The organism is Streptomyces sp. SAS_270 (assembly GCF_052543295.1).
In genome coordinates this window covers 1-55,813 of the sequence record NZ_JBMNDS010000012.1, presented here as the reverse complement: position 1 = coordinate 55,813, position 55,813 = coordinate 1, and the positions used below count along the sequence as shown (strand labels likewise).

At 70.4% G+C, this 55,813-nt stretch carries 53 protein-coding genes (1 of these 53 cut by a window edge); 22 read left to right on the top strand and 31 right to left on the bottom strand.

Going from position 1 to position 55,813, the window contains the following annotated elements:
* Both ACN6LB_RS11100 and ACN6LB_RS11095 read right to left on the bottom strand, forming a co-directional pair.
* Positions 1-607: the beginning of an MFS transporter gene (locus ACN6LB_RS11100; RefSeq protein ID WP_445025665.1), read on the bottom strand. 617 nt of this gene lie to the left of the window's left edge; 607 of the gene's 1,224 nt are visible here — the first part of the coding sequence; the start codon lies at positions 605-607; the stop codon falls past the left edge of the window.
* Positions 608-753: 146 nt separating this feature from the next.
* Positions 754-1,491 (bottom strand): TetR/AcrR family transcriptional regulator, encoded by a 738-nt coding sequence (locus ACN6LB_RS11095; RefSeq protein WP_445025664.1) that lies wholly within the window; start codon positions 1,489-1,491, stop codon positions 754-756.
* Positions 1,492-1,641: 150 nt separating this feature from the next.
* Between ACN6LB_RS11095 and ACN6LB_RS11090 the strand changes: the two genes are divergently transcribed.
* A complete protein-coding gene (locus ACN6LB_RS11090) occupies positions 1,642-2,091 on the top strand; it encodes a nitroreductase family deazaflavin-dependent oxidoreductase (RefSeq protein ID WP_356137514.1) in 450 nt (149 codons plus the stop codon).
* Here ACN6LB_RS11090 and ACN6LB_RS11085 read toward each other — a convergent pair.
* Positions 2,081-3,322 carry a geranylgeranyl reductase family protein gene (locus ACN6LB_RS11085; protein WP_445025663.1) on the bottom strand — a complete coding sequence of 414 codons (1,242 nt, stop codon included), beginning with the start codon at positions 3,320-3,322 and terminating at the stop codon, positions 2,081-2,083. The two genes, ACN6LB_RS11090 and ACN6LB_RS11085, sit on opposite strands and share 11 nt — an antisense overlap.
* A gap of 182 nt (positions 3,323-3,504) precedes the next feature.
* Between ACN6LB_RS11085 and ACN6LB_RS11080 the strand changes: the two genes are divergently transcribed.
* Entirely contained in the window at positions 3,505-4,860 is a 1,356-nt protein-coding gene (locus tag ACN6LB_RS11080; protein ID WP_356137510.1) for a dipeptidase, read from the top strand.
* 108 nt (positions 4,861-4,968) lie between these two features.
* On the opposite strand, the gene ACN6LB_RS11075 is transcribed toward ACN6LB_RS11080, so the two are convergent.
* Together ACN6LB_RS11075 and ACN6LB_RS11070 are read right to left on the bottom strand one after the other, a co-directional pair.
* The gene (locus ACN6LB_RS11075; protein ID WP_356137508.1) at positions 4,969-6,009 is read right to left on the bottom strand and encodes an NUDIX hydrolase; all 1,041 of its coding nucleotides are present in this window, start codon (positions 6,007-6,009) and stop codon (positions 4,969-4,971) included.
* A gap of 181 nt (positions 6,010-6,190) precedes the next feature.
* Positions 6,191-6,385, bottom strand: coding sequence for a hypothetical protein (locus tag ACN6LB_RS11070; protein ID WP_356137506.1), 195 nt, complete (start codon positions 6,383-6,385; stop codon positions 6,191-6,193).
* A gap of 150 nt (positions 6,386-6,535) precedes the next feature.
* On the opposite strand from ACN6LB_RS11070, the gene ACN6LB_RS11065 reads away from it, so the two are divergent.
* The 3 genes from ACN6LB_RS11065 to ACN6LB_RS11055 all read left to right on the top strand — a co-directional run bounded on the left by ACN6LB_RS11065 (position 6,536) and on the right by ACN6LB_RS11055 (position 8,790).
* Positions 6,536-7,219, top strand: a complete 684-nt coding sequence (locus tag ACN6LB_RS11065) for a hypothetical protein (protein WP_445025662.1) — start codon at positions 6,536-6,538, stop codon at positions 7,217-7,219.
* Positions 7,220-7,278: 59 nt separating this feature from the next.
* Complete coding sequence (locus tag ACN6LB_RS11060; RefSeq protein ID WP_445025661.1) at positions 7,279-8,112, top strand: DUF1206 domain-containing protein; 834 nt, start codon at positions 7,279-7,281, stop codon at positions 8,110-8,112.
* A 177-nt stretch (positions 8,113-8,289) separates the two neighbouring features.
* Entirely contained in the window at positions 8,290-8,790 is a 501-nt protein-coding gene (locus tag ACN6LB_RS11055) for a lamin tail domain-containing protein (protein WP_445025660.1), read from the top strand.
* Between the two features lie 52 nt (positions 8,791-8,842).
* Here ACN6LB_RS11055 and ACN6LB_RS11050 read toward each other — a convergent pair whose 3' ends face one another.
* Genes ACN6LB_RS11050 through ACN6LB_RS11040 form a run of 3 tightly spaced genes read right to left on the bottom strand, consistent with a single transcriptional unit; the run spans position 8,843 to position 11,965 of the window.
* Complete coding sequence (locus ACN6LB_RS11050) at positions 8,843-9,766, bottom strand: carbohydrate ABC transporter permease (protein WP_445025659.1); 924 nt, start codon at positions 9,764-9,766, stop codon at positions 8,843-8,845.
* Positions 9,763-10,677 carry a carbohydrate ABC transporter permease gene (locus ACN6LB_RS11045; protein WP_356137496.1) on the bottom strand — a complete coding sequence of 305 codons (915 nt, stop codon included), beginning with the start codon at positions 10,675-10,677 and terminating at the stop codon, positions 9,763-9,765. Before ACN6LB_RS11045 ends, ACN6LB_RS11050 begins: the two co-directional genes overlap by 4 nt.
* Before the next feature lie 19 nt (positions 10,678-10,696).
* The gene (locus tag ACN6LB_RS11040; protein WP_445025739.1) at positions 10,697-11,965 is read right to left on the bottom strand and encodes an ABC transporter substrate-binding protein; all 1,269 of its coding nucleotides are present in this window, start codon (positions 11,963-11,965) and stop codon (positions 10,697-10,699) included.
* 266 nt (positions 11,966-12,231) lie between these two features.
* Between ACN6LB_RS11040 and ACN6LB_RS11035 the strand changes: the two genes are divergently transcribed.
* Entirely contained in the window at positions 12,232-14,253 is a 2,022-nt protein-coding gene (locus ACN6LB_RS11035) for an NPCBM/NEW2 domain-containing protein (RefSeq protein ID WP_445025658.1), read from the top strand.
* 76 nt (positions 14,254-14,329) lie between these two features.
* Here the strand turns inward: ACN6LB_RS11035 and ACN6LB_RS11030 are convergent, their stop codons facing one another.
* On the bottom strand, positions 14,330-14,737 hold the full coding sequence (locus tag ACN6LB_RS11030) for a hypothetical protein (RefSeq protein WP_445025657.1): 408 nt from the start codon (positions 14,735-14,737) through the stop codon (positions 14,330-14,332).
* Positions 14,738-14,852: 115 nt separating this feature from the next.
* Positions 14,853-15,797, bottom strand: a complete 945-nt coding sequence (locus ACN6LB_RS11025; RefSeq protein WP_356137490.1) for an ROK family protein — start codon at positions 15,795-15,797, stop codon at positions 14,853-14,855.
* Between the two features lie 203 nt (positions 15,798-16,000).
* On the opposite strand from ACN6LB_RS11025, the gene ACN6LB_RS11020 reads away from it, so the two are divergent.
* Positions 16,001-17,038, top strand: coding sequence for a LacI family DNA-binding transcriptional regulator (locus tag ACN6LB_RS11020; protein ID WP_445025656.1), 1,038 nt, complete (start codon positions 16,001-16,003; stop codon positions 17,036-17,038).
* Between the two features lie 49 nt (positions 17,039-17,087).
* Here ACN6LB_RS11020 and ACN6LB_RS11015 read toward each other — a convergent pair whose 3' ends face one another.
* Together ACN6LB_RS11015 and ACN6LB_RS11010 are read right to left on the bottom strand one after the other, a co-directional pair.
* Complete coding sequence (locus ACN6LB_RS11015; protein WP_445025655.1) at positions 17,088-18,911, bottom strand: serine/threonine-protein kinase; 1,824 nt, start codon at positions 18,909-18,911, stop codon at positions 17,088-17,090.
* Between the two features lie 136 nt (positions 18,912-19,047).
* On the bottom strand, positions 19,048-20,352 hold the full coding sequence (locus tag ACN6LB_RS11010; RefSeq protein WP_445025654.1) for a DUF6986 family protein: 1,305 nt from the start codon (positions 20,350-20,352) through the stop codon (positions 19,048-19,050).
* 180 nt (positions 20,353-20,532) lie between these two features.
* On the opposite strand from ACN6LB_RS11010, the gene ACN6LB_RS11005 reads away from it, so the two are divergent.
* Complete coding sequence (locus ACN6LB_RS11005; protein WP_356137482.1) at positions 20,533-21,426, top strand: endonuclease/exonuclease/phosphatase family protein; 894 nt, start codon at positions 20,533-20,535, stop codon at positions 21,424-21,426.
* An 82-nt stretch (positions 21,427-21,508) separates the two neighbouring features.
* Here ACN6LB_RS11005 and ACN6LB_RS11000 read toward each other — a convergent pair whose 3' ends face one another.
* From ACN6LB_RS11000 to ACN6LB_RS10985, 4 genes are all read right to left on the bottom strand, one after another.
* A complete protein-coding gene (locus tag ACN6LB_RS11000) occupies positions 21,509-22,471 on the bottom strand; it encodes an electron transfer flavoprotein subunit alpha/FixB family protein (protein ID WP_445025653.1) in 963 nt (320 codons plus the stop codon).
* A gap of 75 nt (positions 22,472-22,546) precedes the next feature.
* Positions 22,547-23,335, bottom strand: coding sequence for an electron transfer flavoprotein subunit beta/FixA family protein (locus tag ACN6LB_RS10995; protein ID WP_356137478.1), 789 nt, complete (start codon positions 23,333-23,335; stop codon positions 22,547-22,549).
* Between the two features lie 229 nt (positions 23,336-23,564).
* Positions 23,565-24,074 carry a flavin reductase family protein gene (locus ACN6LB_RS10990; RefSeq protein WP_445025652.1) on the bottom strand — a complete coding sequence of 170 codons (510 nt, stop codon included), beginning with the start codon at positions 24,072-24,074 and terminating at the stop codon, positions 23,565-23,567.
* 249 nt (positions 24,075-24,323) lie between these two features.
* Positions 24,324-24,737 carry a TlpA family protein disulfide reductase gene (locus ACN6LB_RS10985; protein ID WP_356137474.1) on the bottom strand — a complete coding sequence of 138 codons (414 nt, stop codon included), beginning with the start codon at positions 24,735-24,737 and terminating at the stop codon, positions 24,324-24,326.
* Positions 24,738-24,812: 75 nt separating this feature from the next.
* On the opposite strand from ACN6LB_RS10985, the gene ACN6LB_RS10980 reads away from it, so the two are divergent.
* Together ACN6LB_RS10980 and ACN6LB_RS10975 are read left to right on the top strand one after the other, a co-directional pair.
* The gene (locus tag ACN6LB_RS10980) at positions 24,813-25,229 is read left to right on the top strand and encodes a DUF4395 domain-containing protein (RefSeq protein ID WP_445025651.1); all 417 of its coding nucleotides are present in this window, start codon (positions 24,813-24,815) and stop codon (positions 25,227-25,229) included.
* Positions 25,230-25,415: 186 nt separating this feature from the next.
* Positions 25,416-26,144: a lysophospholipid acyltransferase family protein gene (locus ACN6LB_RS10975; RefSeq protein WP_356137470.1), complete on the top strand. Its 729-nt coding sequence runs from the start codon at positions 25,416-25,418 to the stop codon at positions 26,142-26,144.
* Positions 26,145-26,157: 13 nt separating this feature from the next.
* Here ACN6LB_RS10975 and ACN6LB_RS10970 read toward each other — a convergent pair whose 3' ends face one another.
* The 6 genes from ACN6LB_RS10970 to ACN6LB_RS10945 all read right to left on the bottom strand — a co-directional run bounded on the left by ACN6LB_RS10970 (position 26,158) and on the right by ACN6LB_RS10945 (position 31,906).
* Complete coding sequence (locus tag ACN6LB_RS10970) at positions 26,158-26,850, bottom strand: B3/B4 domain-containing protein (RefSeq protein ID WP_445025650.1); 693 nt, start codon at positions 26,848-26,850, stop codon at positions 26,158-26,160.
* Between the two features lie 13 nt (positions 26,851-26,863).
* The gene (locus tag ACN6LB_RS10965; RefSeq protein ID WP_445025649.1) at positions 26,864-27,457 is read right to left on the bottom strand and encodes a transglutaminase-like domain-containing protein; all 594 of its coding nucleotides are present in this window, start codon (positions 27,455-27,457) and stop codon (positions 26,864-26,866) included.
* A gap of 116 nt (positions 27,458-27,573) precedes the next feature.
* Positions 27,574-28,644: a threonine aldolase family protein gene (locus ACN6LB_RS10960; RefSeq protein WP_356147346.1), complete on the bottom strand. Its 1,071-nt coding sequence runs from the start codon at positions 28,642-28,644 to the stop codon at positions 27,574-27,576.
* Entirely contained in the window at positions 28,641-29,390 is a 750-nt protein-coding gene (locus ACN6LB_RS10955; protein ID WP_356147341.1) for an SDR family NAD(P)-dependent oxidoreductase, read from the bottom strand. The genes ACN6LB_RS10960 and ACN6LB_RS10955 overlap by 4 nt, the downstream gene beginning before the upstream one ends.
* Before the next feature lie 35 nt (positions 29,391-29,425).
* Positions 29,426-30,823, bottom strand: coding sequence for a DUF6421 family protein (locus tag ACN6LB_RS10950; RefSeq protein WP_356147339.1), 1,398 nt, complete (start codon positions 30,821-30,823; stop codon positions 29,426-29,428).
* Positions 30,824-30,904: 81 nt separating this feature from the next.
* A complete protein-coding gene (locus tag ACN6LB_RS10945; RefSeq protein WP_445025648.1) occupies positions 30,905-31,906 on the bottom strand; it encodes an alpha/beta hydrolase in 1,002 nt (333 codons plus the stop codon).
* Between the two features lie 317 nt (positions 31,907-32,223).
* Between ACN6LB_RS10945 and ACN6LB_RS10940 the strand changes: the two genes are divergently transcribed.
* Positions 32,224-32,907, top strand: a complete 684-nt coding sequence (locus tag ACN6LB_RS10940; protein WP_356147332.1) for a glycerophosphodiester phosphodiesterase — start codon at positions 32,224-32,226, stop codon at positions 32,905-32,907.
* A 3-nt stretch (positions 32,908-32,910) separates the two neighbouring features.
* Here ACN6LB_RS10940 and ACN6LB_RS10935 read toward each other — a convergent pair whose 3' ends face one another.
* Entirely contained in the window at positions 32,911-33,450 is a 540-nt protein-coding gene (locus ACN6LB_RS10935) for a GNAT family N-acetyltransferase (RefSeq protein WP_445025647.1), read from the bottom strand.
* Positions 33,451-33,709: 259 nt separating this feature from the next.
* Here ACN6LB_RS10935 and ACN6LB_RS10930 point away from each other — a divergent pair, with 259 nt between their 5' ends.
* The 3 genes from ACN6LB_RS10930 (at position 33,710) to ACN6LB_RS10920 (ending at position 40,515) form a co-directional block, all read left to right on the top strand.
* Positions 33,710-34,102, top strand: a complete 393-nt coding sequence (locus tag ACN6LB_RS10930) for a VOC family protein (RefSeq protein WP_445025646.1) — start codon at positions 33,710-33,712, stop codon at positions 34,100-34,102.
* Positions 34,103-34,240: 138 nt separating this feature from the next.
* Positions 34,241-35,005, top strand: coding sequence for a VOC family protein (locus tag ACN6LB_RS10925; protein ID WP_445025645.1), 765 nt, complete (start codon positions 34,241-34,243; stop codon positions 35,003-35,005).
* A gap of 302 nt (positions 35,006-35,307) precedes the next feature.
* On the top strand, positions 35,308-40,515 hold the full coding sequence (locus ACN6LB_RS10920) for a family 43 glycosylhydrolase (RefSeq protein ID WP_445025644.1): 5,208 nt from the start codon (positions 35,308-35,310) through the stop codon (positions 40,513-40,515).
* A gap of 10 nt (positions 40,516-40,525) precedes the next feature.
* Here ACN6LB_RS10920 and ACN6LB_RS10915 read toward each other — a convergent pair whose 3' ends face one another.
* Entirely contained in the window at positions 40,526-41,431 is a 906-nt protein-coding gene (locus ACN6LB_RS10915; RefSeq protein WP_445025643.1) for a LysR family transcriptional regulator, read from the bottom strand.
* Positions 41,432-41,547: 116 nt separating this feature from the next.
* Here ACN6LB_RS10915 and ACN6LB_RS10910 point away from each other — a divergent pair, with 116 nt between their 5' ends.
* Positions 41,548-42,378, top strand: a complete 831-nt coding sequence (locus tag ACN6LB_RS10910; RefSeq protein ID WP_445025642.1) for an SDR family NAD(P)-dependent oxidoreductase — start codon at positions 41,548-41,550, stop codon at positions 42,376-42,378.
* A gap of 59 nt (positions 42,379-42,437) precedes the next feature.
* On the opposite strand, the gene ACN6LB_RS10905 is transcribed toward ACN6LB_RS10910, so the two are convergent.
* From ACN6LB_RS10905 to ACN6LB_RS10895, 3 genes are all read right to left on the bottom strand, one after another.
* Positions 42,438-45,041 (bottom strand): cellulosome protein, encoded by a 2,604-nt coding sequence (locus ACN6LB_RS10905; protein ID WP_445025641.1) that lies wholly within the window; start codon positions 45,039-45,041, stop codon positions 42,438-42,440.
* A gap of 189 nt (positions 45,042-45,230) precedes the next feature.
* Positions 45,231-45,863: a MarR family winged helix-turn-helix transcriptional regulator gene (locus ACN6LB_RS10900; RefSeq protein WP_445025640.1), complete on the bottom strand. Its 633-nt coding sequence runs from the start codon at positions 45,861-45,863 to the stop codon at positions 45,231-45,233.
* Positions 45,860-47,548 (bottom strand): FUSC family protein, encoded by a 1,689-nt coding sequence (locus tag ACN6LB_RS10895; protein WP_445025639.1) that lies wholly within the window; start codon positions 47,546-47,548, stop codon positions 45,860-45,862. Before ACN6LB_RS10895 ends, ACN6LB_RS10900 begins: the two co-directional genes overlap by 4 nt.
* Before the next feature lie 203 nt (positions 47,549-47,751).
* On the opposite strand from ACN6LB_RS10895, the gene ACN6LB_RS10890 reads away from it, so the two are divergent.
* The 4 genes from ACN6LB_RS10890 (at position 47,752) to ACN6LB_RS10875 (ending at position 50,876) form a co-directional block, all read left to right on the top strand.
* Entirely contained in the window at positions 47,752-48,303 is a 552-nt protein-coding gene (locus ACN6LB_RS10890) for a DUF5134 domain-containing protein (RefSeq protein ID WP_445025638.1), read from the top strand.
* A 141-nt stretch (positions 48,304-48,444) separates the two neighbouring features.
* Positions 48,445-49,380, top strand: a complete 936-nt coding sequence (locus tag ACN6LB_RS10885; RefSeq protein ID WP_445025637.1) for a M56 family metallopeptidase — start codon at positions 48,445-48,447, stop codon at positions 49,378-49,380.
* Between the two features lie 80 nt (positions 49,381-49,460).
* Positions 49,461-50,144, top strand: a complete 684-nt coding sequence (locus tag ACN6LB_RS10880; protein WP_445025636.1) for a phosphatase PAP2 family protein — start codon at positions 49,461-49,463, stop codon at positions 50,142-50,144.
* 33 nt (positions 50,145-50,177) lie between these two features.
* On the top strand, positions 50,178-50,876 hold the full coding sequence (locus ACN6LB_RS10875; protein WP_445025635.1) for an HAD family hydrolase: 699 nt from the start codon (positions 50,178-50,180) through the stop codon (positions 50,874-50,876).
* A gap of 16 nt (positions 50,877-50,892) precedes the next feature.
* Here ACN6LB_RS10875 and ACN6LB_RS10870 read toward each other — a convergent pair whose 3' ends face one another.
* From ACN6LB_RS10870 to ACN6LB_RS10860, 3 genes are all read right to left on the bottom strand, one after another.
* Positions 50,893-51,309, bottom strand: a complete 417-nt coding sequence (locus ACN6LB_RS10870; RefSeq protein ID WP_445025738.1) for a (4Fe-4S)-binding protein — start codon at positions 51,307-51,309, stop codon at positions 50,893-50,895.
* A 45-nt stretch (positions 51,310-51,354) separates the two neighbouring features.
* The gene (locus ACN6LB_RS10865) at positions 51,355-51,600 is read right to left on the bottom strand and encodes a DUF2630 family protein (protein WP_445025634.1); all 246 of its coding nucleotides are present in this window, start codon (positions 51,598-51,600) and stop codon (positions 51,355-51,357) included.
* Between the two features lie 76 nt (positions 51,601-51,676).
* On the bottom strand, positions 51,677-52,306 hold the full coding sequence (locus tag ACN6LB_RS10860) for a TetR/AcrR family transcriptional regulator (protein ID WP_445025633.1): 630 nt from the start codon (positions 52,304-52,306) through the stop codon (positions 51,677-51,679).
* A gap of 87 nt (positions 52,307-52,393) precedes the next feature.
* Between ACN6LB_RS10860 and ACN6LB_RS10855 the strand changes: the two genes are divergently transcribed.
* A complete protein-coding gene (locus tag ACN6LB_RS10855) occupies positions 52,394-53,086 on the top strand; it encodes an NAD(P)-dependent oxidoreductase (RefSeq protein ID WP_445025632.1) in 693 nt (230 codons plus the stop codon).
* Positions 53,087-53,250: 164 nt separating this feature from the next.
* Positions 53,251-53,961 carry a TetR/AcrR family transcriptional regulator gene (locus ACN6LB_RS10850; RefSeq protein ID WP_445025631.1) on the top strand — a complete coding sequence of 237 codons (711 nt, stop codon included), beginning with the start codon at positions 53,251-53,253 and terminating at the stop codon, positions 53,959-53,961.
* A gap of 91 nt (positions 53,962-54,052) precedes the next feature.
* On the opposite strand, the gene ACN6LB_RS10845 is transcribed toward ACN6LB_RS10850, so the two are convergent.
* Positions 54,053-54,544 (bottom strand): DUF6214 family protein, encoded by a 492-nt coding sequence (locus ACN6LB_RS10845; protein WP_445025630.1) that lies wholly within the window; start codon positions 54,542-54,544, stop codon positions 54,053-54,055.
* Positions 54,545-54,769: 225 nt separating this feature from the next.
* Here ACN6LB_RS10845 and ACN6LB_RS10840 point away from each other — a divergent pair.
* Positions 54,770-55,813: FAD-dependent oxidoreductase (locus ACN6LB_RS10840; protein WP_445025629.1), on the top strand; the 1,044-nt coding region annotated here is incomplete at its 3' end.

The following is a 55,813-nucleotide window of genomic DNA, read 5'->3' as shown; positions in this document are numbered from 1 at the left end:
GCGCGATCCAGCGAGGGCCGACGGCCGTGACCGCGGGCTTCACCGGCGGCAGGCGGACCAGGATCGCCGCGGAGGCCGCGAAGGCGAGCGCGTTGCCGAGGACCAGCAGGTGGTAGGCGGTGAGCGTGCCGACCTGGACGACCCAGCCCGCGAGCAGGGCCCCGAAGGAGATCCCGACGTTGGTCACGGCACGGAGGTAGGCGCGGAACTCCTGCGGCCGGTCCCCTCCGTAGTGCCGGATGAGCGGGCTGCGGGCGGCCAGTCCGGCCGCCTTCCCGCCGGTGGCCACGGACACGGCGAGGACGAACGGCCAGAAGCCGTCCGCCAGTACGAACCCGGCCGTCGCCAGCGCCTGGACGACCAGCGTGGTCGCGTAGACGCCGCGCGCCCCGTGCCGGTCCGCGAGGTGACCGACGCCGATGCCCAGCGCCAGCGAGACGAGCCCGGCGATGCCGAGCCCGAGCCCCACCTGACCTGCCGGAAGGTGGACCGCCTCGGTGAAGTACAGGACCCCGGCGGTCAGATAGAGGCCGCTCCCCAGGGTGTAGACGAAGTTCGAGGCCGCGATGACGCGCTGCGGTCCGGGATCGGGCAGCAGTTGGGGCATGGCGTGGCTCCGCATCCGGGACAGGCGGTACGAGCGGTAAGGACCAGCCAAGCTTGTTGCATATTACTTGCAAGAACAAGATGGTTGCGAAAACTGGCAGGGCTCAGCCCATTCACCGGGGAGGGACCCAACCGCCGAATTACTCGTCAGGACCCGGCCCCGCCGCGCCCGCCGCCCGCCGCACCCGTGGACCGGGGGAACACCAGCCCCACGCCGTGGGCGAGTTGGTCCACCGCATGCCGGAAGAACGCCTGCCGCTCCTCCACGACCCGGTTGAACTGCCCGAACAGCTCGAAGCCGATCAGTCCGTAGAGCTGCGCCCAGGCGGCCACGAGCGCCACGATCACCTCGGCCGGCAGGTCGGGTGCGAGGTCGGCGGCCATCCGCTGCGCCTCGGGCTTCAGTTCCGCGGGCAGCGGCGTACGCGCCACCCCCTCGCCCTGATGCGCGTCGCGGACGATGCCGATCAGGAGGAGGCCCACGCGGGCGGCAGCCGGGACGGTGGTCTCCGGCGCCGTGTAGCCGGGCACCGGGGAGCCGTAGATCAGCGCGTACTCGTGCGGATGCGCCAGCGCCCATCGCCGCGCCGCCTCGCACACGGCCCGCCAGCGCTCCCGCGGCTCGGCGTCGGCGACTTCGGCGTGCGCCGACTCCGCGCTCTCCCCGAGGGAGTCGTACGCGTCGATAATGAGCGCGGTCAACAGGTCGTCACGGCTGGGGAAGTAGCGGTACAGCGCGGAGGAGACCATGCCGAGCTCGCGGGCCACGGCCCGCAGGGAGAGCTTGGCGGCACCCTCTGCGGCGAGTTGTCTGCGCGCCTCGTCCTTGATGGCCGCTGTGACCTCGATCCTGGCTCGGGCGCGCGCTCCTCGTGCGGTACTCATGCCGACCAGTCTTCCACGTTTCCAGAGCAGTGCACACAAAAGAGAGCACTGCTCTTGCTTTGGATCACTGATCTCGTACACACTTCTCTCAAGCGAGAGCAGTGCTCACACTTTCCGTCCGCTCACAGGCGTCCGCAGGAGGAAGTCACCATGTCCGCACACGTCAAGAAGCCCGGCTGGTTCACCGTCAACGTCTTCAACCGCGCCGTCGCCTGGATGACCCGCCGTGGCCTGAGCGTCTGGGGCTCCCGGGTCCTCGCCGTCCGCGGACGCAAGAGCGGCGAGTGGCGCACCACCCCGGTCAACCTGCTCACCGTGGACGGCGCGCAGTACCTCGTCGCCCCCCGCGGCCACGTCCAGTGGACGCACAACATGCGGGCCGCGGGCGGCGGCGAGCTGCGCCTCGGCAAGAACGTGGACGTGTTCACCGCTGCCGAGGTCGCCGACGACGACAAGGTGCCGCTGCTGCGCGCCTACCTCAAGCGCTGGAAGGCCGAGGTCGGCGTCTTCTTCAACGGGGTCGGCCCCGACTCCCCCGACGCGGAGCTGCTGCGCATAGCCCCCGACCACCCCGTTTTCCGGCTCACGCTCAAGAGCTGACGCCCGGCTCCTCGGACGGTGAACGGTCGAGCGCGATCAGGGCGCGCCCGGCCATCGGGTGGCTGCGCACGAGCTCGCCCAGCGAGGTCGCACCGCGTGTGATGCCCGCGAACGCCCGCCAGGCAGGCCGGAGGCTCGTGAGCGCCGCGTGGAACACACCGGGACGCCGTTCGAAGGCCGCGAGCATCCGCTTGCCGACGCTCATCTCGACACCGAGGCCCGCCTTGATGGCGAAGGCGTAGTTCAACGCCTGGCGCCTGGTGTCCACCGCGTCGTGCGCCTCGGCGATCCGCACCGCCCACTCCCCCGCGAGCCGCCCCGAGCGCAGCGCGAAGGAGATGCCCTCGCGAGTCCACGGCTCAAGGAGCCCGGCCGCGTCGCCACAGACCAGGACCCGGCCGCGCGACAGCGGCGAGTCGTCGGCGCGGCAGCGGGTCAAGTGCCCCGAGGAGATGCTCGGTTCGAAGCCGGCGAGCCCGAGCCGGGCGACGAAGTCCTCCAAGTACCGCTTGGTGGCAGCGCCTTCGCCCCGCGCCGAGATGACGCCCACCGTCAGCGTGTCCCCCTTCGGGAACACCCAGCCGTAACTGCCGGGCAGCGGGCCCCAGTCGATGAGGACGCGGCCCTTCCAGTCCTCGGCGACGGTCTGCGGCACCGGGATCTCCACTTCCAGGCCGAGGTCGACCTGGTCGAGCTTCACGCCGACGTGCGCTCCTATGCGGCTCGCGCTGCCGTCCGCGCCGACGACGGACCGCGCGAGCACCGTCTCACCGCCCTGCAGCACCACGGCGACGGTGCGCCGGTCCGGGACCGCCGATCCGTGCTGTTCCACCCGCGTGACGGTGACCCCCGTGCGCAGTTCGGCGCCCGCCTTCTGCGCGTGCTCGACGAGTTGCTGGTCGAACTCGGGCCGGTTGATCAGCCCGAACAGCATCTGCTTGGAGCGGCGGGTGCGCGTGAACCTGCCGTCGAGCGCGAACGTGACCGCGTGCACCCGGTCCTGGAGGGGCAGTTCGAAGCCGGGCGGCAGTGCGTCGCGCGAGGGGCCGATGATGCCGCCGCCGCACGTCTTGTAACGGGGCAGCTCGGCTTTCTCCAGCAACAGGACACTGCGTCCCGCGACCGCTGCCGCATAGGCGGCCGAGGCCCCTGCGGGTCCCGCGCCGACCACGACGACGTCCCACACCCGCTCCGCGCCGCCCGAAGAGTTCTCGGAGTTCTCGCTGCTCACGATGGTTTGCTGCTCCCAGTCCAGCCGTCTGCCGCACCTGTCCCCCGCATCCTACGGCGGGCATCGCCGCAGATCGCTGTGGGAGGATCGGACCCGTATGCGCCCGCACACCAGTACGCGGGTGCGCACGCACGATCACTCGTACCCACAAGTACAACGTCGCACCTACAAGGAGCGTGCCCATGTCGTCGAATCCGGTCGCCGAGACCGTCGCCTCGCTGATGCCGAGGGCGAAGGCGGAGCTCACCGAGCTGGTGGCCTTCAAGTCGGTGGCGGACTTCGACCAATATCCCAAGAGCGAGAGCGAGGGCGCGGCCAACTGGGTCGCCGACGCGCTGCGCGCCGAGGGTTTCCAGGACGTGGCCCTCCTCGACACCCCGGACGGCACCCAGTCGGTGTACGGCTTCCTGCCCGGCCCCGAGGGCGCGAAGACGGTCCTGCTCTACGCGCACTACGACGTGCAGCCGCCGCTGGACGAGACCGCCTGGGCGACGCCGCCGTTCGTGCTGACGGAGCGCGACGGCCGCTGGTACGGCCGCGGCAGCGCCGACTGCAAGGGCGGCGTCATCATGCACCTGCTCGCCCTGCGCGCCCTCAAGGCCAACGGCGGCGTTCCGGTCAACGTCAAGGTGATCGCCGAGGGCTCGGAGGAGATGGGCACGGGGGGCCTGGAGCGGTACGCCGAGGAGCACCCCGAGCTGCTGGCCGCCGACACCATCGTCATCGGAGACGCCGGGAACTTCCGGGTCGGGCTGCCGACGGTCACCTCCACGCTGCGCGGGATGACCCTGGTGCGCGTGCAGGTGGACACGCTCGAAGGCAACCTGCACTCGGGCCAGTTCGGTGGTGCCGCGCCCGACGCGCTCGGCGCGCTGATCCGCGTACTGGACTCGCTGCGTGCCGAGGACGGTTCGACGACGGTGGACGGACTGACGACCGACACGTCGTGGGACGGTCTGCAGTACGACCAGGAGGCGTTCCGCAAGGACGCCAAGGTGCTCGACGGCGTGGAGCTGATCGGCTCCGGCACGGTCGCCGACCGCATCTGGGCGCGTCCGGCCGTCACGGTCCTCGGCATCGACTGCCCGCCGGTCGTCGGCGCCACGCCGTCCGTGCAGGCCGGTGCCCGGGCGCTGGTCAGCCTGCGCGTCCCGCCGGGCGTGGACGCGGTCCAGGCCACCAAGCTGCTCCAGGCCCACCTGGAGACGCACACGCCGTGGGGCGCGCGGGTGAGCACCGAGCAGATCGGCCAGGGCCAGGCGTTCCGCGCCGACACCTCCAGCCCGGCGTACGCCGCGATGGCCGAGGCCATGTCGGTCGCCTACCCGGGCCAGGAGATGCAGTACGCCGGTCAGGGCGGCTCCATCCCGCTGTGCAACACCCTTGCCTCGCTGTACCCGCAGGCCGAGATCCTGCTCATCGGGCTCAGCGAGCCGGAGGCCCAGATCCACGCCGCGAACGAGAGCGTGTCCCCGCAGGAGCTGGAACGCCTGTCCGTCGCCGAGGCCCTGTTCCTGCGCAACTACGCGGCGAGCTGACCGGCCGGGCGGCCCGGTCCGCCCACGGCAGGGGCCCTTTCCGGCGCGGGCCGCGCACCCGCCCGCGCCGGAGGCGTGAGGGCCCGGATCACAGCGCCGGGACCGGCGTCAACCGACCGGCACCCCCGCCTCCAGATAGAGCGCTGCCCCTCGTTCGCGTGCCCGCAGTGCCCACCGCAGGCGTTCGTAGCGCACCGGCGGCAGCAGCTCGGCAGCCTCCTGTTCGGTGACGAAGCGCCAGTCGCGCAGTTCGGGGCCGGGCAGCAGCAGGCGTTCGGCCGCGTCGGCGTCGAGGTGGCCGCCGTCGAAGAGGAGGCGCAGGCCGCCGTAGCCTGGAGGTGCGGGCGGCTCCCAGTCGACGACGAGCAGGCCGGGTACCTCGTCGAGCCGGATGCCCGTTTCCTCGGCGACCTCGCGGATGCCGCCGCGCGCGGGCGCCTCTCCGGGTTCGACGACCCCGCCGGGAAACTCCCAACCCGCCTTGTACGTCGGGTCGACGAGCAGCACCCGGTCCTGCTGGTCGAAGAGCAGCACGCCGGCCGCGACGGTCTCGGCGGTGGGCTCGGGCGTCTGCACGATGTCGCATGCGGGCACGTCACCCGCGCGTACGGACTCGGCGATACGGACGGCCGTGTCGTACGGGGTGAGCGCGCTGGTGTCGATGAGGTGGGCGTCGGCGGTGAGCCAGCCGGCGAGTGCGGCGCGGTACGGCTCGATGTGGTCGTAGGACCACTGGCGTATGCGTATGTCGCCGTCGGGCAGGTCCTCCGGTATCTCGCGGTCCGCTATGCGTGCGCGCAGGATCGTTTCCGCCGGAGCGAGGAGCACATGGCGTACGGGGATACGGCGGGACGCGAGGCCGCCGAAGATCTCATCGCGGTACTCCTGGCGCAGCAGGGTCATGGGGACGACGAGGACACCGCCGAGCTCCGCGAGCAGAGCGGCCGCGGTGTCGACCACCAGTCGCCGCCAGATCGGCAGGTCCTGGAAGTCACCGACCTCGGCGAGGCGCTTGGGCGGCAGCAGCTGTGCGAGTCCGCCGCCGATGACCTCGGGGTCGAAGAGCGTGCTGTTCGGGATCAGGTCGATCAGTTCCCGTGCGGTCGTGGTCTTCCCCGCACCGAACGCACCGTTGACCCAGACGATCACGGTTCCCCCTCTTCTGTTGGCCCCCTGTGGCTTGCCCGCTCCACCCTGCCACGGAAACCAGGTCCAGTTGAGGGAGCCTTCCGGCGGCCGGAACGCCGTGGCGCCGGTGCCCCTCCCTCGGGGCACCGGCGCCATGAAGCGGGCTCACCGGTCGCGCCGGCTCATCCGTCACCCTGGTACGTCAGTTGTTCTGGCCCAACGCCTTGTCGTCCACGGCGAGGCTGTCGCTGCTGACGGTGTGGTCGAGGGTGCTGACGGTGTCGGGCAGGTTCAAATCGTCGAGTACGCCGCTGTCGGCACCGTGGGACGGTGAGATCGCCGCGACGACGAATCCGGCGGCGAGGGACGCAACGGCAAGCATGCTTCGCTTCTTCATGCCCGAATCAACTGCGCACCGGCCGATGGGTCACGGGTAGGCCACGTACCTCCTTTTTGGCGAAATCATGAAACTGCAGACGGCCGAATTCCGTCCTTCCTGCCGACTCGATCATCCCGATACGGGTCTTGTGACACAGGGGGACGCATCATGACGCCGAACACCCGGACGACCCGCCGCAGACCCAGCGCCGTCCGTGCGATCGCACTGAGCCTGTGCGCGGCGGGGGCACTGGCCCTCACCGGCTGCTCCGACGGCGGGAACACGGGCGGCGCGGCCGCCGGCACGGACCCGAGCACGGCACAGTCGACCGCCTCCGGCGGCAAGTCGGGCGACGGATCGGGCGCGGCGAGCGCACAGCCCGCCTCGAAGACGTCCGCCGACCCGGGCAGCGGCTCCAAGGCCCCCGGGACCAAGGCCTCCGCGTCCGCACCGCCCGCCTCCGCCACGACGGCCCCTTCGGACGGCGGCGGCACGGGCGACGGCTGCGATCACAAGATGCCCATCTCCCCCGACGAGATCGCGGTCTACCGCTACAGCCCGGAGGGCGGCTCCCTGAACCTCATCGTCAAGCACGGAAACTGGGGCTGCGGCACCGGGGACTCCGACGGTGCCCCCTTCGAGACCGTCGGCAAGGAGACGTACCTGCCGATGGACCAGGCGGCATACGTGACCGCGACCAACCCCGTCGTGGAGAGCTCCGAGAACCAGCACATCGGCGTCCAGGAGTTCCTCGACTGGGTCGAGGCGCATCCCGACTCGGGTCTGGTCTTCAAGTACCACGTCGGCAAGAACGGGGTCGTCGACAGCCTTGAGGAGGTCTTCACCCCCTGACGGCCGACCGCGCCCGTGTGGTTCCCGCGAGCCGGGGAAACCGGCAAGCGGGAGGTTCGATGAACACGACTGCGGTGACGCGCAACAGTCCGATCGGTGGTCGACGGGCGGTACGGAGTTCCTTGACGGAAGGCGCGGCGAGGGCCGGGCTGGCCGCTCGCGGGGTCATCTATCTGCTGGTCGGCGTGCTGGCTCTGCAGATCGCCTTCGGCGATCGGAAGAAGCAGGCCGACCGGGGCGGCGCGCTGGCCGAGATCTCCGGAAAGCCCTTCGGGGCCGTCCTGTTGTGGGTGCTGGGCGTGGGGCTCGTCGGCATGGCGCTGTGGCGGCTGTCCGAGGTGGCCTTCGGCTCGGTGGGGCAGGACGGTCGCAGCGCGAAGAAGCGGCTGCTGGCACTCGCCCGCTGTGTCTTCTACTCGTTCGTGGCCTACTCGGTGCTGTCCTTCGCGGCGGGCTCGGGTGGCAGCAGCTCCAGTGACGAGCAGTCGCGCGATGTGACGGCCAAGGCCCTTGATCTGCCGGCCGGTCAGTGGATCGTGGGCGCGGCCGGGGCGGGCATCGTGGTGGCGGGCGTGTGGGTCGGCGCCCGGGCGGTGCTGCGGAAGTACCGGCGCAATCTCAAGCTCGGTGAGACGTCGACGGGGGTGCGCCGCCTGGTCGACACGACGGGAGTGGCCGGAGGCGTGGCCCGCGGGCTGGTGTTCGTCGCGGCGGGCGGCTTCGCGCTCCGGGCGGCCGTCGAGTACGAGCCGGACAAGGCGAAGGGTATGGACGACACCCTCCGCTCGTTCGCCGACACCGCCGCGGGCCCGTGGCTGCTGGTCTGCGTCGCGACGGGCCTGGTCCTGTTCGGCGTCTTCTCGTTCGCGATGGCGCGCTGGCGCAGGGTCTGAACCGGTGGCGGGGCGACGCCCTCCGACCGAGCGAACCCACCATCAGCGGGAGCCCACCGGCAGCACGTACCGGACGCCAGTGGGCTTCGTCGGACGAATCCGCAAAAACGTCACCGACCAGCACCGGCTTCTGTACGCTCTGACGCTTCACATGGCACCACCAGGGGGGTACATCCCATGCGTCAGCGCTTCGCGATAGCCGGGGCCATCACGGCCACCGCACTCACCGTCGTCCTCGCCGCACCGGCCCAGGCCACCGAGTACACCTCGGCGCTCAAGGTCCGCGGCATCCAGTACAACGCGCCCGGCAGCGACTCCAACAACTGCGCCACCGGCAACACCAAGGAGGAGTACCTGACGATCAAGAACTACTCGTCCTCGACGACCGTCAACCTCAAGGGCTACAAGGTCAAGGACGCCAGCGCCAGTGGCAACGTCTTCACCTTCCCCTCCAACCACTACCTCCAGCCCGGTGACTACGTGAAGCTGCGCGGCGGCCACGGCACCGACTCCGACGCGCACAACGTGGTGTACCGGCAGAGCTGCAACTTCATGTGGAACAACGGCGGGGACACCATCTACCTGTACAAGTCGAACGGCAGCCACGCCGACACCCACAAGTACACGGCGAGCGCCAACGACCCCGACGGCAACGGGTACATCACCTACCACGGCTGAGCCGCACATCCATGACCCGCTCGCCGCGGGCCGGTGGCTCCACGAACGATGGCTACCCCTTCGTCGACCCCAGTGTCAGCCCGGCGATGAAGTGCCGTTGCAGCACCAGGAAGACGAGGATGGTGGGCAGGGCGACCAGCACCGAGCCCGCGGCGAGCAGGTTGTAGTCGGTGAAGAACTGACCCCTGAGGTTGTTCAGTGAAGAGGTGACCGGGAGTTTGTCGGGGTTGGAGATGAAGATCAGCGCCCACAGGAAGTCGTTGTAGATCCAGGTGAACTCGAGGGTTCCCAGGGCTGCGAGGGCCGGGCGGCACAGCGGCAGGGTGATGCGCCAGAACAGGGTCCACACACCGGCGCCGTCGACGATCGCGGCCTCCAGGATCTCCTGCGGCAGCGTCCGCATGAAATGGGCGAGGACGAAGACGCAGAAGCCCATCTGGAAGCCGATGTTGACGATGATGACGGCCCAGTAGGAGTCGTACATCGTCATGGAGTCGGACATCCACCAGGGCAGCGGGATCCTGTTGAACAGGACGTACAGCGGGGTGACGATGACCTGTTGGGGCAGCAGGTTGCCCGCGGTGAAGAACATCAGCAGGACCAGGCCGCCGCGCAGTTTCAGCCGGGAGACGGCGAAGGCGACGAACGAGGCCAGAAAGAGGGTCACCACCACGGCGGGGACGGCGATCAGCAGCGTGTTGGTGAAGTACTTCCCCATGCCGGATTCGGTGTAGGCCCGGCGGTAGTACTCGAAGGACAGGTGCTTGGGGAAGGAGAAGTAGCCGTTCTGCGCCGTCTCCTCGTAGGGACGCAGTGAGGCGTAGACGGCGAGCAGGAGCGGCGCGAGGAACGCCAGCGACACTCCGGCCAGGAAGATGTGGACACCCCAACGACCCCGGCGCGAAGGAGACTTGGGGGCGGGAAGGGTGGTGGCGGCCGGGTGGGCGGGCGCGCCGGTGCGCAGGTCTGCGGTCATCGGTCGCGGGCACCTCGCAGCTCTTGGACCAGGAACGTCACGATGAATCCCAGGGAGACGGTGAGCAGGACGACCGCGATGGCGGAGCCGAATCCGATGCGACTGGCCTCCCCGATGATGTTGTCGGTGATCAGGACGGAGAGCACTTCCAGTCCGTTGCGGCCCTTGTTGACGGCGTAGACGATGTCGAAGGCGCGCAGAGCCTCGATGACGGTGATCACGCCCACGACGACGTTGACCGGGCGCAGGGTCGGGAAGACGACGCGGAAGAAGGTCTGCCGCTCGTTCGCGCCGTCCATGGCGGCTGCTTCCTTCAGCTGCGGGTCGACGGACTTCAGGCCGGCCAGGTAGAGGATCATGACGTAGCCGACATGCCGCCAGCCCGCCGCGATCATGATCATCCACAGGTTGAGGTGCGAGTCCCCGAGCCAGTCGATCGGGTCGGCGCGGTTGTTGAGGACGGTGTTGACCACGCCCTGGTCGGTGCCGAGGATCAGCTGCGCGATGAAGCCTACGATGGCGAGAGAGAGCACGACCGGCATGTAGATGACGGACTGGTAGAAGCGGCTGAAGCGGACGCCGCGGTCGATGAGCACCGCGAGGAACAGTCCGAACGGGGTGGCGACCAGGCCGAGGAAGAGCAGCCACATGACGTTGTGGCGCACGGCAGGCCAGAACGCCGGATAGTTCTCGACGAGGTTCTTGTAGTTGTCGCCGCCGACCCAGTGGACGTCGCCGACGCCGTCCCAGGCGGTGAAGGAAAGCCCGATGGAGGCCAGCGTCGGGCCCCAGATGATGACGATGTCCAGCAGAACGGGCAGGCCGAGGAGCACGCCGAGGACGACGACGTCGCGGCGGGTGAACCGCCGCAGACGCCGCCGACCGGCGCGCCGTGGGATGTTGAGCGCCACGGAACGTCTTCCTCCGGATTCAGCCGACGGGCGACGAGAAGATGGTCTTCTTCTGTCGTTCGATGCTGTTGCACAGACTGTCGACGTCCTTCGGGTTGCCGATGAAGTCCTGGATCGCCTTGATCATCACAGTCGAGGCGAAGTCGGGACGGGTGTCGCGGTCCATGAACTGCGAAATCTGCTTGGCGCCGGAGACCAGCTGCGCCGACTTCTTCTGCAGAGCGCTGTACTTGGAGGTGTCGGCGCCGTCGTTGACCGCCACGTTGTTGGGGTCGAGGGCGAGGTAGGTTTCCTCGGCCTTGGGGGTGCCCAGCCATTTCAGGAGATGCTTGGCGCCGGTGAGGTTCTTCGACTTCCTGGCGACGAGGAATCCGTCGATGGGGGCTTCCACGGCGTCCTGCCCGTACTGCGGGTCGATCTCGGGGAAGGCGAAGAAGTCGATGTCGCCGCGCTCGTTCTCCGCGAACTGGGTGCCGGGGTGCGGCATTCCGAACACGGCCATGCCCGTCTTGCGCTGCGCCAGACCCTGCCCGGCCTCCTCCCAGGTCCTGCCGAGGGCGCCCTTTTGGTAGTACGGCATGAGTTCGCGCCAGGTGTCGAAGACGCCCTTCACCTTGCTGTCGGTCCACGACTCCTTGCCCGCCATCAGGGACTTGTGGAAGTCATATCCGTTCAGGCGCATGTTGATGTAGTCGAAGGTGCCCATCGCGGGCCAGCCGTCCTTGTCGCAGAAGGCGACCGGAATGCCGTCCTTGGACATCTTCTTGGCGAGCGCGATGAACTCGTCCCAGGTTCCCGGCTGTTGGTATCCCTGCTTCTCAAAGAGGCTCTTCCGGTGGAAGACGGCCCACGGATAGTAGTAGTACGGCACGAAGTACTGCTTGCCCGCGTGCGTGGACTGGTCCTTGAGGGCGTCGGAGAAACCGGTGAAGCCGCTCCACACATCGCTGATCTCGTGCAGCAGCCCTTTCTCGGCGAAGTACTGCATGCGGTATCCGGCGAACCACATGAAGACGTCGTCGGGCGTGCCCTGCAGATAGCGGTTGATGTTCTCCTGGAAGTCGTTGTGGTCCTTGGTGTTGACCTTGACCTTCTTGCCCGAGGTCTTCTCGTACGCCGTGAAGGCCGCCGCGTAGGCCTTCTTGGGAATCGGGTCCGAGGCGTTGGACCCCACGCTGACTTCGTTCTTGTTCCCACCCGGTCCGTCGCCGCAGGCGGACAGCAGGACGGGGAGCGTGACCGCGCCGACTCCCGCGGCCGCACCACGCAATAGATTGCGCCGGGACATCCGATGTCCTGCCGTGCCTTCGGGCACGCCGAACTCCTTGAACGATGACTGTGCCATGTCCCCCTCCTCGGGGTGCCATCCAACACAACCGAACGCGCGGCTTGGATCTCACTCCCATACAGAGGTGTCGTCAAGGGTTCTGACGAAATATCGAACAACCGTTACCCTTCTCTTCCAACAGAGTCCGACAGGTCCTACCGTAAACGCGCACGACAGACGAGGACTGCTACACGTCCTACCTTTCGCGTGTTCGGAGGAACGTAACGATGCGTCACCTTCACATCCGCACACCTCGCCGAAGAGTGATCGGAGCACTCGCTGCAGGACTGTTGTGTACGACCGGGCTCGCGGCGCCGGCTCTCGCCGCTCCCACCGCCGAGCCCGCCGCGCCCACCCTGGCCGACGGTCTTGCCCTCACCCCGCCCATGGGGTTCAACAACTGGAACTCCACGCACTGCCGGGCCGAGTTCAACGAGTCCATGGTCGAGGGAATCGCCGACCTGTTCGTCGACAAGGGCCTCAAGGACGCCGGGTACCAGTACGTCAACCTCGACGACTGCTGGGCCCTGCCGGCGCGCGACGCGGACGGCAAGCTGGTGCCTGACCCGGTCCGATTCCCCCACGGGATCAAGGCAGTTGCCGACTACGTGCACGCCAAGGGTCTCAAGCTCGGCATCTACACCAGCGCGGGAACGAAGACGTGCAACAGCGCGGGATTCCCGGGCGCACTCGGCCACGAGTACAGCGACGCCCAGCAGTTCGCGGACTGGGGCGTCGACTACCTCAAGTACGACAACTGCAACAACCAGGGCGTGGACGCCAAGCTGCGCTACACGACGATGCGTGACGCCCTCAAGGCGACCGGTCGGCCCATCGTGTACAGCATCTGCGAGTGGGGTGAGAACAAGCCCTGGGAATGGGCGTCGGACGTCGGCCACCTGTGGCGCACGACCGGCGACATCAGCGACAGCTGGGGCTCGATGCTGTCGATCCTGAAGCAGAACCTGCCGCTCTCCGCCCACGCGGGCCCCGGCCACTGGAACGACCCGGACATGCTGGAGGTCGGCAACGGCGGAATGACCGACACCGAGTACCGCACGCACTTCTCGATGTGGTCGGTCATGGCGGCACCGCTGCTCATCGGCTCCGACCTGCGCAAGGCGTCCGACGCGACCTTCGACGTCCTCGGCAACAAGGAGGTCATCGCGGTCGACCAGGACCCGCTGGGCAAGCAGGGCACGGTGCTGTCCTCCGAGGGCGGCCGCTGGGTGGTCGCCAAGGAGATGAAGGACGGCAGCCGTGCGGTGGCGCTGTTCAACGAGACCGGCAGTCCACAGCACATCGCCACCACCGCCCGCGCCGCCGGACTGCCCGAGGCCGGCGCGTACACCCTGCGGGACCTGTGGCAGCACAGGAGCTACAACACCGCGGGCACGATCGCGGCGACCGTGCCCGCCCACGGCACGGTTCTCGTCCGCGTCTCGGCCGGCGGCCGGTGGGCCACGCGCCCGCCGGCCGTCGAACTCGGCCTGGACGGCAGCCCGTTGGTGCAGGCCGGCAGGACGGCCGCGCTGACGTCGAAGGTCACCGACCTCGGCCGTACGCCCGCCACACACCTCTCCGTGACACTCGCCGGCCCTGCCGGCTGGACGGTGAAGGCCATCTCGCCGACCACCGCGGGCCTGCTGCCGACGGGCCGTTCCCTGCGCACCAAGTGGCAGGTCACCGCTCCCGGGTCCACCGCCACCGGCTCGTACGACCTGACGTTGAGGGCGCGTTACCGCTCCCTCACGGGTACGCGCGTCGAGAGCGTGCTGCCGCTGAAGGCAACCGTGGTCGTCGCGCCACCCGCGGGTGTCTCCTCGCTCGGTGACCTGCCGTGGCTGTCGACGACCAATGGCTGGGGCCCAGTCGAGCGCAACACCAGCAACGGCGAGAGTGCCGCGGGCGACGGTCGTCCGATCACTCTGGGCGGTGTCGAATTCGCCAAGGGGCTGGGCGTGCACGCCGAGAGCGCTGTCGAGTACTACACCGGCGCGGCGTGCGAGACGGTCACCGCGGACGTCGGTGTCGACGACGAGAAGGGCGCGCGCGGCACCGTCGCCTTCGAGATCTGGGCCGATGGCACGAAGGTCGCCTCGACCGGGGTCCTCACCAACGCGATGCCCGCCCAGCCGGTCACGGCCGACGTGAGCGGCGCCCAGGTGGTCCGGCTCGTCGTCACCGACGGCGGCGACGGCATCGACTCCGACCACGCGGACTGGGCGGACGCGAAGCTCATGTGCTGAGCACCGGGCCCGCCGAGGTCACCGCGCGATCGTCGAGGGTTCAACCCCCTGACGACGCGCGGTGACCGTCATCGGCCTACCACCATGCGCTGCAGCGCGCCGTGTTGTCGCCCCGCGCCTGCACGCAGACGCGGGCCAGCGCAGGGTCGTTGTCCGGGATGTAGGTGGACTCCTGGGTGTTCCACGGGTCGACCCAGATCCGGTTCTGCAGCCCGTAGAAGTGGTTGGTGTCGCCGTCCGGGGCCCAGTCGATCCAGCCCGAACAGGTGGTGCCACCACTGCTGTTGTTCACGTAGTTCCGGACCTGCCAGCCCCCGCCGCCCGAAACGTACTCGCTCATCAGGGTGCCCGAGCAGCTGTTGCTCCACACCGTGTGCCGCGCGGTCTCGGCGGAGGCGACCCCGCTGCCGCCCAGCACCAGCGTGGCGACTCCGGCAAGCGTGCCGACCCCGACGGCAGCCCGCCGCACGATACGTGCGTTCATGTCCCGTTCCCTCCCTCATGCCCGGCATGCGCCGCGCACGAGTGATCTTCAGGGAAGGCTCCAACAGACCGCCAATGGAACGCCAACCGCCGAATGGAGGACCAACCACCGCTTTTCACACGGCAGTTGGGCGCGGTGACCTGCAGGCCGCCGCAGCAGCCCCCACCAGGCCCGCATCCGTCCCCGTCTGCGCGGGCACGACCGTCAGCCGCTGGACGAAGGACAGGGTCGCGTAGTCGGCCAGGGCCTTGCGCAGCGGTGTGAACAGGATGCTGCCGGCCTTGCCCACACCCCCGCCGATCACCGCGATGTCGATCTCGACCAGGGTCGCGGTGGCCGCGATCCCGGCAGCCAGCGCCTGTGCGGCCCGCTCGAAGGAGGCCACGGCGACCGGATGGCCCTCGCGAGCGGCGGCGGCCACCGCGGCGGCCGAGGTGTCGCCGTCGGGACCGGGCAGCCAGCCCTGTTCCAGGGCGCGGCGGGCGATGTTGGGGCCGCTGGCGATGCGCTCGACGCAGCCACGGGAACCGCACGGGCACGGGTCGCCGTCGAGGTCGACGCTGATGTGGCCGATGTGCCCGGCGTTGCCCGTCGGGCCGGGGTGCAGCCGGCCGCCGAGGACCAGGCCGCCGCCGACGCCGGTGGAGACCACCATGCACAGCGCGTTGTCGTGCCCACGGGCGGCGCCCTGCCAGTGCTCGGCGGCGGTGATCGCCACCCCGTCGCCGATCAGCTCGACCGGCAGGCTTCCGGTGACCCCACGTACCCGCTCGACCAGCGGGAAGTCACGCCAGCCCGGCACGTTCACCGGGCTGACCGTGCCCGCGGAGGCGTCCACGGGGCCCGCGCTGCCGATCCCGACGGCTCCTGCCCTGCTCCACAGCGGGGAGCCGGTCAGCTCGCCGAGCACGTCCTCGACGGCCCGCATAACGGTGTCGCCGTGCTCCTGCGCCGGCGTCGGGCGCTGGGCGCGCAGGAGGATCCGGCCGTGGCCGTCCACGAGCGCTCCGGCGATCTTGGTGCCGCCGATGTCGAGCGCGGCCACGAGGTCGGTGTGCATCAGTGTCTGATCTCCCGCTGAACCTTGAGGAACCTTGAGGAAAGGGCAGGCCGGTCTCGCGGTGGGGGCGCAGGCCGGAGATTGCGGTGGACAGTCTCTCCCGCATCTGACAACGTTGTCCAGGCTCTATGCTCGACGCCACATCCTCATACAAGCCGGGGGACCTTCGCATCCCCGCGGACGACACGACAGGACAGGACATCGTGGCAGAGACCGCCCGTCGCCCCGAGAACCGCTACGGCAACCGTCCGACGATGAAGGATGTCGCGGCGCGCGCCGGGGTCGGCCTCAAAACGGTCTCACGAGTCGTCAACGGCGAGCCGGGCGTCACCCCGGACACCGAGCGCCGAGTCCAGGAGGCGATCGACGCGCTGGGCTTTAGGCGCAACGACAGCGCCCGGGTGCTGCGCAAGGGCCGCACCGCCAGCATCGGCCTCGTCCTGGAGGACCTCGCCGACCCGTTCTACGGCCCCCTCAGCCGCGCGGTGGAGGAGGTGGCCCGGGCGCACGGTGCCCTGCTCATCAACGGCTCCAGCGCCGAGGACCCGGACCGCGAGCAGGAGCTGGTCCTCGCCCTGTGCGCGCGCCGCGTGGACGGGCTCGTCGTGATCCCCGCCGGTGACGACCACCGCTACCTGGAGCCCGAGATAAGGGCGGGCGTCGCCACCGTGTTCGTGGACCGACCCGCCGGAAGGATCGACGCCGACGTCGTCCTGTCGGACAGCTTCGGCGGTGCCCGGGACGGTGTGGCCCACCTCATCGCCCACGGCCACCGCCGCATCGGCTTCATCGGCGACATGCCCCGCATCCACACCGCCGCCGAGCGGCTGCGCGGCTACCGCGCCGCCATGGAGGACGCGGGCATACCCGTCGAGGACGCCTGGATGTCCCTCGGCGTCACCGACCCGCAGCGGGTGCGCAGGGCGGCCGAGGACATGCTCTCCGGCCCCTCCCCCGTCACCGCGGTCTTCGCCGGCAACAACCGCGTCACCGTCACCGTCGTCCGGGTCATCGCCGAGCGCGGCCGCCCCGTCGCCCTCGTCGGCTTCGACGACATCGAGCTCGCCGACCTCCTCCAGCCCGGCGTGACCGTCGTCGCCCAGGACGCCGCCACCCTGGGCCGCACCGCCGCCGAGCGCCTCTTCCGCCAACTCGACGGCAGCCTCGTCGTCCCCGAGCGCATCGAGCTGCCGACACGGCTGATCACGCGCGGCTCGGGCGAACTGCCGCCCACGGACTGACCCTTGGCCGCAGCCGTCGGCCTCGGGTCTCCAGCGGTCGCGTACGGCGTCAGCAGACGGGAAGTCCGGGAAGCGGTGCGTCGTTGTCGCCGCCCTTGAGGTAGACATCGCTGACGAAGACGTTCGTGTTGCCGCTGTCGTCGTCCGTCCTGGCCCACCACACGTTCGTCCACTCGCCGTAGGTCTCGCGGCGGCCCAGGTTCTGCTGGCAGTAGAAGTAGTTGGTGCCCGCGTTGAGGACGCCGGCCTCGGCTCCGGCAGCCGTGTAGGACTTGGCGGTGCGCCAGACGTTGCAGTTGTACTTGCCGCCGCCGGCGGGGTCGCACACCGGCGCGGGGCTGGAGCCGCCTGCGCCGCCGCCTGTGCTCCCGCTGCCGCCGGTCGTGCCGCCGTCGCCCGAGCCGCCCGTCGTACCGCCCGAGCCGGTGCCGCCGCCCGAGCCGGTACCCGTGCCGCCGCCCGCGGGCTTCGACGCGGAACCGGTGGCCTCCCGGGTGGCGGTGGCCTCACCCTTGCCGCCCGGCTCCTTGCCGGGAGCCTTGGACTTCCGCTCGCCCTTCCCGGTGGGCTCCGCGCCGTTGGAGAGGTCGTCCGCGCCCCGGCTGTCGTCCCCCGAGGGCACGGCACCGGCGCCGTGGGACGACGTGGGCCGGGCCGCGCCTGCGGTGGCGGTGGTGTCGTCGGAGCCGCCGAGGAGCGCGACGGTCACGCCGGTCGCGGCGAGTACGACGGTGACGGCCAGCGCGGTCAGCAGGACGCGTCCCCTGCCGCGGCGTGGCGAGGGTGCCGCAGCGGGTGACGAGGCCGGGGTGACCACGGTCGGGCCCATGGGCGGCGCCCCGAAACCGGCGCCCGCCCCGGACGCCGGGACCTGCGGGACCTGTGCGGGCGGTCCCTGCTCGGGCGGCCCGAACCCCGGCGGGATCGACGGAACGCTCCGCTGCGTCGTCTCGCGAATCGCCTCGCGCGGCAGCGGCGCCGGACCGCGCAGCCCGGTCGTCGCGGTGTCCGCATCGGGTGCCGCAGCCACCTGCTCCAGCAGCTCGCGGGCCCGGTCCGCGTCCGGGCGGGCGTCCGGCTGCTTGTGCATCAGCTGCTGCAGTACGGGCCCCAGCGGCCCGGCCCGGCGCGGCTCCGGCAGCGGATCGACCACGATCGCGGTGAGCGTGGACCAGGTGGACGTACGGCGGAAGGGCGACGCGCCCTCGACGGCGGCGTACAGCGTCGCGCCGAGCGCCCAGACGTCCGACGCGGGGCCGGGGTCGTTGCCCTGGGCCCGCTCGGGTGCCAAGTAGTCGAGGGAGCCGACGAGTTCGCCGCTGCGGGTCAGGTGGGTGGCGGAGCCGTCGCCGGGGTCCTCCATCGTCGCGATGCCGAAGTCGGTCAGGACGACCCGTCCGGATCGGTCGAGGAGGATGTTGCCGGGCTTCACGTCGCGGTGGAGCACCCCGGCGCGGTGGGCGGCGGCGAGTGCGTCCATGACCTTGGCGCCGATGGACGCCGCCTCGCGCGCGTCGAGAGTGCCGCGCTCGCGCAGGACGTCGTCCAGGGAGGGTCCGTCGACCAGTTCCATGACGATCAGTGGGCGTCCGTCGACCTCGGCCACGTCGTGCACGGCGACGACGCCGGGATGGCGCACCCGGGCCGCGGCGCGTGCCTCGCGCTGCATGCGCAGGCCCAGGTCGGCCAGTTCGGGCGCGGCGGCGTCCGTGTAGGTGCGCAGCTCCTTGACGGCGACCTCGCGGCCGAGCACCTCGTCGACGGCTCTCCAGACGACACCCATGCCACCGCGGCCGAGCTGCGCCACGATGCGATAGCGCCCGGCGAGCACCCGGCCGACGCCCTCCGCCTGTTCGTTCTCCCCCGAAGACACCGCTGCCCCGTTCCTGTGACACACCAATGAAGTGCCGCACAGCCTACGGGGCAGCGGTGACAGCAGAAGTCGTAGGAGACTCCTGTGACGGACCCCCTACAAATGCTCCCCCCGCCGCAATCCTCCTGCGTGACTCCTAGATGCCGGAGATCGTCAGGTCCGCCCGCCGGGGCGCGGCGAAGCCCTCCAGGTCGGCGCGGGTCAGGCCGGTCAGGCGGGCGACCTCGGCGATGTCGAGAGCGCCGCAGTCCAGGCCGCGCAGCAGGTAGCCGCTGAGGGCCTTGGCGGTGGCGGGCTCGTCCATGACGTCGCCGCCCGCATGGTTGGCGTATCGCGCGAGGCGGCCCGCGGCCTGCTCGAAGCCCTCGCGGTAGAAGGCGAAGACGGCGGCGTAGCGGGTCGGGATGTGGGCGGGGTGCATGTCCCAGCCCTGGTAGTAGGCGCGTGCGAGGGCCCGGCGGGTGAGGCCGTAGTGCAGCCGCCAGGCATCGTGGACCTTCTCGGTGGGGCCGACGGGAAGGACGTTGGTGGAGCCGTCGCAGACGCGTACGCCGGTGCCCGCGGCGGCGACCTGCATGATCGCCTTGGCGTGGTCGGCGGCCGGGTGGTCGCTGGCCTGGTAGGCGGCGGACACGCCGAGGCAGGCGCTGTAGTCGAAGGTGCCGTAGTGCAGGCCGGTGGCGCGGCCCTCGGCGGCCTGGATCATGCGGGCGACGGTGGCGGTGCCGTCGATGGCAAGGATGGACTGGCTGGTCTCGATCTGGATCTCGAAGCCGATCCGCCCGGCGTCCAGCCCCCGTGCCTTCTCGAACTCCTCCAGGAGCCGGACCATGGCGGTGACCTGCTCGGCGTAGGTCACCTTGGGGAGCGTCAGGACGAGCCCTTCGGGCAGCCCGCCCGCCTCCATCAGCCCGCTCAGGAAGATGTCGAGGGTACGGATCCCGCGGTCGCGTACCGGGGCCTCCATGCACTTCATCCGGATGCCCATGTACGGGGCCGCGGTGCCGTTCTCGTACGCCTCGGCGATCAGCCGGGCCGCACGGGCGGCGGCCGCGTCCTCCTCGTCGTCCGGGCGGGGGCCGTAGCCGTCCTCGAAGTCGACGCGCAGGTCCTCGATGGGCTCGCGCTCCAGCTTGGCGCGGACGCGGTCGTACACGGCTGCGGCGAGGTCGTCGCCGAGGCCGAGGACGGCGGCGAAGGAGGCGGCGTCCGGGGCGTGCTCGTCGAGGGCGGCGAGGGCCCTCTCGCCCCAGGAGCGGACGGTGTCGGCGGCGAACACGTCACCGGGCACATACACGGTGTGAACGGGCTGGCGGGTGCCGGGGTCTCCGGGGTAGCGGCGCTCCAGCTCCACGTCGACCGGGGCGAGGGAGGCGCTGATCTCCTCGCTGACGGCGCCCGCGAGGCTCGTCGTCACCTTCTCCTGCTGGCCCTGACCCATCCCACACCCTCCTGTTTTCCGCTTCACGGAATCAACAATCCGTAGAGCGAAGTTATCTGTGGAGCTTCCCGCCGGTCAACACCTGTCCGCAGCGTGGTCCGTCCTCCTCATTTCTGCCCCACGCCTTCTTCCGTACAGCCGTGCGCACCCTTCATCCTGACTCGGGTGGGAGGGGGTCGCGTGTCGAACATCGGGCGAGTGACGCGTCGTATGGGCCTGCGGACCGGGGCGGCGGCGGCCGCCGCGCTGCCGCTGCTCGGTCCGGCTGCCGCTTCCGCCGGCCGGCACCCGGGCCACCGCCTGGACGTCATGACGTTCAACCTCCGCTACGCGAGCAAGGCCGAGCCCAACAGCTGGTCCGCGCGCCGCCCCGTGATGCGCGAGCTGCTGCACCGGGAGGCACCCGCCGTCCTCGGCACGCAGGAAGGCCTCTACCGGCAGCTGCGCGACATCGAGTCCGATCTCGGCCCGCGCTACGACTGGATCGGCACGGGCCGGGCGGGTGGCAGCCGGGACGAGTTCGCGGCGGTGTTCTACGACACCCAACGCCTGGCCCCGGTGGAGTACGACCACTTCTGGCTCTCCGACACCCCGGAGGTGATCGGCTCGAACACCTGGGGCGGTTCGTGCGTCCGCATGGTCACCTGGGTCCGCTTCCGCGATCTGCGCGACGGTGAGCGGGAGTTCTACTTCCTCAACACACATCTCGACAACGCGAGCCAGCACGCGCGCAGCCGCTCCGTCCCGCTGATCCGCGCGCGAATCGCCCGGCTGGACTCCTCCCTGCCCCTGCTGCTGACCGGCGACTTCAATGTGGCGGCCCACCAGAACCCCGTCTACGACGCGCTGCTCGGCGCCGGGCTCGTCGACACCTGGGACGCGGCGGTCGAACGCGGCCCGCTGTACGGAACCTTCCACGGCTATGGACCCCTCGTCCCCGACGGCGACCGGATCGACTGGGTTCTGGCGACGCCGGGGGTCACGGTGCACCGGGCTTCGGTGAACACGTTCTCCAAGCGCCGCCAGTTCCCCAGCGACCACCTTCCCGTGCAGGTGTCGCTCACTCCGGGATGACAGCCCGGGAGCCCCCGGGAAAACACCGAGGCCCCCAGGGCCGCCTGCGCGGTCCCGGGGGCCTCGATACAGCCCGGCTCGATCAGCCCTTGCGGGTGTTGATCTCCTCGGTGAGCTGCGGGACGACGTCGAAGAGGTCGCCGACGACGCCGTAGTCGACCAGATCGAAGATCGGGGCCTCGGCGTCCTTGTTGACGGCCACGATCGTCTTCGAGGTCTGCATGCCGGCGCGGTGCTGGATGGCGCCGGAGATGCCGTTGGCGATGTAGAGCTGCGGCGAGACGGACTTGCCGGTCTGGCCGACCTGGTTGGTGTGCGGGTACCAGCCCGCGTCCACCGCGGCGCGGGAGGCGCCGACGGCCGCGCCGAGGGAGTCGGCGAGCGCCTCGATGATCGGGAAGTTCTCGGCGCCGTTGACACCACGGCCGCCGGAGACCACGATCGCGGCCTCGGTCAGCTCCGGACGCCCGGTCGACTCACGCGGGGTGCGCGCGGTCACCTTGGTGCCGGTGGCCTGGGCCGAGAAGGACACCGTCAGGGCCTCGACGGTGCCGGCGGCCGGGGCGGCCTCGACGGGCGCCGAGTTCGGCTTGACCGTGATGACCGGGGCGCCCTTGGAGACACGGGACTTGGTGGAGAAGGAGGCGGCGAACGCGGACTGCGTCGCGATCGGGCCCTCGTCACCGGCCTCCAGGTCGACGGCGTCGGTGATGATGCCCGAGCCGATGCGCAGCGCCAGGCGGGCGGCGATCTCCTTGCCCTCCGCGGAGGACGGGACCAGGACGGCGGCCGGGGAGACGGCTTCGTAGGCGGCCTGCAGCGCGTCGACCTTCGGCACGACCAGGTAGTCGGCGAACTCGGCGGCATCGGCGGTCAGGACCCGGGTCGCGCCGTGCTCGGCGAGTGCGGCGGCGGTGTTGTCCGCACCGGCACCCAGCGCGACCGCGACGGGCTCGCCGATGCGGCGGGCCAGGGTCAGCAGCTCCAGGGTGGGCTTGCGGACGGCACCGTCCACGTGGTCGACGTAGACGAGAACTTCAGCCATGGGACTTCTACTCTCCTGCTTGCGAAAGATGAGGGGCGGTCAGCGAGTGGGGTGTGCCTGCACTCCCCGGGGCGCTCAGATGAACTTCTGGCCCGCGAGGAACTCGGCGAGCTGCTTGCCGCCCTCGCCCTCGTCCTTGACGATCGTGCCGGCGGTGCGCGCCGGGCGCTGGGTGGCGGAGTCGACCACGGTCCAGGCACCTTCGAGGCCGACCTCGTCGGTCTCGATGTCGAGGTCGGACAGGTCCCAGGACTCGACCGGCTTCTTCTTGGCGGCCATGATGCCCTTGAAGGACGGGTAACGCGCCTCGCCCGACTGGTCGGTGACCGACACGACCGCCGGGAGGGAGGCCTCCAGCTGCTCGGAGGCGGAGTCGCCGTCGCGGCGGCCCTTGACGGTGCCGTCCTCGACCGAGACCTCGGAGAGCAGGGTGACCTGCGGGACGCCCAGGCGCTCGGCCAGCAGCGCCGGGACGATGCCGGCGGTGCCGTCGGTGGACGCCATGCCGGAGATGACCAGGTCGTAGCCGGCCTTCTCGATCGCCTTGGCCAGCACCAGCGAGGTGCCGATGGCGTCGGTGCCGTGCAGGTCGTCGTCCTCGACGTGGATGGCCTTGTCGGCGCCCATGGACAGCGCCTTGCGCAGCGCGTCCTTGGCGTCCTCGGGGCCGACGGTCAGGACGGTGATCTCCACGTCGTCGTCGGAGTTGTCCGAGATCTGCAGCGCCTGCTCCACCGCGTACTCATCCAGCTCGGAGAGCAGACCGTCCACGTCGTCCCGGTCGACGGTCAGGTCATCGGCGAAGTGCCGGTCGCCAGTGGCGTCGGGCACGTACTTCACAGTGACAACGATCCTCAAGCTCACGCCGGCTCTCCTACTGCATCGTCATTTCTGGGCTGCCTTCTTTCAGGCAGCATAGGCGCCTGAAGCGGCCGATCCCGGTCGGGGCGGCCCGCGCTCCGAACGAAATATTACTCGTCAGTACACCCAGTGAACGCCCACTAAGCAAGCGCTTTGAACTGTGACCTTGGCAACGCTGCGTAGTCGAAAAGAGCAGCCTGAGCCCCGTCCCGAGGATCATGCGCGACCGAGCCTAGTCGCGCAGGCCGCCGAAACGCCCCTCGTGGTAGAGCAGCGGGCGCCCCGCGCCCGAGGGGTCGCCGAGGACGACCTCGGCCAGCACGATGCGGTGGTCCCCCGCCGGGACGCGTGCCACGACCCGGCACACGAGCCAGGCGAGTACGTCGTCGAGCACGGGAACGCCTTCGGGGCCCTCGCGCCAGCCGGTGGGCGCCCCGAAGCGGTCGGCGCCGCTCCTGGCGAAGGTCGCGGCCAGTTCCCGCTGGTGCTCTCCGAGTATGTGCACGCCGACATGGTCGGACTCGGCGATCGCGGGCCAACTGGAGGCGCCCAGGCCGATGCCGAAGGAGATGATCGGGGGCTCGGCGGAGACCGAGGTGAGCGAGGTCGCGGTGAAGCCGACGGGGCCGCCGCCACCCGGGGCCGTGATCACGGCGACACCGGCCGCGTGCCGCCGGAAGACGGAGCGCAGCAGGTCCGGGGAGGCGAGCTGGGGAGTGGCGAGGTCGGGCGTGGCCGTCATGGAGTTGTCCTTCTGCGGGAGGTGGTGAGCGGATCCGTGGTTGCTCAACAACTCGGACAGTGCGCACGCGCGATGCGGGTCGGGGCCGCGGTCCGAATGCGTTCGCGCTCGAGGAGAAGGAGTTCCGGGGGCATGCGATCAGGCTGGCGACAGGCGGTGCGGGCAGTCAAGGGCGTTCCGGCATCTGGGAGCCGCATCACCCGCGGCCCCCCAGGTCAATGGGCCATGGGGCAGTTGCGAACCGCCGGTTCACACGGCCTCCCCCAGCGCGGCGATCACGTCGGCCTTGCGGGGCTGACCGCTGGCGCGCCGCACGATCCGTCCGTCCGCGTCGAGGACGAGCACGGTCGGCGTCTTGAGGATCTCGAGTTCGCGTACGAGTTCGAGGCGGTCCTCCGCGTCGATCTCCACGTGGATCACGCCCGGCACCATGTCGGCGACCTCGCCGAGCACCCGCCGGGTCGCCCGGCAGGGGGCACAGAAGGCGCTGGAGAACTGCACCAGCGTGGCCCGTTCACCGAGGTCCTGCCCCAACTCCGGCGCACCGAGCCGCTTTCCGCCGTCGCGCCCGCGCACCCTCACCCTCCCGTTCCGCCGCTGATGCAGCACTCCGTACCCGCTCGCCAACGCGAGCACCACCACGCACACCACAAGTCCGGTCATCTTCGCGTGCAGCGTTCACGCGACTGCAAAGATTCCCCGCTCCTCGAAATCCCTCCGATGCGGAATGCTTGATTCATGGACATTGATGTGAGGGGGCCGCGGTTCGGTGCGGCCGTGACGGCCGTCGTACTGGCGGTCGTGCTGATCACGGGAAGCGTCTGGCTGCTGGCCTGGCAGACGCTGGCCTTCGCGATGGGCGCGGTGGGCGGGGTAGGGCGCTCCCCGTACGGCTGGCTCTTTCGCAGGGCCGTGCGCCCCCGCCTCGGGCCGCCCACGGAGTTCGAGGCACCCGAGCCGCCGCGGTTCGCCCAGGCTGTCGGGCTGACCTTCGCGGCCGTGGGACTCGTCGGGTACGCGGCGGGAGTGCAAGGTCTCGGCCTCGCGGCGACGGGGGCCGCGCTCGCCGCCGCGTTCCTCAATGCCGCGTTCGGATACTGCCTGGGATGCGAGATGTACCTGCTCGTACGGCGGGTGACTGTTCGAGCGGAGTAAAGGCGACGTAAAAGCCCGAGGTGGATCAAGCTGTCGACGTGACGAGGATCTCGCCGTTCTCAGGCACCAGGACTGGCCCCCCGTCCGTTCTTGGGGCACGATCTGCGCAATGCCGTAAACCTACGGCTGCGTAACTTCCGCCCATGGGGATCCCGTCCCAGGCAGAGAGAAGGGTCCACTCCGTCCATGGCAGAGCTTGTCTACCGTCCCGTCGTCGGTCTCGCCCAAACGTTGTTCAAGGCCTGGGACCTCAAGATCGACCTGCAGGGATCGGAGAACATTCCGCGCTCGGGCGGCGCCGTGCTGGTGAGCAATCACATCAGCTATCTGGACTTCATCTTCGACGGCCTGGCCGCGCTTCCGCAGAAGCGTCTGGTGCGCTTCATGGCGAAGGAATCGGTGTTCCGGCACAAGATCTCCGGGCCGCTGATGCGCGGTATGAAGCACATTCCGGTGGACCGCAAGCAGGGTGAGACGGCGTATCAGCACGCCTTGCAGTCGCTGCGCTCCGGCGAGATCGTCGGCGTCTTCCCCGAGGCGACGATCTCGCAGTCGTTCACCCTCAAGAGCTTCAAGTCGGGCGCCGCGCGCATGGCCCAGGAGGCCGGCGTCCCGCTGATCCCGATGGCGCTGTGGGGCACCCAGCGTCTGTGGACCAAGGGTCACCCGAAGAACTTCAGGCGCAGCCACACCCCGATCACGATCCGCGTCGGCGAGCCGGTCGAGGCCCCGGCCGACCAGTACGCGGGCGCGATCACCCGGCGGCTGCGCGAGCGGGTCCAGGAGCTCCTGGAAGCCGCGCAGCGCGCCTACCCCGTGCGCCCCAAGGGGCCGGACGACACCTGGTGGATGCCCGCGCACCTCGGTGGCACGGCGCCGACCCCCGAAGAGGTCCGCGCCGCCGAGAAGAGCTGAGCGGGCCGACCGGTCAGGCCGGGGCGTGGACGGTGATCCGCGCCCCAGGGCTGAACTTCTCCAGCAGTTCGGCGAGTTCCGCGCCGGCTGCCTCGGCGTCGGCGACCGGCATCGGCGCCAGACTCTCCAGCAGGAAGATCGCGGAGGTGGACGCCTCCGTGAGCCTCGTGCGCGGCCCCTGGCGCCAGTTCCAGCGGCGGCAGGTGACACCCTCGTCGTCGCACCACACGACCTCCCCGGCGTCGGGGTGCTCGACGATCTCCTCGCCGCCCGCGACGGTCACGAAGTCCTCGACGCCGGTGGCCCGTTCGAGGTGCATGCCGCCCCGGATGCGGTCGGTGTCCTCGCCGCCCACGGGGATGAGATGGGCGACGCTGATGGCGTTGTAGAGGTCGACGAGGACGTTGATACGGGGCAGTCCGGCGTCCGTGAGGGCCCGCTTGGCCAGCGCTTCCGCCGAGTTGCGCGTCCGTGAGGGCTTGGATCCGAACGCCGTGTACGTCTCGCGCCAGGCGGCCATGTGCGGGTCCTCGTGCGGAGGGCGCCCGTCCAGTCGTGCCGCGAGACGGCGGGTCGCGTCGTCGAGGAGGGCCGAAGTCCCCTCGGTGCTGGGCCCGTTGAGGAGTCCTTGCGCCTCGACGGCGACGTGGGTGAAGCCGGGCGCGAGGGCGCGCACCTTGTCGGACACGGTGAGTGTGAGAGTCATCGACTGCTTTGCCTCAGAGCGCGGTGGGGAGGGTCTTCCACAGGTGCGGCCGGTCGGCAGCGCCCTTGAGGGCATGCACAACGGCCGGGTGAGGTTCAGCGTACAGCACCGGATAGTCCACCTCATTGGACTCCGGATCCGGAATCCAGGCCAGCCGCTCTCCATCGAGCGAGAACTGCGCGTCGACGCCCGGCTTGTTCCCGCGGCAGTCCTGGCGGTGCCAGGCCCCGTTGAACCGTACGGCGACAAGGCCGTGCACGACATGCCCGCTGCCGTCGTCGTGCAGCAGGCTCTGATAGCAGAGCGCGGTGGGGATGTCCTCGGCCCGCAGGAGCGCGGTCAGGGCATGGGCCTTGGCGTGACAGATGCCGGTGCGCTGCTCCAGGACGTCGGAGGCGCGCCAGGTGACCCGGGGATCGCCGGAGTCCGCCGAGTGCGGGATGGTGTCGCGCACGAATTCGTACGCGGCCCGCGCATAGGCATACGAGTCGGCGGCACCCTTGGCGAGGCGTACGGCCGTCTCGCGTACGAGCGGATGATGGTGGTCGATGACCTCGTCGGCGGCCAAGTATGCGGACAGGTCGGGGGTTTGTTGGATCAGCTCCATGTGCGCAGAGCATAGGAATACGGTCGACCTGGAGTCAATGACTTTTCGGTCGACCGTATATCTATGCATGCTCCTGGCTCTCGGTGGAGAGGCCCGGGACAGATCCTGGCGCCGTCCTAGTGCGCCATCTCCTCCTTGAGCGCCGCCACGAACCCGTCGACGTCGTCCTCGGTGGTGTCGAACGCGCACATCCAGCGCACGTCGCCCGCGGCCTCGTCCCAAAAGTAGAAGCGGTAGCGCTTCTGCAGGCGCTCGCTCACGTCGTGCGGCAGCCGCGCGAAGACCGCGTTGGCCTGCACCGGGTAGAGGATCTCCACCCCGTGCACCGAGCGCACACCCTCGGCCAGGCGCTGCGCCATCTCGTTGGCGTGGCGGGCGTTACGCAGCCAGAGGTCCTTGGCGAGCAGGGCCTCCAACTGCACCGAGACGAAGCGCATCTTGGAGGCGAGCTGCATCGACAGCTTGCGCAGGTGCTTCATGTGGCTGACGGCGTCCTGGTTGAGGACGACGACCGCCTCGCCGAACATCGCGCCGTTCTTCGTGCCGCCGAACGTCAGGATGTCGATGCCGACCGCGTTGGTGAACGTCCGCATCGGCACGTCCAGCGCGGCGGCCGCGTTGGCTATCCGGGCGCCGTCGAGGTGCACCTTCATGCCGTGCCCGTGGGCGTGCTCGACGATCGCGCGGATCTCGTCCGGCGTGTAGAGCGTGCCCAGTTCGGTGTTCTGGGCGAGCGAGACGACCTGCGGCATCGCACGGTGCTCGTCGTCCCAGCCGAACGCCTGCCGGTCGATCAGCTCGGGTGTGAGCTTGCCGTCAGGCGTGGGCACGGTGAGCAGCTTGAGGCCGCCCATCCGCTCGGGGGCGCCGCCCTCGTCCACGTTGATGTGCGCGCTCTCCGCGCAGATCACCGCGCCCCAGCGGTCGGTGACCGCCTGGAGTGCCACCACGTTCGCGCCGGTGCCGTTGAAGACCGGGAAGGCCTCGGCACCGGCACCGAAGTGGCTGCGGACGATCTGCTGGAGGTTAGCGGTGTAGTCGTCCTCGCCGTACGCGACCTGGTGCCCGCCGTTGGCCAGGGCCAGGGCGGCGAGCACCTCGGGGTGGACCCCCGCGTAGTTGTCGCTGGCGAAGCCGCGGACCGCCGGGTCGTGGTGACGCCGGGCGTCGGTCTTCGGAGGGTTCACGGCTTCTCGGTCAGCCACAGACGGTTTCCGTTCAGTTCCGCGGCGGGCTTCTCCCAGACGTCGGCGATGGCCCGAGCCAGGTCCTTGACGTCCGTGAAGCCCGCGAACTTCGCGTTGGGCCGCTCGGCACGCATGGCGTCGTGGACCAGCGCCTTCACCACCAGGATCGTAGCGGCGGAGCTGAGCTCCTCACCGCCCCCGGCCTTGCGGAAGAAGTCGGCCATGGCGAGCGTCCAGGCCTCGGCGGCGGCCTTGGCCGCGGCGTAGGCGGCGTTGCCCGCGGTGGGCTTGGTCGCGCCCGCGGCGCTGATCAGGACGTAGCGGCCGCGGTCGCTGCGCTGGAGCACCTCCGAGAAGGCGAGGGAGGTGTGCTGCACGGTGCGGATGAGCAGCAGCTCCAGGAAGTCCCAGTCGTCGAGGCTCGTCTTGATGAACGTCTCGCTGCCGCGCCAGCCGCCGACGAGATGGACGACGCCGTCGACCCGGCCGAACTCCTTCTCGATGTGCGTGGCCCAGTCCCGGGTGGAATCCAGGTCGAGCAGGTCGACGGGCTCACCGGTGACGGTGGCACCCCCCGACGCGTAGCGGGCCGCGTCCACGGCCTCCGCGAGCCGCTCAGGGTCGTTGTCCGCGCCGACGACCGTCGCACCCGCCTCGGCCAGCCGCAGCAGCGTCGCGCGCCCGGCGGGTCCACCCGCGCCGGCCACCGCGATCACCGCACCGCTGAGAGCTCCGTTCCCCGCCATGGTCTTCGCCTCCTGAGCAGTGTTGATGCGGTCACTCACGCGGCGGCCCGCTCGGCGCCCGCTGCCGTGATGCCCTTGGTGGAGGCGATCACGTTCTTCAGCTTCTTCGAGAGCGCCTCATAGAACATGCTGAGCGGAAACTCGTCCGGAAGCACGTCGTCCACGAGCTTTCGCGGCGGCTGGGTCAGGTCCAGGGCGTCCGGGCCCTTGGCCCAGCGGGAGCCCGGGTGCGGGGCGAGATAGGTGGAGACCAGCTCGTACGCCTTGAACCAGTGGACCAGCTTGGGGCGGTCGATGCCGTCGCGGTAGAGCTTCTCGATCTCCGCGCACAGCTGGTTGGTGATCTGCGGGGCGCGCTGCCAGTCGATGAAGAGCTTGTTGTCGGTCCAGCGGACGACGTCATGCTTGTGCAGGTAGGCGAAGAGCAGCTGGCCGCCGAGACCGTCGTAGTTGCGCACCCGCTCGCCGGTGACCGGGAAGCGGAACATCCGGTCGAAGAGGACCGCGTACTGCACGTCACGAGCCTGCGGGACGCCGTCGGCCTCCAGCTTCACGGCCTCCTTGAAGGCGGTGAGGTCGCAGCGCAGCTCCTCCAGGCCGTACATCCAGAACGGCTGGCGCTGCTTGATCATGAACGGGTCGAAGGGCAGGTCGCCGTGGCTGTGGGTGCGGTCGTGGACCATGTCCCACAGGACGAAGGCCTCTTCGCTGCGCTTCTGGTCGTGCACCATCGAGGCGATGTCCTCGGGCAGCTCCAGGCCCAGGATGCCGACGGCGGCGTCGGTGACGGCACGGAAGCGGGCGGCCTCACGGTCGCAGAAGATGCCGCCCCAGGAGAAGCGCTCGGGCGCTTCGCGCACGGCGATGGTCTCCGGGAAGAGGACGGCCGAGTTCGTGTCGTAGCCGGCGGTGAAGTCCTCGAAGGAGATCCCGCAGAACAGCGGGTTGTCGTAGCGGGTGGCCTCCAGCTCTGCGAGCCAGTCGGGCCACACCATGCGCAGCACGACCGCTTCGAAGTTGCGGTTCGGGTTGCCGTTCTGCGTGTACATCGGGAAGACGACCAGGTGCTGTAGCCCGTCCTCGCGGTGTGCGGCGGGCTGGAAGGCCAGCAGCGAGTCGAGGAAGTCGGGCACATGGAAGCCCTGGTCCGCCCAGCGGCGCAGATCCTTCACGAGCGCCGCGTGGTAGTCGGCGTCGTGCGGCAGCAGCGGGGCGAGCTGCTCTATCGCGTCTATGACACGGCGTACGGCCAGGTCCGCATCGGACGCGTCGGGCGCGCCCTCGGCCTCGAAGTCGATCGAGCCGTCCTTGGACTGCCATGGCCGGATCTCCTCCACGGCAACCTTGAGCACGGGCCAAGCCGGGTGCTCCACCACCCTGCCCACGGGAGGAACCCGCTCCTCCGTCACAGCCTGCACAAGAATTTCCGTCATGCCCCATCCTCCACGGGAGAACCTCGCGTATGGACACCGTATGCGTCCGAGGTTCCTTCCCACAAGTGGAGCCTCGGGAGATTATCCTGCGCCACCCCCATCTTCACCGCTCTTTTTCCTGTCGGACACCGTTGCGGCGATTACTTCCGCTACGGACTGCTGTGCGGCGCGGGCGTCCGCGAGGAGCTCCGGGAAGCCGAAGAATCCGTGGAACATGCCCGGAAAGTGGCTCTCCGTGACCGGCACGCCGGCCGCGCGCAGCTTCGCGGCGTACGCGCGGCCCTCCGCGCAGAGCCGGTCGAAGCCCGCGGTGACGATGTGGGCGGGCGGCAGACGGTGCAGTTCGGCCACCAGGGGCGAGGCGTGCGGGTGGGCCCGGTCGCCGTCGGGCCCGAAGTACTGCTCGGCGAACCAGCGGCCGTGGGCCGCCGTGAGGAAGTGTCCCGCACTGTCCGCGGCGGGCGGGTCGAGCCGCGGTCGCGCGTCGGTCGCGGGGTAGACCAGCACCTGGAGCGCGAGCGGCGGGCCGCCGCGGTCGCGGGCGATCAGCGCCGCCACGGCCGCGAGGTTCCCGCCCGCGCTGTCCCCGGCGACGACCAGCGCCCCCGGGTCCTCACCCAGTTCACCGAGGTGCGCCGCCGCCCAGCTCAGCGCGGCGCAGGCGTCGTCGACGGCCGCGGGGAAGCGGGCCTCGGGCGCGAGCCGGTAGTCGACCGACACGACGACGGCGTCCGCGTCCCGGCACAGGCCGCGCGCGATCGGGTCGTGCGAGTCCAGGCCGCCGATCACCCAGCCGCCGCCGTGGAAGAACACGACGGTCGGCCGGGGCACGGGCGACCGTCGCTCGGAGCGCGGCCGGTAGATCCGTACGGGGAGGTCCGGAGCCCCGGCCGGACCCGGTACCGCGCGGTCCTCGACGGAGCCCACCGCGGGCGGCTCGAACGGCCAGGCGGGCGCCTGGGCGAGGAGGCGCCGCACCTCCGCCGCGTCGGTGACGGCGCCTCCGAGGTCCGGGAAGTAGGCCTTGATGGCGTCGAGGAGTACACGGGCGTCGGGGGCGACCTCGGCGGCCTGGTCGGTCATGGGTGTGCCTCTCCGTGGGAGTCTCTCGTGGGACTTTCGCGTGGGCTCGGTTCCCCTTACCGGGACGCCATTTGACTAGCCGTCAGAGCGCCGGGACGCAAGAGGTGCGGTTCCGGTCAACGCTCACGGGACTCGCCCACCCAGGAGTGACCCGGCCGGGCGGGACGGTCCAGTTCCTTCCGGTCCGTCGGCCCATTCCCCCGCGTACGGGCGGGTACATCGCACAGTCGGGCCGTTAGGCTGCGGCCCTGCCGCGTGGACGTCCCGTCGGAGTCCGCGCGCGAGCCGAGCCGCCGTCGACGGAAGCGAGTTGGACCTTGAACTTCCTCACCATCGGTCACCGCGGAGTGATGGGTATCGAACCCGAGAACACGCTCCGTTCCTTCCTGGCCGCCCAGAACGCGGGCCTCGACCTGATCGAACTCGATCTGCACCTGAGCAAGGACGGCGCCCTCGTCGTCATGCACGACGCCGACGTGGACCGGACGACCGACGGTTCGGGACCGATCGCCGAGAAGACGCTCTCCGAGCTGCGCACGCTGGATGCCGGTCATGGCGAGCGGGTCCCCCTCTTCGAGGAGGTCCTGGACGCCGTACGGGCCCCGTTGCAGGCCGAGATCAAGGATGTGGCGGCCGCGCGGGCGCTGGCCGAGGTGATGCACCGGCGCGATCTGGTCGGGCGGGTGGAGGTGTCCTCGTTCCACGACGAGGCGATCGACGAGATCGCCCGGCTCGTGCCGGGCGTGCGGACAGCGCTCATCGCGAGCCGCTACGGCATCGATGTCGTGGACCGCGCCACGGAGTCCGGCGCGGCCACCCTCTGCCTCAACATCCGCCGGCTGACGCTGGAGATCGTCGAGCGCGCCCGCAAGGCGGACCTCAGGATCATCGGCTGGGTGGTGAACACCCAGGACCAGCTGCGGCTGGTGCGCGCCCTGGAGCTGGACGGCGCGACCACCGACTATCCCGAGATCAAACGCACCGGCCGCTTCACGGCGTAACGATTATGCGAGCGCCTTGACCAGCAGCTCGAACTGAAGGTCGTCGCGCTGCGGCACGCCGAAGCGCTCGTCGCCGTACGGGAAGGGCGTCATCTTTCCCGTACGGCGGTAGCCGCGCCGCTCGTACCAGGCGATGAGGTCCTCGCGTACGGAGATCACCGTCATGTGCATCTCGGTGACACCCCAGATCTCGCGCGCGTGCCGCTCCGCCTCCGCGATGATCACCTTGCCGAGACCGCCGCCCTGAAGTGCGGGGCTGACGGCGAACATGCCGAAGTAGGCGTGGTCGCCGCGGTGTTCGAGCTGGCAGCAGGCGACGGCCTTTCCGTCGCGCTCCACGGTGAGCAGGCGGCTGTCGGGCGACTTGATGACCGCGAGAACTCCCTCGGCGTCGATGCGCTGCCCCTGGAGAATGTCCGCCTCCGTGGTCCAGCCGGTCCGGCTGGAGTCCCCGCGGTAGGCCGACTCGATGAGCGCCACCAGGGTGTCGACGTCGGCATCGGTGGCGTCGCGGAAGGTCAGTCCGGTGGGGGCGGTGTCCATGGAGCGTTTCTCCGATCTGGGGCGCGGCTCGGGCACCTGAGCCTAACCCTGCTTCCATTAGGGCCTGTCCGGCCGATCAAGTCGCAGGGAAGCAACGGTGCCTGATAGCCGCCGGTGAGCGGGGTGTGGCTCGTGCAGCTGCAAGGCGGAGGAGGGCGACAACGCGGAGCGTTGGCAACCGACGACAACGCGGCAGATGTGCGTGCCACACCCCGCGTCTGCGGCATGATCGGCCGGGCAGGCCCTAAGCTCCGGCTGCATGGTGCATGTACTCAGTAGCCGGACGCTTCTGCGTCCCACCGATCCCGAGCGCTCTCGTGCCTTCTACGGCGGGAAACTGGGCCTGGCCGTGCATCGCGAGTTCGGCACGGGTCCCGAACGCGGCACGGTCTACTTCCTCGGCGGCGGCTTCCTGGAGGTCGCGGGCCGCTCCGACACCCCGCCCTCACCCGCGGTCAAGCTGTGGCTCCAGGTCCCGGACGCCGCTGCGGCGCACGAGGAGCTGACGGCCGCCGGGGTCGAGGTGCGGCGACCGCCGGTCAAGGAGCCCTGGGGGCTGATCGAGATGTGGATCGCCGATCCGGACGGCACGGAGATCGTGCTCGTGGAGATTCCGGCGGATCATCCGCTGCGCTACCGGCCCGGGATCTGACGCCGGGTCGCCGGTGCGCGGTCGAGCGCACGTGGCCGATGTCGCCGTACTCCAGTAGCCCGCCGGATGGCCGGGGCCGGGGCACGGGCTTAGCGTGCTGGAGGGGGCTCCCTGGTGGCAGCTGCTGGAAGGAACGCCATGAAGCTCGACAAGCCGGTGACCGGCGGACCCTGCTGGACCGAGCTCGGGACCAGCGACCTGGCGGCGGCCAAGCGGTTCTACGCCGGCCTGTTCGGCTGGAGCGCGAAGACGGACCCTCGCCAGGAGGCGGGCGGCTACACGGTCGCGCACCTCGGGGACGCCGCGGTCGCCGCCCTGTCCCCGCTGTACCAGGAGTCGCAGCCCGTCGCCTGGAACGTGTCGTTCGCGGTGGCCGACGCGGATGCGGCCGTGGAGGCGGTGAAGAGCGCCGGGGGCACGCTCCTCCTCGGTCCGATGGACGTCCTCGACGTGGGCCGGTTCGCGGTGGCCCTCGACCCGGCCGGCGCCGCCTTCCAGCTGTGGCAGCCGAGGGCCTTTCCCGGTGCCGGGGTGTTCAACGCACCCGGCTCGCTCGGCTGGGTTGAGCTGATGACGCGTGCTCCGGAGCGGGCCGTCGCGTTCTACACGACGGTGTTCGGATGGAGCGTGAACACCTCGGAGCGCTACACGCAGTGGGGCATCGACGGTGCCGACTTCGGCGGCATGGTGACCATGGACGAGAAGTTCCCGCCCGAGGTACCGGCGCACTGGCTGCCGTACTTCGCCGTCGAGGACGTGGACGCCACGGCGGACGCCGCGGCCGAGGCCGGCGGAACCATCCTGATGGAGCCCACCTCCGTGCCGGACGGGCCACGTATCGCCGTGCTGCGGGATCCGCAGGGGGCGATGTTCGGTGTCCATGTGGCGGGTGAGGAAGGGTAGTTCGTCACCGCCACCGCCACCACTCCTGAACACGACCGGACTTCGCCCGCGATCGAGACATGATCGCGGGCTTTGTCGTGGCACGGCAACTGATGGCCGGGAAGCATCTGTTCGACCTGTCGGACATTGTTCGAAACCTCTTGACGGTGCACTACAAGCCGATTGACACTCTCGCAACACGACGTCACACGCCCGTAACGGCAGGTGCCCGCAAGGGCCTTGCCGTCGGCAGGATGCCCCCTCTCCTCCTCCCCCGCGTTGCCCTTTCCGTCATCAGCCGTGTCTCAGCAGGGAACTTCGACATGACGCACATCGCACTCCTGCGCGGCCGCGCCAGACGTCGGGCGGGCCAGCTCGCCGGACTCACCGCAGCCTCGATGCTCCTGGCCCTCGCCGGCCCCGCAGCCCCCGCGTCGGCGGCACCGTCGGCCGAAGCCGCGGAGATCACCGACGGCCTGGCCCTCTGGTACAAGCTCGACGCCGCCTCGGGCAGCGCCGTGAGCGACGCGTCCGGCAACGGCCGGGACGGCACGGTCAGCGGCACCGCCGACTGGTCGGGATCAGGTCAAGGGCTCGCCTTCAACGGCTCCGACACCTACGTCAAGGTGCCGGACGACATCATGAAGGGCATGGCGTCGATCACCGTCTCCATGGACGTGCTGATCGAATCCGCGCAGAGCACGCCATACTTCCTCTACGGCTTCGGCAACTCCAGCGGGAGCAACGGGAACGGCTATCTGTTCACCACCGGCAACTCCCTCCGCACCTCCGTCGCGACCGGCAACTGGTCGACCGAACAGACCACGAAGCCGTCCGACTCCCACAATGTGACGCGCTCGGTGTGGAAGCACCTCGCCTACGCCCAGACCGCCACCACGGGTGTGCTCTACGAAGACGGTGTGGAGGTGGCCCGCAACACCTCGGTCACCACCACTCCGGGCGCGATCGGCTCGGGCAGCACCACCGCCAACTACCTGGGCAAGTCGGTCTACTCCGGCGACAAGCTGTTCAAGGGCCGCATGCGCGACTTCCGCGTGTACGACCGGGCGCTGGCCGGATCCGAGGTCGAGCAGCTCGCCCTCCCCGTCGACACCCAGGGCGTCGCCGACGACAAGGCGGCCCTGAGCCTGGGTGACACCGGGGCCGTCACCTCCGACCTGGACCTGCCGAGGACCGGCACGGCCGGCGGCTCCACGATCAGCTGGGCCAGCGACAACACCGACGTCGTCTCGGACTCCGGCAACGTGACCCGCCCCGCCGCCGGTTCGCCCGACGGCCACGCCACCCTCACGGCGACCCTGAAGAAGGGCACGGTCACTGCCACCCGGAGCTTCGACGTCACGGTTCTCCCCGACTTCGACGACGCCACCGCCGCCCGGCAGGCCGCCGACGCGCTGAGCGTGCACAACCTCGACGACGCCCGCGGCAACCTCACCCTGCCTGACGGCGGCGCCTACGGCACGACGGTCACCTGGTCCTCCGCCGATCCGGCCGTCGTCTCCGGGGCGGGCGTGGTCCGCCGACCCGCGCACGGCGACGGCGCCGCCACCGTCGACCTGACCGCCACGGTCACCAAGGGCAAGGCGAGCGCGACCCGCGTCCTGACCGCCAAGGTGCCCGAACTGCCCGCCGAGGAAGCCCTCAAGGGCTATATGTTCAGCTACTTCACCGGCGAGGGCACCGCGGACGGCGAGCAGCTCTACTCCGCGCTCAGCAAGGGCAACGACCCGCTGCACTGGCGGGAGTTGAACGACGGCAAGCCCGTCCTCACCTCCACGCTCGGCGAGAAGGGCCTGCGCGACCCGTTCATCATCCGCTCCCCCGAGGGCGACAAGTTCTACCAGATCGCCACCGACCTCAGGATCTACGGCAACGGCGACTGGGACGCCTCCCAGCGCACCGGCAGCAAGTCCATCATGATCTGGGAGTCCACCGACCTCGTCCACTGGACCGACCAGCGACTGGTGAAGATCTCCCCGGACAGCGCGGGCAACACCTGGGCGCCCGAGGCGTTCTACGACGCGAAGCTCGGCGAGTACGTGGTCTTCTGGGCGTCGAAGCTGTACGACAACGACTCGCACTCCGGGGACACGTACAACCGCATGATGTACGCGACCACCCGCGACTTCTACACCTTCAGCGAGCCCAAGGTCTGGATCGACCGCGGCTATTCAGTCATCGACTCCACGATGATCCAGCACGACGGGACGTACTACCGCCTGTCCAAGGACGAGCGCAACAACACCTCCTCGACGCCCAACAGCAAGTTCATCTTCGAGGAGAAGAGCGACTCGATCCTCAACCCCTCCTGGGACGCGGTAGCCGAGGGCATCGGCAAGGGCGCGATGAGCGCCGCCGAAGGTCCGCTGGTGTTCAAGTCCAACACCGAGGACAAGTGGTACGCCTTCCTCGACGAGTTCGGAGGCCGCGGCTACATCCCGTTCGAGACCAAGGACCTCGGCTCGGGCGACTGGACCCCGTCCACCGGATACGACCTGCCGTCGAAGCCACGCCACGGCACCGTCCTGCCGGTCACCCAGGCCGAGTACGACCGGCTGCTGCGCGCCTACCAGCCCGACCAGCTCGTGGAGAGCGTCGAGGACGTGTCGGTGAAGACCGGGATCGGCAAGGCCCCTGTCCTGCCCGCCACCGTCGTCGCCGAGTACGCGGACGGCGTGAAGCGGCCCGTCGCCGTCACCTGGCAGGACGTCCCGGCGTCGGCGTACGCGAAGGCAGGCTCTTTCAGCGTGACCGGCAGCCTGCCGAGCGGTGCCGCGATCCCGGTCCGGGCCGAGGTCACCGTCTCGGAGGAAGGCACCGACGTCCCGGCCGACCTGCTCCTGGACTACCGCTTCGACGAGACCGGCGGCAACATCGCCCGTGACTCCAGCGGCCACGGCTACCACGGCACATACATCCGCACGCCCGACTTCGGCACCGGCGTGCACGACGGCTCGTTCAAGATGTCCGGTGGGGCCGCCTCCCCCTATGTGAAGATCCCGAACGGGGTGCTGAAGAACGCCGACAGCGTGACGGTGTCGACATACGCCAAGTGGAAGGGCGGCGACAACTTCGAGTGGCTGTTCGGCCTCGGCCCCGACAGCGACAAGTACCTCTTCGCCACGCCCTCCAACGGCGGATCCAGTCTCTACTCGGCCATCACCAAGGCGAGTTGGTCCGCGGAGTCGAAGCTGACGGCCGGCTCGCAGCTCACCCCCGGCGAGTGGCGGCACATCACCGTGACCCTCGACGGCACGAGCGGCACGATGGTCCTCTACGTCGACGGCGTCGAGGCGGCCCGCACGACGACCACCATCAAGCCGTCCGAGCTGTACGACGCGAACAAGGACTACAGCGGCTACATCGGCAAGTCCCTGTACGCGGCCGACCCGTACTTCGCCGGCGAGGTCGACGACTTCCGCATCTACGACCGGGCCCTGTCGGCCGCGGAGGTCATGGAGCTCAGCGGCAACACGGCGGGCATCGCGCACGTCTCCCACCCCGCACTCAAGGTCGACGCCATCCTTGACAACGCCGACAGCAAGGTCACGCTGCCGATGAAGGAGGGCACCGATCTCACCGCGCTGGCACCGGAGTTCACCCTCGCGCACGGCGCGGCGATCAGCCCCGCCTCCGGCAGCGTCCAGGACTTCAGCAAGCCGGTGACGTACGAGGTGACGGGCTCCGACGGCACGAAGCGCACCTGGACCGTCTCGGCGCAGATCATGAAGAGCCCGGTCCTGCCGGGACTGAACGCCGACCCGAACATCGTGCGGTTCGGCGACACCTTCTACATCTACCCGACGACCGACGGCTTCGAGGGCTGGAGCGGCACGCAGTTCAAGGCGTACTCCTCCACCGACCTGGTCCACTGGAAGGACCACGGTGTCATCCTCGACCTTGGACCCGACGTCAGCTGGGCCGACAGCAGGGCCTGGGCGCCGACGATCGCCGAGAAGGACGGGAAGTACTACTTCTACTTCTGCGCGGACGCGAACATAGGCGTCGCGGTGTCCGACTCGCCGACCGGCCCGTTCAAGGACGCGCTCGGTCAACCGCTGCTCAAGGCAGGTCAGTTGAGCGGCCAGATGATCGACCCGGCGGTCTTCACCGACGACGACGGGCAGTCGTATCTCTACTGGGGCAACGGGCATGCCTACGTGGCCCCGCTGAACGACGACATGACCTCCCTCGACACCTCGAAGACGAAGGACATCACCCCGAGCGGCTACAACGAGGGCTCCTTCGTCATCAAGCGCAAGGGCACCTACTACTTCATGTGGTCGGAGAACGACACCCGGGACGAGAACTACCGTGTCGCCTACGCCACCGGCCCCTCCCCCGCCGGCCCCTGGACGAAGCAGGGCGTGATCCTCTCGAAGGACCTCTCGCTGGGCATCAAGGGAACCGGCCACCACAGCGTCGTACATGTCCCGAACACCGACGACTGGTACATCGCCTACCACCGGTTCGCGATCCCCGGCGGTGACGGTATGCACCGCGAAACGACCATCGACAAGCTGGAGTTCGACTCGGACGGTCTGATCAAGAAGGTCGCACCCACGCTGACCGGCATCGACCCAGTGACCATCGTGCACGCCGGTGAGAACGCGAGCGGGAAGGAAGGCGACGCGATCGCGCTGAACGGCACGCTCTCCGGCGCGGGCAGCCCGAAGTGGACCGTCTCGGCGGGAGCGCCCTGCACCTTCGCCGACGCGGCGGCCGCCAGGACCACGATCGCGTGCACCGACGACGGCACCTACGAGGTCACCCTGACCGGCGGGCGCAGCAGCGACACGGCGACCGTCGAGGTGGCCAACGCGGCACCTGCCATCACCTCCGCCGAGGGACCGAAGTCCCCGGTGCCGGTCGGCAGGCGCGCGGTCGTCACCGCGAAGTTCACCGACCCGGGCGCGAGCGACAGCCACACCTGCGCCGTCGACTGGAAGGACGGGAGCAAGCCGCAGTCGGGCAAGGTCTCCGCCTCCGTATGCCACGCGGAACACACCTACACCAAAGCCGGTATCCGTCGTCCGGTGATCACCGTCACCGACGACGACGGCGCCAAGGACCGCGAGACGCTTCCCGAGCTGATCGTCTACGACCGTGCCGCCGGACCGGCGTCCGGCGCCGGCACGATCACCTCACCGGCCGGGGCCTTCCCGGCCAGGCCGGACCTCACCGGCAAGGCGGCGTTCGCCTTCGGTGCCCGGTACCGAAAGGGGGCCACCGCCCCCACCGGAGAGGCCACGTTCGCCTTCCGCCCCGCCCGGCTCACGTTCCGCTCCACGGCCTCCGACTGGCTCGTGATCAGCGGGTCCCACGCCGTCTACCAGGGCTCCGGCGCCGTCAACGGCAAGAGCGGCTACGGATTCCGGATCACCGCGACCGACAAGCCGGACACCTTCCTGATCAAGATCTGGAAGAAGTCCACCGACGACGTCGTGTACGACAACCGTGCCGGTGCGAAAACCACCGGCACCGTCTCCGTCGGAAACCACCCCCGCTAGGAGCCTGCCTTCATGACCGCGGCGCTCGGCCCCGACAGGCCTGCGCGTACGCCCGTACCAGCGGGCGCCCGTCGTCCTCCTTGCGCCAGGCCAGGGCGTAACGGCTGGGGCCGACGCCGCGGACCGGGCGGGTGGTGACGCCGCCCAGGGTGATCAGCGGGGCGTTGCCCGCGGCCACCAGACAGACGCCGAGGCCCGCCACCAGGGCCTCGTACGTCTCCTCCGTGCTCGCGATCTCCGCTCCGATGCGGGGAGCGCGGCCGTCCCGGGCGTCCAGGGCCAGCCAGTAGTCGCGCAGCGGGCCGGCACTCCCCGGCAGCGCGAGGAACGGTTCGTCGGCCAGGTCCGCGAAGTCGACCTCCTCGCGGGCCGCCAGGGGGTGCGTGTCGGGGAGGGCGACCAGGCGCGGCTCCTCGGCGACCACCGTCCAGGCGTAGCGCCGCGCGTCCGGCAGCGGCAGCCACACGAACGCCACGTCCACGGCGCCGTCCGCGAGCCCCGCCGTCGGGTCCTCCCAGCTCACCTGCTTCAGCCGGACGGTGGCCTCCGGGTAGGCCGATGTGAAGCGGGAGCGGATGGCGGGCAGCAGGCCGCCGCGGCCCGGGCTCGTACTCATGCCCACCACGAGCGTGCTGCGCTGCGCCGCCCTGGCCCGCTCCACCGCCGCCGCGCCCTCCTCCCAGGCGGCGAGCACGCGCCGGGCGTGCGGCAGCAGTTCGGCGCCCGCCGACGTCAACTCCACGCCGTGCCGGTCACGGTGGAACAGCTCCGCGCCCAACTGGCGCTCCAGCGCCCTGATCTGCTTGCTCAGCGCGGGCTGCGACACGTACAGCCGCTCTGCCGCGCGGGTGAAGTGCAGTTCGTCGGCGACGGCGACGAAGTAGCGCAGGTCCCGTCCGTGTACGTCCGTGGTCATGCCTATCGGTTATCACCCTGGGTCTTGGACGGGCAACCACCCCCGGCAGCAGAGTGGTTCGCAGGGAACGAACGGTTGACGAACGCCGGTGAAGAGCCGGTGTACGAGGAGTGGTCATGAACAAGGTATGGCTGGTCACCGGTGCGAGCAGCGGTTTCGGGAGGGCCATCGCCGAGGCGGCGGTCGCCGCCGGTGACGTGGTCGTCGGTGCTGCCCGGCGGCCCGAGGCGCTGGGTGACCTGGTGGCCGCCCACCCCGACCAGGTGGAGGCGCTGCGGCTGGACGTCACCGACACGGCCGCCGCCGAGACGGCGGTGCGGGATGTGGTGGAGCGGCACGGGCGGATCGACGTCCTGGTCAACAACGCGGGCCGCACCCACGTCGGCGCCTTCGAGGAGACCACCGACGCGGAGCTGCGCGACCTGTTCGACCTGCATGTGCTCGGGCCCGCCGCCCTGGCCCGTGCCGTGCTGCCGCACATGAGGGAGCGCCGGTCGGGCGCGATCGTGCAGATGAGCAGTATGGGCGGGCAGATGTCCTTCGCCGGCTTCTCCGCCTACAGCGGCACCAAGTTCGCACTGGAGGGCATGACGGAGGCCCTGGCGGACGAGGTGAAGGACTTCGGCATCAAGGTGCTGATCGTCGAGCCGGGTGGGTTCCGCACCTCGTTGTTCGAGACCGGCAGGGCGGGGGTCAGTGCGGACAGCGGTGTGTATGCCAAGGTCAGCGCGACCCGCGGGTTCCTCTCCGGTGGCGACGGCAGCCAGCCGGGCGACCCTGCGAAGGCGGCTGCGCTCATCCTCGCCGCACTCGACGCCGACCGCACGCCGTTGCGGCTGCCGCTGGGCGACGACGGCGTGTCCGCGGTTCTCGGCCACCTCGACGAGGTCCGCGAGGACATCGCCGTCTGGGAGAAGCGGGCCAGGGACACCGCGTTCGACGTCTGACGGGGACGGCACCGGACAAAGGGCTGTGCGCCTTGCGGGCACAGCCCTTCCCGCTGCGGTCAGGCGAGCGGAGTCACCGTGACCTGGTCGATGACCGGTGCGTACGCGGAGCGCTGCTGGAACGCGTTGGAGGTGTCGCCGTCGAAATCGGGCAGCTCGTCGGCGGTGAAGGTGAGGGTGTTGGGTCCCTTCCGCAGGGTGACCGGGACGGTGAGGTCCCAGAAGTTGTTGAAGTGGAAGGTGGTGGGGAACAGGACGCGCTGCGCCGCGGCCCCGTCGACGGAGAGGTCGACATGGCGGCAGACCGGGTCCGGGTTGTAGTGGGTGGCGGGCGGTTGCTCGCCGTTGGAGTAGCGCAGGGTCAGGGCGTGGCGGCCGCTGTGCGCCGCCGTGACCGTGAGGGTGAGGGCGTTGGCGGTGCCCTTGCCGATGCAGTCGACCGCCCTGCCGCCGGTGGCGAAGGGGTAGGCGTCCGTGACCTGCGCGGTGCCGGTGAGCGTGCCGTTCTCGGCGGGGTACACCGTCGGCTTCAGCAGTCCTGCGGCCGGCCCGACTCGCAGCCGGTCCAGCACGAGCCCCGCCGGGCCGGCCGTCACCGTGACCTTGTTGATGCCTCCGGCCAGGAAGAGCGGAACCCCGCCTCGCACGACGGCCCCCACGGTCTCGCCGTTGACCGTCAACACCCCGTCTCCCAGGCCGAGTTGATCAACCCTCAGCGTTACCTCGCCGTCGGTGTGGGCGTGCACCCAGAAGGTGGCGCTGCCGCCCTGCGGAAGCACGACCGCGCCCGGCCCGGACGCTCCCCGGTGCGCGTAGTCGACACGGGCGCCGTCACGCAACGCCGCGTACTCCGCCTCGTAGAGCGCGGGCGCCGTCGCGTGCTCGTCCCGCAGGGTCAGGTCGATCCTGTCGATGAGCGCGTCGCCCCGGGTGACGCCGAGTTCGGGGTCCTGGGCGGCGAGTGTGATCGTGTGGGGCCCCGCGGTCAGTTCGACGCGGGTGTCGGTGTGCCCCCAGACCACCGGCTTGTAACCGAGCGGCAGCCTCAGCTCCTGGGGCTCCTTGCCGTCGACGCGCAGGAACACGTTGGTGGGGCCCTGCTCCTTCACCAGGTCGTGGAGGTTCCAGGAGTTCGCGAAGACGCTCAGGTCGTACGTGCCCTGCTGCGGCGCCTCGACGGAGAACGCGAGCACGCCGTCGGAGCCGGTACGCAGACCGCCCACGTGGTAGGTGCCGGAGGTGGCGAACTTCTCCACGTCCGAGGGCGACCCCTCCGGGCCGTTCCTGGAGTAGCCGCTCCCGGTGTAGGTGGCGTCCTCCGCCGCGTACGTCCGGCGCCGGCCGGCCGAGGGCGGTGCGCAGAGCGCGCCGTTGCCGCCCGGCGACAGGACGACCTGGTACGCCGACATCGCGTCGAGACCGGTCAGGGACAGCGTCACTCGGCCGCCCTCGACGGGGAGTTCACCCTCCTTGAGTCTCAACGGCTGGGCGCAGGCGCCGATCTGGCCGGTCCAGGGGATCTCCTGGACGGCGAAGTGCACGGTGGTCCCGAACACGTCCGGCGCGATGTTCGAGAAGAGGATGTCGGCGGCACCGCTCTTTCCCCCGAACAGGGTCCGGGACTGGCGCTTGTCGGTGTCGAGCGTGGCGACGCCCTGCAGCGTGTACTGCTCGTTGGGGTGGGGCGCGGTGACCTGGACCGTGTCCCCGGTCATCTGCCCGTAGGCGTTGAACAGCCACCACTGGCCGTTGCCCTTGTTGGCCTCCGCCACCGAGTCGTTGAGGTTGCCGTCGATGTTCCAGTACGCCAGGTCGGCGTCGACCTTGCACTCCTCGAAGGCCGCGATCCACTGGACGACCTGGCCGGGGACGGACAAGTGGTAGTTGAAGGCGTACTCGTTGATGTTGATGGGCAGCGGTTCGAGGCCCAGGTCCTCTTCCATACGGCGGTACTTGGCGATGTTCGTGCGGATCGCGGAGGGCGTCGACAGCTCGTGCCACGTCATCACGTCGGGGAGGACGTCGTGGGCTTTGGCGAACTCCAGGAAGCCCCTGACCTCGTCGTACAGGACGCAGGTGTTGGGGCCGGCGATGCGTGCGCCGGGGTGGAGGTCCCTGATGAGGTGGTGGAGGTCCTTCCAGGCGGCGAAGTAGTGCTGCGGATCGGTGCGCCAGGAGACCTTGTCGTAGCTCCATTCCCCTTCGCCGAACATGTTCCCCTCGGGCTCGTTGAAGGGCACGTACACGACATGGGACGCGAGATCACCCATCGTCAGAACCTGCTTGACCTGCTTCTCGACCTTCGCCTTGTAGTCGGCGAGCCGTTCCTCGCCCGTCGCGCCGGGCCATTGGTAGGGGAAGCCGCGGTAGATGTCGGTCATGTAGACGTAGACGTCCCGGCCACCCGCGGCCACGAAGGACGGCAGGATTTCGAGCGCGTCGGCGCCTGGATGCTGAGTGCCGTCCTGGGCCTTGGTCGACACCGTGCGGACGTACATGCCCTCGACGATGTTGCGACTGGGCACACCGTCGCCGTACAGACCGTAGAGCGTGCCGCTCGCTCCGCCGTGGAAGGCACCTGTACCGGCCCCCAGGTCGACAGCGAGTGTTTCCGTCCCGGTATCGGTCCCGGCTTCGATCCCGGTCTCGGAGTCGGCTGCCATGGCGTGGGGTCCTCTCGTCGGCGTGCGTCTCCGTGCGGGACATGCGCCACAATTGTTCGGGATTTCGTACGTTGACCGGAACATCGAACCGGCCTGCCCGAACGTAGGAGTGGCGCGCGTCCCGTGTCAACGGCCGGTGTCCACGAAGGCGACGCGCGAGAGTTTTCGGCGCTGTGGCCTGCAGGGGCCTCAGACGCGCGGCGTTCCCAGGCGGCCTTCCAGTTGGCTCAGCAACTCGCCCAGCAGAGCGGCGAGTTCACGCTGACGGCTGGGGTCGATGCCGGAGAGCACGGTGGTCTCGTAGGCGAGCTGGTCGGGAAGGATGCCGTCGACGAGGGTGCGGCCCGCGTCGGTCAGCCGGACGTGGGCGACCCGGCGGTCCCGGGTGTCGCCGCGGCGCTCGACCAGTCCGCGTTCGGTGAGCTGCTTGAGGCGCTTGGTGACCGCGGCGCCGGAGGAGAACGTCTCCCGCGCGATCTCGCTGGGCGTCAGCTCGTGTCCGGTGCGCCGCAGCGTGCCGAGGACGTCGAACTCGGGGCGGGTCAGTCCGGCGCGGCGCAGCGGAGCGTCCTCGGCCTGCTGAAGCAGCGCGGCACTGCGGTTGATGCGGCCGATGATCTCCATGGGCCCGGTGTCGATCCCGGGGTGGACCGCCTGCCACTGGCGCACCACCGCGGCCACGGTGTCCCGCGGCGCCGCCGATGCCCCGTACCCCGGAGAGTCGGCCTCGCCGGCAGGCGTGCTCGCAGCCGCCACCCGTTCCGCCGGAGCGTCCCCTGCCCCCGTCGCCGCCGTCGCCGCCCGCCCGTTCGCTGCCGTCATGCCTGTGCGCCCTCCAAGGAGTGCAGTCCCTGCCGTCGTACCGTCGCCGCGAGCGTACGGTGTCCGGCCTGCTCGGCCGTCATCACCCGCTCCTGCGGCAGGGCGCGTTGCCACCATTCGCCGGCCGCGGCGTCGGCGTCGGCGCGCAGGCCGACGAGCGCGGCTGCCAGGCCGCGCCGGGCGGACTCGAGCGCGGCGGAGTCGGGGCGCTCGGCGCCGAGGAGCCGGGCGGCACGCTCGCGGGCCCTTTCCACCGTGTCGAGGGCGTGCTCGATGCGGTCACCGGCGCGGCGGTTGGTGACCGCCACGGCCGCGGCGAACCCGACCAACGCACCCACGAGGGTGTCCACGACACGGTCGGTCATCAGCGCGCCCTGCTGCTGGGCCTGCGCGAACTCGGTGATGAGCAGGGCCATGGGGGTCACACAGATGCTGCCGAGCCAGTAGTTGCGGCCGATCAGCGCCTCGGCGCCGAAGTTGAAGGCGAGACAGCACAGCACCAGGGCCACCTGGCCCAGGTGAGCGATCGGGGCGATCGCGGCGAAGACGAGCACACCGACGAGGTTGCCGACGACCCGCTGGACTCCGCGGCTCCAGGTGAGGGTGACGTTCGCCTGGTACAGGGAGGCCGCGGTGACCAGCGCCCAGTAAGGGCGGCCGACACCGAGCGCGAGTGAGACGTATCCGGCGAGGGCGCAGCCGAGTGCGGTGCGCAGGGCGATGGGCGCCAGCGGACCGAGCCGGCTCAGCAGCGGGCGCCCGGGGGTGTCGAGCTCGATCTCCACCCCGAGCAGTTCGTCGGCGGCGCTCTCCAGGTCGTCCGCGTGCGGAACCGGTCCGGTGCCGCACAGTTCGCCGGCCCAGGCACGCAGCCGTTCGGGCCGGGTGTCGGCGGGCGCGGCGAGCGCGACGTCGGCGCGCACGACGAGCCGTTCGAGGGCGCGCCGAGGTGCCGTGCGGGTGCCGGTGGACAGCAGCGACTGCCATGCGGCGTGGACGGCGGCGACCGCGGCGGCGCGGGTGCGAGCGGCCGCCTCACCGTTCCCCTCCGCCTCCGCCGTCCCCTTCGCCCTCTTCATCCTCATCGTCTCGACGTACGCGGCCGCGGCGCTCAGGGCGTGCGCGGTGGCGCGGCGCTCGGGCCCGTGCGGACGGACGAGGCCCGGGGCCATGCCGACGATCCAGGCCCAGACGCCCGCCGCCGCGGCGAGCGCGAGATGGCCGGGGATCTGGCCAAGGCTCTGCGGCGCGAAGAGGGCGGCGGAGCTGATGAAGGTGAGGACGACATGCCCGGGCGGGCCGACGCGGGTGGCGTCGCACAGCGCCTTCTGCACGGCGGCCAGCAGGGCGCCCACGGTGACCAGGACGACGGTGTTCGTGGTGAGCGAGGCGGCGACCAGCGCGGCACCGAGACCGCCGAGCATGCCGAGCACGACCAGGGCCAGGGTGCGGGCCCGGGCGGCGTAGGGACGGTTGTGGGCATAGAGCGCGCACAGCGACCCGGCCATCGTGTACATCGCCAGGTCCAGACGCCCGAGCGCGAGGAGCGTCAGGTTCGGTGGTGCCGTCGAGGCGACCACGCTCAGTGCGGGCTTGAACCAGATGTCGGAGGGCCTGCCGACGCGGAGCACGCCGGCGAGCGGAAGCCGACGTACCGGCTGGGATCTGTGGGTCGCACTGCTCATACCTGCAAGATTAGCATGTATTTTACTCGTAAACCATGCACTCCCACCTGCGCTTCGATACCGCACGCTCCCCCGTGTACACCCTTGCGCTCGCGTGCGCACCAGACGCTCCGGGCATCTCTAGACCGACTGTCCGACCTCCGGGAAATCCACGGGGCGAGATCGAGGCGTCACAGCGTCGAGCGGAAAGCGGGAGGTACGCGGTGCACGGACCGGCTTCGCCCGGCTGGCTGCTCGTCGTGCTGTGCGCGGCGACCGGGGCCTACTGCCTGCTGCGGATGCGCAGCGCTGTCGAGGAACAGCGCCGTACCGCGGGCGGCGAGGCACTCATGGGTTTCGGCATGGCCGTGATGGCCGTTCCCGCCGCGGTCGCGGCGCCGCCGAGCTGGACCTGGCCGGCCTACGCGGCCGTGTTCGGCGCGGCCGCTCTGCGTGCCCTGTGGGCGGCCCGGACCGACCCGCACCATCTGCACCACCTCGTCGGTTCCCTCGCCATGGTCTACATGGCGGGCGTGATGGTCACCTCCCCCGGACACCACGGTCACGGCGGCTCGGGCGCGCCCCTGGCAACCGGACTGCTGCTGCTCTACTTCGCGGGATACGTGGTGCGGTCCGGAGTCCGGCTGCTGCCCCTCGCGACCGTGGCCGTCGGCGGAGGCACCCGCAACCTCGGCTGGGGCGATCGCCCGGAACTGGCGAGGGCTTGCCGGCTGTCGATGGGCATCGCGATGCTGGCGATGCTGGTCACGCTCTGACACCGCTCCTGGCCGGCTCAAAGACCGACGGCCTCACGGAGCTTGGGCCCCGACGGTGAGGCGCTGTACGAAACCGTGGCGTACGTCACTTGCCCTCGCAGCCCGTATCCACCGGCGACGCCCCGCTCATAGGCTTCGACCATGATGGTCCCCGCGGCACTGCTGCTGCTCGGCGCGCTGACCGCCGTCGTCGCCCCGCGGCTGCTCGCCCTGGCCGACTGGCCGGACCGTGAGCCGGTGGTCGCGCTGTGGGTGTGGCAGTGCGTGGTGGCCGCCGTCCTGCTGTGCTGCGCCCTGTCGATGACCCTCAGCGCGGCCGAGGCCTGGGTGGCCGTGCGGGGACATGTGTTCGCTCGGGCACCGCGCGCGGTGGTGGAGGCCTACGCGCAGAGCACCGGCAGCCCCTGGGCCGCGACGACGGCTGTGGCGCTCGCGTGCGGCGGTGCCTGGAGCGGGGCGATGCTCGTCCGTGAGGTCGTACGGGCCCGGACGCGTCGTCGGCGGCGTCGCGCCGAACTCCTCGTACGCGCTCCGCTGTTGCCCGGCGAGGAACCACGCAGCGACCGGCTGGTGGTCCTGGAGGGCGAGCGCCCCGATGCCTGGTGGCTGCCGGGAGCGGCGCCCCAACTCGTCATCACCACCGCTGCGTTGCGCCGTCTGAAGGGGCGCCAGTTGGATGCCGTACTGGCGCATGAGCAGGGGCACGCGCAGGCGCGCCACGACTGGCTGCTGCACTGCTCGGCCGCGCTGGCCAACGGCTTTCCGCAGGTGCCCGTGTTCGCCGCGTTCCGCGACGAGATGCACCGCCTGGTCGAACTCGCCGCCGACGACGTGGCGTCCCGCCGCTTCGGCCGTCTCACGATCGCCCTCGCCCTGGTCGAACTGAACGAGGACCGCGGCGTGTTCGGCCCCTGTCCCACTCCCCAGGCGCACGTTCCGCAGCGTGTCAACCGTCTCCTGACTCCCCCGGACCGGCTCACGGCGGCGCGAAGGCTGCGCCTGACGGCCGCGGCCGCGCTGGTTCCGGTGGTTCCGGTCCTGGTGGCGTTCGTCCCGGGGCTGCGGGCGCTCGGCTGACGCGTCCCCTGAGGCCGAAGAGTGGTGTCCGGTGGTCCAGGGGTTGGCCTCCGGTCCCGGTCATCGGCGAGGATCACGGTATGCACCTCCCGCCCGTCGACTCACCGTCCAGCACTCCGGGCCCACGGGCTGCGACGTTCACCGTCGCGGTCCTCGCCGTGCCCTCGGTGCTGCTGCTGCTCCTGGTCGTGCTCTCATGGCGTCCCCTGCTCTCGCTCGACGGCGACATCGCGCGCACCACGCACCGCTGGGCGGTCGACAACCCCGGATTGACCCATGTGTTCCGCATCCTGAGCGACTGGGTGTGGGATCCCTGGACGATGCGCGCGGTGTGCGCGGCAGCCATGGTCTGGCTGGTGTGGCGCCGATCGGCGTGGAGGACGGCCCTGTGGCTCGGCGCCACATGTGCGCTGGGCGCACTGGTGCAGCAGGTGATGAAGGCGGCGGTCGGCCGGGAACGTCCCAGCTGGCCCGACCCGGTGGACTCCGCCCACTTCGCGGCCTTCCCCTCCGGCCACGCCCTGACGGCCACGGTGGTGTGCGGACTCCTGCTCTGGCTGCTTCGGCTGTACGGCGCCGGGCGCGTCCTGTGGCGTACGGCAGTGGCCCTGGCCGCGGTGTCCGTCGTGGGTGTCGGCGTGACCCGGGTCTGGCTGGGCGTGCACTGGGCGTCGGACGTGCTGGGAGGCTGGCTGTTCGGGGCGTTGCTGGTCGCGCTGGCGGTGGCCTCCTACGAGCGCCGGCCCGGCATGAACCGGCCTTGACCGGCGGGGGTCCCGGCACAAAGGATCACTCTCATGGCGATCAAAAGCGTGCTCTTCGACTTCTCCGGAACCCTCTTCCGTGTCGAGTCCACCGAGTCCTGGCTCCGCGCGGTGCTGTCGGGCGCCGAAGTCCATCTGTCGGAACCGGAGTTGATCCGGGCCGCGCAGGCGCTGGAGTCGGTCGGCGCGCTGCCCGGCGGCGCACAACCGACGGTCCCGGTGCCCTGCGACCTCACCGAGCTATGGGCGAACCGCGACCGTAGCGCCGAGTCGCACCGGGCCGCGTACACGGGAGTCGCCCGCCAGGTGCCGCTGCCCGACCCCGGTCTGTACGACGCGCTGTACGACCGCCATATGATCCCGGCCGCCTGGCAGGCCTACCCCGACGCGGCCGAGGTGCTCGCGGCGCTGCGCCGGCGCGGGGTCTCGATCGGTGTCGTCAGCAACATCGGCTGGGACATGCGACCGGTCTTCCGCCACCACGGGCTCGACCCGTACGTGGACACCTACGTCCTGTCCTACGAGCACGGCATCCAGAAGCCGGACCCGCGGCTGTTCGCGACCGCCTGCGACGCGCTGGGCGTCGCTCCCGAGGACACGCTGATGGTCGGGGACGACCGCCGCGCGGACGGAGGCGCGGCGGCACTGGGCTGCGCCGTGCATTTCGTGGACCATCTGCCGGTGACAGCACGTCCGGACGGACTCCGCCCGGTCCTCGACCTGGCCGGCTGACGGCACGCGGTGCGGGTCAGTCCTTGCCGCAGACCCCGGAGTGGTCGCAGTAGGGCTGACGGCCGCTCGCCCCGCACCCGCACAGTGTCGCCCGGGTCTCCGTGCGCACCCCGTCGTCGTCGGGCACCCGGATCCGCAGATCGCCGCGCAGCACCAGGCGGCCGTCCGCGGTCCGCTCGACGGTGGTGGGCAGGTCGGGCAACTCCGGTGGCCCTTGCGCGAGTTCGTACTGCAGCGCGCCTGAGGGGCAGCGCCGGATCACCTCGGCCACGCGGTCGGCGGCGGCCGCGTCAGGGGTGATCCAGGGCCGGCGCCCGGTGTCGAACACCTCGGGCAGGCCGCGGGCGCACTCGGCGGCGTGCAGACAGCGCGTGCCCTCGAAGGTGACGGTGATGCTCTGGCCCCGGTAGGGCTTTCCGCGTTCCGTGCCCATGCGCGGGACCTCTCTCGGCGGACCGTCGCTGTCGACGGCCACGGGTCACTCCAGGTAGCCCTCGACCTGCGACGACGGCTGTACGCGTGCCTCGTCGGGGTTCTCCCCGAACTCGGTCTTCGCACGGCGCCGGCGCAGCAGGTCCCAGCACTGGTCGAGTTCGCGCTCGATCTCTCCCAGTCGTTCGTGTTCCGTCGTGCTGTCGATCTCTCCGGACGCGAGGGCGTCGCGGAGCCTCCGCTCGTCCTCCACCATCGATGAGATTCTGGCCAGGATCTGTTCTTGGTCCATGTCGACCGCCTCCTCGGCACCGCAGGCACTCCAGCCCACCCTAAGGACGCCACGGCGACTCTGCGACAGATACCGGTCAGCGGGCGCGCACCACCTGACGCACGCGGCGCGGACGCAGGGCGGCCCGCAGTGACGGTTCGAGGATCCTGCGGACGTCCGCCGCGCCGAGCGCCGCCGCCGGGCCCAGGGGGCTGAGATACCGCGTGAAGATCAGACCGCCGATCACGGTGACGGCGGCGGTGGCACGTTCCGTCGCGTCGGGGCCCCCGAGGAAATCCGCGATCTTGGAGAGCACCTCGCGTTCCAGGAACTCCCGGAAGACCCGCATGACCTCGGGGTCCTGCATCGAGGTCCGGTCGAACACGGACATGGGCCCGGCGGCGGCACTCTGCGGCGTCGTGGCGTCGCCCTCCCACAGCGAGGTGACCGCGGCCAGGATCCGGTCGGCCAACCCCGCCGGATCTCCGCGCAGCGCGTGGACGATGGCCAGCGACTGCCCGCACTGCAAATTCATCGCCTCGCCGAACAGACCCTGTTTGGAGCCGAAGTGGTAGCTGATGAGGGCCGAGTCGACGTCGGCCGCGGCGGCCACGGCTCGCAGGGTCGTGCGCTGGTAGCCGTGCTCCAGGAACAGATCACGGGCCACTTCGGCGATGCGGGCCTTGGTGGGCGGATTGCCGCGCGGGCGGCCACGGGTTTTATTCATCAGCGTTGAATATCCAGCGGGCCGGGCGGCAGTGTCAAGGCATCACGAACCGGCACACCGGCCGGTCCTCATGGCAGGAGAGAGCTCATGCGCATCGTCGTCTTCGGAGCGGGTGGCCCCACCGGACGCCAACTGGTCGAACAGGCCCTGGACGCCGGACACGAGGTCACCGCGGTGACACGCCGCCCGCAGCTGTTCACGGCACGCGACGGGCTGACCGTCGCCGACGCGGATGCCACCGACGCGGACGCGGTCGAGCGGGTGGTCGCGGGCAGCGACGCGGTCGTCTCGGCGCTCGGCGTCCCGCCCGGCCGCAAGCCGGTGACCCTGTACTCCACGGCCGCCACGCACATCCTCCGTGCGATGGAGCGCCACGGCGTGAAGCGGCTGATCGTCGTCAGCTCCAGCGTCCTGGACCCCGACTGGCGCCCCAGCGGCGCGTTCTTCTTCAACCATGTGCTGGACCCGTACGTGAACCGTGTGATCGCCCGCACCGCACACGTCGACATGCGCCGGATGGAGGCGCTGATCCGTGCGAGAGGCCTGGACTGGACGATCGCCCGCCCTTCCGGTCTCTTCGACCATCCGCAGCCGACCCGGGCCCTGGTCGCCGAGGACAGCGCGGACGGGGTCTTCACGGCCCGGGCCGACCTCGCCGCGAGCATGCTCCGGGAGCTGTCCGAGGGGCGCTATGTCCGCAGGGCCATGGGCGTGGTCACCCACGAGGTCAAGCCGAGCATCCCACGGCTGATCTGGAACGAAGCCGTCAAAAGGAAGTAGCCGTGCCAGGCCCCCACCCGGCACGGCTCTCTCCCCCGCCCTCTGCCCTGGATGATCCCCCGCGTCACCCAGAGCAGAGGGCAGCCCGGAACAGCCCTGTGAAGGTCTGGCACGGACTCGCTGAGTATAGTTGGCTGGCAGCCAGTCAACGCAGGAGTTACAGGATGTCCCCGCGCAGCGCCTCGGTCAATGAAGAGTTGCGGCGGCGTTCCCGGGAGCGGCTCCTGCAGGCCGCGGTGGAGATGGTGAGCGAGCGTGGCTACGAGGCGACCACGCTGGGGGACATCGCGGATCGCGCCGGCTCGGCGCGCGGACTGGTGTCGTACTACTTCCCCGGCAAACGGCAGTTGGTCCAGTCGGCCGTGCACCGGCTGATGCACCGCACGCTGGAGGAGGCGCTGGAGCGCGAACCGCGCACCACGGACGGCCAGGAGCGGATGGCGCGGGCCATCGACGCGATCCTGGGCCTGGCCCGGGAGCGGCCGGTCCTGATGCGCCAGCACATGGCCGGGCTGCTGCAGGCCGAGGGGTTCGTGCAGTGCCCGGAGCAGAAGCGGCTCGCGGAGCTGCTGGGCGAGACGGTCGCCGGGCAGGGCTCGGCGGACGCCGCCGACTATCCGATGCTGCGCGCACTGCTGATGGGTGCGGTGTACGCGGCCCTGGTGCCGGGTGTCCCGATGCCGGTCCCGACGCTGCGGGCCGAGCTGTTCAAGCGGTACCGGCTGGACTGGGAGATGGGCGTCCCGCCGGGCACCGAGGTGCCCGACGGGACGCGCGACACGGATCTTTCGCGCTTCTTCGCGACGGGGCGCCTCGCCGCCGAGCCGGGTGCGGATCCGGCCGCGGAGGCCGACGGGAGCGCGGGGCGGTCGTAGCAGGCCGGCCTACGGGAATGGCTGCCGGCCATGGCAGGCCGGTCTCCAGTAGCTCCGGTCAGCCGACGCGTTCACGCCTCAACAACCGTGCTCAGCGCCGCGCATGACGAGGTGTCAGGTATCCCGCGTCGCGCGCCCCGGCGATCAGCCTGAGCGAGCGGCGGCGGCTGTGGCCGGTGGCGCACATGACCGCGAGCACCGGGTCCACCCCGTCCTCCTGGGCCGCGCGGTACTCCTCCGCGACGAGCCAGGTGCCCTCCGGGCCGCGCGGCCATGCCCGCCGGGCGCGGCTCGGCGCCTCGTCCGCGTGGGGCTCACAGGGCGGCTCGATGCCGGCGCCGCACGCCTCGAAGAGCGGCTCCTCGATCCAGTCGGCCAGCACCGCCAAGTCGTCGAGGGACAGGGGAGGTTGGGCGCGCACGTCCTCGATGGAGACGGCACCGTCGCAGACCACGGCGAGGACATCGACCTGGGCGCCGTCCGCGAAGGCGAGTCGGACGTGGAACCAGGACGTGGCGATCTCGTGGCACCAGGACGGGGCGCTCTCGTGCTCCTGCACTTCCCAGGCGGGCCACACGGACACCGCACCATCCGGCTGATAACGATCAGAAAGATTAAGAAAGGATGCTTCTAGCACATACGGTACGTAACCGCATGATCACATTCCATGCGAAGAGGCACGCGCATGAGGGGCCGCGCGGCACCCCGTCGGACCAGCCGCGTGTCGGCCCCCTCCCTTCCCGGCCCGGGCGGTGCGATGCTGGAGCCATCAGCGATCTCCTCGCACTGTCGGGTAAGGAGTTCCGCCGTGCTGCATGTCGCCGTCGTCGGCTCGGGGCCCAGTGGGGTCTACACCGCCCAGAGCCTTGTTCAGCAGAGCCAGGTACCCGAGGTGCGGGTGGACGTACTGGACCGCCTGCCGTGCCCGTACGGCCTGGTGCGCTACGGAGTGGCACCCGACCACGAGAAGATCAAGTCGCTGCAGAACAACCTGCGCATGGTCCTGGAGCACGGGCAGGTGCGGTTCCTGGGCGGCGTCCAGGTCGGTCCGGGCGGTGTGCCGACGGCGCGGCTGCGGGAGCTGTACCACGCGGTGGTCTACTGCGTGGGCGCCGCCACCGACCGCCATCTCGGAGTGCCGGGCGAGGAGCTGCCGGGCAGTTGGTCGGCGACCGAGTTCGTGTCCTGGTACAGCGCGCACCCCGACTCCGTCGCCGACGGTTTCGTGCTCGGCGCCCGGACGGCGGTGGTCATCGGCGTCGGGAACGTCGCCGTCGACGTCACCCGCATGCTGGCCCGCGGTGCCACCGAGCTGAGCCCCACCGACATGCCGCACGCGGCGCTCACCGCGCTCGCCGCCAGCCACGTCACGGACGTCAGCATGGTGGGCCGGCGCGGCCCCTCACAGGCCCGCTTCACCACCAAGGAGCTGCGCGAGCTGGGCGCACTGCCGGACACCGAAGTCGTCGTGGATCCGGAGGAGTTGGCCCTCGACCCGGCCTGGGCCGACCCCTCGGCGCTGCCCGCCGCCAACCGGCGCAATGTGGAGGTGCTGCGCGGCTGGGCCGCCGCTCCGCCGCAGGGCCGTGCGCGCCGCATCCGGCTGCGCTTCTTCCTGCGCCCGGTCGAACTGCTGGCGGACCGGGGGCGGGTGGGCGCGGTGCGCTTCGAGCGGACCGTCCCGGACGGACGCGGCGGGGTGACGGGCACCGGGCGGTACGAGGACATCGAGGCGCAGGTGGTGCTGCGCTCGGTCGGCTATCGCGGGGTGCCGCTGGAGGGGCTCCCCTTCGACGCGGAGCAGGGCACCGTGCCGCATCGCGCGGGACGGGTACTGGGCGACGGCGCCGTC

Bases quoted from the DNA above. Each gene is read 5' to 3' on its own strand.
- ACN6LB_RS11095 (WP_445025664.1), bottom strand. From the start codon at position 1,491: ATGAGTACCGCACGAGGAGCGCGCGCCCGAGCCAGGATCGAGGTCACA.
- ACN6LB_RS11090 (WP_356137514.1), top strand. From the start codon at position 1,642: ATGTCCGCACACGTCAAGAAGCCCGGCTGGTTCACCGTCAACGTCTTC.
- ACN6LB_RS11080 (WP_356137510.1), top strand. From the start codon at position 3,505: ATGTCGTCGAATCCGGTCGCCGAGACCGTCGCCTCGCTGATGCCGAGG.
- ACN6LB_RS11070 (WP_356137506.1), bottom strand. From the start codon at position 6,385: ATGAAGAAGCGAAGCATGCTTGCCGTTGCGTCCCTCGCCGCCGGATTC.
- ACN6LB_RS11065 (WP_445025662.1), top strand. From the start codon at position 6,536: ATGACGCCGAACACCCGGACGACCCGCCGCAGACCCAGCGCCGTCCGT.
- ACN6LB_RS11060 (WP_445025661.1), top strand. From the start codon at position 7,279: ATGAACACGACTGCGGTGACGCGCAACAGTCCGATCGGTGGTCGACGG.
- ACN6LB_RS11055 (WP_445025660.1), top strand. From the start codon at position 8,290: ATGCGTCAGCGCTTCGCGATAGCCGGGGCCATCACGGCCACCGCACTC.
- ACN6LB_RS11050 (WP_445025659.1), bottom strand. From the start codon at position 9,766: ATGACCGCAGACCTGCGCACCGGCGCGCCCGCCCACCCGGCCGCCACC.
- ACN6LB_RS11040 (WP_445025739.1), bottom strand. From the start codon at position 11,965: ATGTCCCGGCGCAATCTATTGCGTGGTGCGGCCGCGGGAGTCGGCGCG.
- ACN6LB_RS11035 (WP_445025658.1), top strand. From the start codon at position 12,232: ATGCGTCACCTTCACATCCGCACACCTCGCCGAAGAGTGATCGGAGCA.
- ACN6LB_RS11030 (WP_445025657.1), bottom strand. From the start codon at position 14,737: ATGAACGCACGTATCGTGCGGCGGGCTGCCGTCGGGGTCGGCACGCTT.
- ACN6LB_RS11025 (WP_356137490.1), bottom strand. From the start codon at position 15,797: ATGCACACCGACCTCGTGGCCGCGCTCGACATCGGCGGCACCAAGATC.
- ACN6LB_RS11010 (WP_445025654.1), bottom strand. From the start codon at position 20,352: ATGGGTCAGGGCCAGCAGGAGAAGGTGACGACGAGCCTCGCGGGCGCC.
- ACN6LB_RS11000 (WP_445025653.1), bottom strand. From the start codon at position 22,471: ATGGCTGAAGTTCTCGTCTACGTCGACCACGTGGACGGTGCCGTCCGC.
- ACN6LB_RS10990 (WP_445025652.1), bottom strand. From the start codon at position 24,074: ATGACGGCCACGCCCGACCTCGCCACTCCCCAGCTCGCCTCCCCGGAC.
- ACN6LB_RS10985 (WP_356137474.1), bottom strand. From the start codon at position 24,737: ATGACCGGACTTGTGGTGTGCGTGGTGGTGCTCGCGTTGGCGAGCGGG.
- ACN6LB_RS10980 (WP_445025651.1), top strand. From the start codon at position 24,813: ATGGACATTGATGTGAGGGGGCCGCGGTTCGGTGCGGCCGTGACGGCC.
- ACN6LB_RS10975 (WP_356137470.1), top strand. From the start codon at position 25,416: ATGGCAGAGCTTGTCTACCGTCCCGTCGTCGGTCTCGCCCAAACGTTG.
- ACN6LB_RS10970 (WP_445025650.1), bottom strand. From the start codon at position 26,850: ATGACTCTCACACTCACCGTGTCCGACAAGGTGCGCGCCCTCGCGCCC.
- ACN6LB_RS10965 (WP_445025649.1), bottom strand. From the start codon at position 27,457: ATGGAGCTGATCCAACAAACCCCCGACCTGTCCGCATACTTGGCCGCC.
- ACN6LB_RS10955 (WP_356147341.1), bottom strand. From the start codon at position 29,390: ATGGCGGGGAACGGAGCTCTCAGCGGTGCGGTGATCGCGGTGGCCGGC.
- ACN6LB_RS10950 (WP_356147339.1), bottom strand. From the start codon at position 30,823: ATGACGGAAATTCTTGTGCAGGCTGTGACGGAGGAGCGGGTTCCTCCC.
- ACN6LB_RS10945 (WP_445025648.1), bottom strand. From the start codon at position 31,906: ATGACCGACCAGGCCGCCGAGGTCGCCCCCGACGCCCGTGTACTCCTC.
- ACN6LB_RS10935 (WP_445025647.1), bottom strand. From the start codon at position 33,450: ATGGACACCGCCCCCACCGGACTGACCTTCCGCGACGCCACCGATGCC.
- ACN6LB_RS10930 (WP_445025646.1), top strand. From the start codon at position 33,710: ATGGTGCATGTACTCAGTAGCCGGACGCTTCTGCGTCCCACCGATCCC.
- ACN6LB_RS10925 (WP_445025645.1), top strand. From the start codon at position 34,241: ATGAAGCTCGACAAGCCGGTGACCGGCGGACCCTGCTGGACCGAGCTC.
- ACN6LB_RS10920 (WP_445025644.1), top strand. From the start codon at position 35,308: ATGACGCACATCGCACTCCTGCGCGGCCGCGCCAGACGTCGGGCGGGC.
- ACN6LB_RS10915 (WP_445025643.1), bottom strand. From the start codon at position 41,431: ATGACCACGGACGTACACGGACGGGACCTGCGCTACTTCGTCGCCGTC.
- ACN6LB_RS10910 (WP_445025642.1), top strand. From the start codon at position 41,548: ATGAACAAGGTATGGCTGGTCACCGGTGCGAGCAGCGGTTTCGGGAGG.
- ACN6LB_RS10905 (WP_445025641.1), bottom strand. From the start codon at position 45,041: ATGGCAGCCGACTCCGAGACCGGGATCGAAGCCGGGACCGATACCGGG.
- ACN6LB_RS10900 (WP_445025640.1), bottom strand. From the start codon at position 45,863: ATGACGGCAGCGAACGGGCGGGCGGCGACGGCGGCGACGGGGGCAGGG.
- ACN6LB_RS10895 (WP_445025639.1), bottom strand. From the start codon at position 47,548: ATGAGCAGTGCGACCCACAGATCCCAGCCGGTACGTCGGCTTCCGCTC.
- ACN6LB_RS10885 (WP_445025637.1), top strand. From the start codon at position 48,445: ATGATGGTCCCCGCGGCACTGCTGCTGCTCGGCGCGCTGACCGCCGTC.
- ACN6LB_RS10880 (WP_445025636.1), top strand. From the start codon at position 49,461: ATGCACCTCCCGCCCGTCGACTCACCGTCCAGCACTCCGGGCCCACGG.
- ACN6LB_RS10875 (WP_445025635.1), top strand. From the start codon at position 50,178: ATGGCGATCAAAAGCGTGCTCTTCGACTTCTCCGGAACCCTCTTCCGT.
- ACN6LB_RS10870 (WP_445025738.1), bottom strand. From the start codon at position 51,309: ATGGGCACGGAACGCGGAAAGCCCTACCGGGGCCAGAGCATCACCGTC.
- ACN6LB_RS10865 (WP_445025634.1), bottom strand. From the start codon at position 51,600: ATGGACCAAGAACAGATCCTGGCCAGAATCTCATCGATGGTGGAGGAC.
- ACN6LB_RS10860 (WP_445025633.1), bottom strand. From the start codon at position 52,306: ATGAATAAAACCCGTGGCCGCCCGCGCGGCAATCCGCCCACCAAGGCC.
- ACN6LB_RS10855 (WP_445025632.1), top strand. From the start codon at position 52,394: ATGCGCATCGTCGTCTTCGGAGCGGGTGGCCCCACCGGACGCCAACTG.
- ACN6LB_RS10850 (WP_445025631.1), top strand. From the start codon at position 53,251: ATGTCCCCGCGCAGCGCCTCGGTCAATGAAGAGTTGCGGCGGCGTTCC.